This is a genomic window from Glycomyces tarimensis (assembly GCF_054776215.1).
The window spans coordinates 1,911-52,369 of sequence record NZ_BAAHCB010000013.1; the positions used below are offsets into that span (position 1 = coordinate 1,911).

Annotated in this window: 41 protein-coding genes; 11 read left to right on the forward strand and 30 right to left on the reverse strand. The window is 70.1% G+C overall.

Features of this window, described 5'->3' with window-relative positions:
* Positions 1 to 26: 26 nt before the first annotated feature.
* From ACYVK3_RS11590 to ACYVK3_RS11605, 4 genes are all read right to left on the reverse strand, one after another.
* Positions 27 to 602, reverse strand: coding sequence for a hemerythrin domain-containing protein (locus tag ACYVK3_RS11590; RefSeq protein ID WP_460497476.1), 576 nt, complete (start codon positions 600 to 602; stop codon positions 27 to 29).
* Between the two features lie 14 nt (positions 603 to 616).
* Positions 617 to 1,831, reverse strand: coding sequence for a hypothetical protein (locus ACYVK3_RS11595; RefSeq protein ID WP_460497477.1), 1,215 nt, complete (start codon positions 1,829 to 1,831; stop codon positions 617 to 619).
* A gap of 298 nt (positions 1,832 to 2,129) precedes the next feature.
* Positions 2,130 to 3,305 carry a zinc-dependent alcohol dehydrogenase gene (locus tag ACYVK3_RS11600; protein WP_460497478.1) on the reverse strand — a complete coding sequence of 392 codons (1,176 nt, stop codon included), beginning with the start codon at positions 3,303 to 3,305 and terminating at the stop codon, positions 2,130 to 2,132.
* Positions 3,302 to 3,769, reverse strand: a complete 468-nt coding sequence (locus ACYVK3_RS11605) for a hypothetical protein (protein WP_460497479.1) — start codon at positions 3,767 to 3,769, stop codon at positions 3,302 to 3,304. The genes ACYVK3_RS11600 and ACYVK3_RS11605 overlap by 4 nt, the downstream gene beginning before the upstream one ends.
* Before the next feature lie 176 nt (positions 3,770 to 3,945).
* Here ACYVK3_RS11605 and ACYVK3_RS11610 point away from each other — a divergent pair, with 176 nt between their 5' ends.
* From ACYVK3_RS11610 to ACYVK3_RS11625, 4 genes are all read left to right on the forward strand, one after another.
* On the forward strand, positions 3,946 to 5,508 hold the full coding sequence (locus tag ACYVK3_RS11610; RefSeq protein ID WP_460497577.1) for an FAD-dependent oxidoreductase: 1,563 nt from the start codon (positions 3,946 to 3,948) through the stop codon (positions 5,506 to 5,508).
* 57 nt (positions 5,509 to 5,565) lie between these two features.
* Positions 5,566 to 6,474: an ABC transporter ATP-binding protein gene (locus tag ACYVK3_RS11615; protein WP_460497480.1), complete on the forward strand. Its 909-nt coding sequence runs from the start codon at positions 5,566 to 5,568 to the stop codon at positions 6,472 to 6,474.
* 8 nt (positions 6,475 to 6,482) lie between these two features.
* Positions 6,483 to 7,322 carry an ABC transporter permease subunit gene (locus ACYVK3_RS11620; RefSeq protein ID WP_460497481.1) on the forward strand — a complete coding sequence of 280 codons (840 nt, stop codon included), beginning with the start codon at positions 6,483 to 6,485 and terminating at the stop codon, positions 7,320 to 7,322.
* Between the two features lie 385 nt (positions 7,323 to 7,707).
* The gene (locus ACYVK3_RS11625; RefSeq protein ID WP_460497482.1) at positions 7,708 to 9,816 is read left to right on the forward strand and encodes an HNH endonuclease signature motif containing protein; all 2,109 of its coding nucleotides are present in this window, start codon (positions 7,708 to 7,710) and stop codon (positions 9,814 to 9,816) included.
* Positions 9,817 to 9,844: 28 nt separating this feature from the next.
* On the opposite strand, the gene ACYVK3_RS11630 is transcribed toward ACYVK3_RS11625, so the two are convergent.
* The 10 genes from ACYVK3_RS11630 to ACYVK3_RS11675 form a co-directional block, all read right to left on the reverse strand.
* Positions 9,845 to 10,621, reverse strand: coding sequence for an HpcH/HpaI aldolase/citrate lyase family protein (locus ACYVK3_RS11630; protein ID WP_460497483.1), 777 nt, complete (start codon positions 10,619 to 10,621; stop codon positions 9,845 to 9,847).
* Complete coding sequence (locus ACYVK3_RS11635) at positions 10,618 to 11,805, reverse strand: CaiB/BaiF CoA transferase family protein (protein WP_460497484.1); 1,188 nt, start codon at positions 11,803 to 11,805, stop codon at positions 10,618 to 10,620. The genes ACYVK3_RS11630 and ACYVK3_RS11635 overlap by 4 nt, the downstream gene beginning before the upstream one ends.
* A complete protein-coding gene (locus ACYVK3_RS11640; protein WP_460497485.1) occupies positions 11,802 to 13,826 on the reverse strand; it encodes an SUMF1/EgtB/PvdO family nonheme iron enzyme in 2,025 nt (674 codons plus the stop codon). Before ACYVK3_RS11640 ends, ACYVK3_RS11635 begins: the two co-directional genes overlap by 4 nt.
* Entirely contained in the window at positions 13,813 to 14,730 is a 918-nt protein-coding gene (locus ACYVK3_RS11645; protein ID WP_460497486.1) for a ribokinase, read from the reverse strand. The genes ACYVK3_RS11640 and ACYVK3_RS11645 overlap by 14 nt, the downstream gene beginning before the upstream one ends.
* The gene (locus ACYVK3_RS11650; protein ID WP_460497578.1) at positions 14,727 to 16,076 is read right to left on the reverse strand and encodes an ADP-ribosylglycohydrolase family protein; all 1,350 of its coding nucleotides are present in this window, start codon (positions 16,074 to 16,076) and stop codon (positions 14,727 to 14,729) included. The genes ACYVK3_RS11645 and ACYVK3_RS11650 overlap by 4 nt, the downstream gene beginning before the upstream one ends.
* A complete protein-coding gene (locus ACYVK3_RS11655; protein ID WP_460497487.1) occupies positions 16,076 to 17,227 on the reverse strand; it encodes an ADP-ribosylglycohydrolase family protein in 1,152 nt (383 codons plus the stop codon). The genes ACYVK3_RS11650 and ACYVK3_RS11655 overlap by 1 nt, the downstream gene beginning before the upstream one ends.
* 92 nt (positions 17,228 to 17,319) lie before the next feature.
* Positions 17,320 to 18,615 (reverse strand): ABC transporter substrate-binding protein, encoded by a 1,296-nt coding sequence (locus ACYVK3_RS11660; protein WP_460497488.1) that lies wholly within the window; start codon positions 18,613 to 18,615, stop codon positions 17,320 to 17,322.
* A 50-nt stretch (positions 18,616 to 18,665) separates the two neighbouring features.
* Positions 18,666 to 19,526 (reverse strand): carbohydrate ABC transporter permease, encoded by an 861-nt coding sequence (locus ACYVK3_RS11665; protein WP_460497489.1) that lies wholly within the window; start codon positions 19,524 to 19,526, stop codon positions 18,666 to 18,668.
* Positions 19,523 to 20,473, reverse strand: coding sequence for a carbohydrate ABC transporter permease (locus tag ACYVK3_RS11670; RefSeq protein WP_460497490.1), 951 nt, complete (start codon positions 20,471 to 20,473; stop codon positions 19,523 to 19,525). Before ACYVK3_RS11670 ends, ACYVK3_RS11665 begins: the two co-directional genes overlap by 4 nt.
* A complete protein-coding gene (locus ACYVK3_RS11675; protein ID WP_460497491.1) occupies positions 20,470 to 21,504 on the reverse strand; it encodes a LacI family DNA-binding transcriptional regulator in 1,035 nt (344 codons plus the stop codon). Before ACYVK3_RS11675 ends, ACYVK3_RS11670 begins: the two co-directional genes overlap by 4 nt.
* A 191-nt stretch (positions 21,505 to 21,695) precedes the next feature.
* Between ACYVK3_RS11675 and ACYVK3_RS11680 the strand changes: the two genes are divergently transcribed.
* On the forward strand, positions 21,696 to 22,127 hold the full coding sequence (locus ACYVK3_RS11680; protein ID WP_460497492.1) for a hypothetical protein: 432 nt from the start codon (positions 21,696 to 21,698) through the stop codon (positions 22,125 to 22,127).
* A gap of 22 nt (positions 22,128 to 22,149) precedes the next feature.
* Here the strand turns inward: ACYVK3_RS11680 and ACYVK3_RS11685 are convergent, their stop codons facing one another.
* The 4 genes from ACYVK3_RS11685 to ACYVK3_RS11700 all read right to left on the reverse strand — a co-directional run bounded on the left by ACYVK3_RS11685 (position 22,150) and on the right by ACYVK3_RS11700 (position 24,520).
* Positions 22,150 to 22,569, reverse strand: a complete 420-nt coding sequence (locus tag ACYVK3_RS11685) for an arsenate reductase ArsC (protein WP_460497493.1) — start codon at positions 22,567 to 22,569, stop codon at positions 22,150 to 22,152.
* A gap of 26 nt (positions 22,570 to 22,595) precedes the next feature.
* Positions 22,596 to 23,693, reverse strand: coding sequence for an arsenic resistance protein (gene arsB, locus ACYVK3_RS11690; RefSeq protein ID WP_460497494.1), 1,098 nt, complete (start codon positions 23,691 to 23,693; stop codon positions 22,596 to 22,598).
* Entirely contained in the window at positions 23,690 to 24,061 is a 372-nt protein-coding gene (locus ACYVK3_RS11695; RefSeq protein WP_460497495.1) for an ArsR/SmtB family transcription factor, read from the reverse strand. Before ACYVK3_RS11695 ends, arsB begins: the two co-directional genes overlap by 4 nt.
* A gap of 105 nt (positions 24,062 to 24,166) precedes the next feature.
* Positions 24,167 to 24,520, reverse strand: a complete 354-nt coding sequence (locus ACYVK3_RS11700) for a hypothetical protein (protein WP_460497496.1) — start codon at positions 24,518 to 24,520, stop codon at positions 24,167 to 24,169.
* 222 nt (positions 24,521 to 24,742) lie between these two features.
* Here ACYVK3_RS11700 and ACYVK3_RS11705 point away from each other — a divergent pair, with 222 nt between their 5' ends.
* Entirely contained in the window at positions 24,743 to 25,345 is a 603-nt protein-coding gene (locus ACYVK3_RS11705) for a class I SAM-dependent methyltransferase (RefSeq protein ID WP_460497497.1), read from the forward strand.
* A gap of 16 nt (positions 25,346 to 25,361) precedes the next feature.
* On the opposite strand, the gene ACYVK3_RS11710 is transcribed toward ACYVK3_RS11705, so the two are convergent.
* A complete protein-coding gene (locus tag ACYVK3_RS11710) occupies positions 25,362 to 26,837 on the reverse strand; it encodes an RICIN domain-containing protein (RefSeq protein WP_460497498.1) in 1,476 nt (491 codons plus the stop codon).
* Between the two features lie 246 nt (positions 26,838 to 27,083).
* On the opposite strand from ACYVK3_RS11710, the gene ACYVK3_RS11715 reads away from it, so the two are divergent.
* The gene (locus tag ACYVK3_RS11715; protein ID WP_460497499.1) at positions 27,084 to 27,317 is read left to right on the forward strand and encodes a hypothetical protein; all 234 of its coding nucleotides are present in this window, start codon (positions 27,084 to 27,086) and stop codon (positions 27,315 to 27,317) included.
* A 63-nt stretch (positions 27,318 to 27,380) separates the two neighbouring features.
* Here the strand turns inward: ACYVK3_RS11715 and ACYVK3_RS11720 are convergent, their stop codons facing one another.
* The 6 genes from ACYVK3_RS11720 to ACYVK3_RS11745 form a co-directional block, all read right to left on the reverse strand.
* Positions 27,381 to 28,451: a LacI family DNA-binding transcriptional regulator gene (locus tag ACYVK3_RS11720; RefSeq protein WP_460497500.1), complete on the reverse strand. Its 1,071-nt coding sequence runs from the start codon at positions 28,449 to 28,451 to the stop codon at positions 27,381 to 27,383.
* A 155-nt stretch (positions 28,452 to 28,606) separates the two neighbouring features.
* Positions 28,607 to 29,497: a carbohydrate ABC transporter permease gene (locus tag ACYVK3_RS11725; RefSeq protein ID WP_460497501.1), complete on the reverse strand. Its 891-nt coding sequence runs from the start codon at positions 29,495 to 29,497 to the stop codon at positions 28,607 to 28,609.
* Positions 29,498 to 29,615: 118 nt separating this feature from the next.
* Complete coding sequence (locus tag ACYVK3_RS11730; protein WP_460497502.1) at positions 29,616 to 30,614, reverse strand: carbohydrate ABC transporter permease; 999 nt, start codon at positions 30,612 to 30,614, stop codon at positions 29,616 to 29,618.
* 11 nt (positions 30,615 to 30,625) lie between these two features.
* Positions 30,626 to 31,915, reverse strand: coding sequence for an ABC transporter substrate-binding protein (locus ACYVK3_RS11735; protein WP_460497503.1), 1,290 nt, complete (start codon positions 31,913 to 31,915; stop codon positions 30,626 to 30,628).
* A gap of 401 nt (positions 31,916 to 32,316) precedes the next feature.
* Positions 32,317 to 34,011 carry a DUF2264 domain-containing protein gene (locus ACYVK3_RS11740; protein WP_460497504.1) on the reverse strand — a complete coding sequence of 565 codons (1,695 nt, stop codon included), beginning with the start codon at positions 34,009 to 34,011 and terminating at the stop codon, positions 32,317 to 32,319.
* Between the two features lie 141 nt (positions 34,012 to 34,152).
* On the reverse strand, positions 34,153 to 36,342 hold the full coding sequence (locus ACYVK3_RS11745) for a rhamnogalacturonan lyase family protein (protein WP_460497505.1): 2,190 nt from the start codon (positions 36,340 to 36,342) through the stop codon (positions 34,153 to 34,155).
* Between the two features lie 487 nt (positions 36,343 to 36,829).
* Between ACYVK3_RS11745 and ACYVK3_RS11750 the strand changes: the two genes are divergently transcribed.
* Entirely contained in the window at positions 36,830 to 39,547 is a 2,718-nt protein-coding gene (locus ACYVK3_RS11750; protein WP_460497579.1) for an exo-rhamnogalacturonan lyase family protein, read from the forward strand.
* A gap of 75 nt (positions 39,548 to 39,622) precedes the next feature.
* Here the strand turns inward: ACYVK3_RS11750 and ACYVK3_RS11755 are convergent, their stop codons facing one another.
* A complete protein-coding gene (locus tag ACYVK3_RS11755; RefSeq protein ID WP_460497580.1) occupies positions 39,623 to 40,579 on the reverse strand; it encodes an anti-sigma factor RsbA family regulatory protein in 957 nt (318 codons plus the stop codon).
* 377 nt (positions 40,580 to 40,956) lie between these two features.
* Positions 40,957 to 42,417, reverse strand: a complete 1,461-nt coding sequence (locus ACYVK3_RS11760; protein WP_460497506.1) for an aminotransferase-like domain-containing protein — start codon at positions 42,415 to 42,417, stop codon at positions 40,957 to 40,959.
* A gap of 60 nt (positions 42,418 to 42,477) precedes the next feature.
* On the opposite strand from ACYVK3_RS11760, the gene ACYVK3_RS11765 reads away from it, so the two are divergent.
* Positions 42,478 to 43,893, forward strand: a complete 1,416-nt coding sequence (locus ACYVK3_RS11765; RefSeq protein ID WP_460497507.1) for a pyridoxal phosphate-dependent decarboxylase family protein — start codon at positions 42,478 to 42,480, stop codon at positions 43,891 to 43,893.
* Entirely contained in the window at positions 43,886 to 44,806 is a 921-nt protein-coding gene (locus ACYVK3_RS11770) for an NAD(P)-dependent oxidoreductase (RefSeq protein ID WP_460497508.1), read from the forward strand. The genes ACYVK3_RS11765 and ACYVK3_RS11770 overlap by 8 nt, the downstream gene beginning before the upstream one ends.
* A gap of 21 nt (positions 44,807 to 44,827) precedes the next feature.
* Here ACYVK3_RS11770 and ACYVK3_RS11775 read toward each other — a convergent pair whose 3' ends face one another.
* The 3 genes from ACYVK3_RS11775 to ACYVK3_RS11785 all read right to left on the reverse strand — a co-directional run bounded on the left by ACYVK3_RS11775 (position 44,828) and on the right by ACYVK3_RS11785 (position 49,014).
* On the reverse strand, positions 44,828 to 45,847 hold the full coding sequence (locus tag ACYVK3_RS11775) for an SDR family NAD(P)-dependent oxidoreductase (RefSeq protein WP_460497509.1): 1,020 nt from the start codon (positions 45,845 to 45,847) through the stop codon (positions 44,828 to 44,830).
* A gap of 184 nt (positions 45,848 to 46,031) precedes the next feature.
* Positions 46,032 to 47,270 (reverse strand): D-galactonate dehydratase family protein, encoded by a 1,239-nt coding sequence (manD, locus tag ACYVK3_RS11780; protein ID WP_460497510.1) that lies wholly within the window; start codon positions 47,268 to 47,270, stop codon positions 46,032 to 46,034.
* Between the two features lie 67 nt (positions 47,271 to 47,337).
* A complete protein-coding gene (locus ACYVK3_RS11785; protein ID WP_460497581.1) occupies positions 47,338 to 49,014 on the reverse strand; it encodes a DEAD/DEAH box helicase in 1,677 nt (558 codons plus the stop codon).
* Positions 49,015 to 49,326: 312 nt separating this feature from the next.
* On the opposite strand from ACYVK3_RS11785, the gene ACYVK3_RS11790 reads away from it, so the two are divergent.
* A complete protein-coding gene (locus ACYVK3_RS11790) occupies positions 49,327 to 50,406 on the forward strand; it encodes a methyltransferase domain-containing protein (RefSeq protein WP_460497511.1) in 1,080 nt (359 codons plus the stop codon).
* Positions 50,407 to 50,459: the final 53 nt, after the last annotated feature.

Consider the following 50,459-nt stretch of genomic DNA (forward strand, 5'->3'; position numbering starts at 1 on the left):
GTCCTCCGTTCGGCTGGTCTCGCGGCTCAGTCACGTTGCGACCCGCTGTCGCGCATCGCGTCCTTGGCCCGGTCGAACACCGCCAGCACCGGCCCGGCGGTCAGGTTCTCGGCGGCCGACTCGGCTCCCGGGTGCGGATGCGTGGGCGCCATCTTCTCGGCGGCTCGCACCTGCTTCGCGAGCGACTGGAGCCGGTCGGGCTCATACTGCGCGCGCAGATAGCGGAACTCGTAGACCTCTTCGCGGTTCGCGTGCTCGAGCACCGAGGTCCGCAACTGCGCGAGCGTGTCGTCGAATTCGACCGAGTCGAAGTCCATGTCCTCGAGCCTGGCGAGGACCTCCTTCGCCTCGTGCTCCTCGTGGAGGCGCTCCTCGACGATCTGCTCGCCGGCGTCGATCTTGCGCCTGGCGAGCGGATGCACCACCTCTTCTTCGGCGGTCTCGTGGACGGCCAGCAGGCGGACCAGACGCCCGAAGGCCTCCCGCCGGCGTTCACCGGTATGCGACTGGACCTCGACGAACAGCTCGCGGATGAGCTGGTGCTGGCCCAGGAGCAGTTCGATGACGTCTTCTACGTGCTCGGGGCGGTCTTCGACGTGCATATGCCTCTCCTCCCTCACTGCTGCCGGGTCGGCTGCTGACGCAGTTCCTCGACCGGGTGCTCGCCCTCGGTGGAGTGCCGGTAATCGGTGCCGAACTGCTCGCGGTGCATGTCGATGACCCGCTCGCTGGGCGGCGCCTCACCGCCGTGGATCTGCTCCTGCATGCGCTCGAAGCGCTCATGGGCCTCCTGCACGTATCCGGCGCCGAGCGTGGTGAGGTCGATCTGCGTGTCGAGCAGCTCGCGCACATAGGCCTTGTTCGGCTCGAACGTGACCGGCTGGGGCAACTCGGGCGCCAAGACCTCCTCGGGCTCGCGCCCGTCGTGCTCGCGCATCAGCTCACATGCGAGTCTGAGGTGCTCGAGCTCCATGTTCAGGTGAAGCTCCCATATCGCCTTGATCCGGCGGTCGGACTCGGTCTGCATGAACGAGTAGTACAGGTAGCACTCGTTGTACTCGTGGTTGAGCAGCTGCTCCCACCACGTCTCCCCCGGGTCGACCAGGGACTCATAGTGCGTGACGTGCTCCTCCTCGATCAGGCCGATCTCCTGGTAGAGCTGGCGGGCGATCGGCTCCATGTACTCCGGGCCGACATTCATGTAGTAGTTCATCGTCTGCTGCTCGGCCGACATGATGGTGAGCGCGTGGAGCTTCGATATCGGATCGGTCGTATTCCGGTCGTACGGCTCGCGAACGTTGTCGGCCGCGTGCCGGTGGTGATACTTGGTCGGCCTGCCCGGTATCACCTCGGTCAGGTCGTCCACGATCTTCTCGGCCTTGCGGTGCTGGACCATCTCGTACAGGTTCGCGTACCGGTAGAGGTGGTCGAAGTCCTCCAGCACGCCGAACTGGTAGGCCTGCTTCAGCTCCGGATCGGGCTCCATGCGCGCGACCCAGGCGGTCAGGTCGACGGCGACCTGTTCGTAGGCGATCGTGGTCTCGAGTGCGGAGGAGATGCCCGGCAGCAGCCAGTTGACGGCCTTCTGCTGCTGGTGCTCCAGATACCGGACCTCGGCGAGCTGCCGCTTCACGTCCATCGAGGGGCAGTGGCGCGCGAGCTGGTGGCTGAACATGATCGCCTCCACCTCGATGCCGTTCATCGCGATGATCCGGCACCGCGTGTAGGGGTCGGCGTAGTCGGGATCGATCGGATCGACGTCGAGCTCACGCCAGTTGCGCACCTGTCGATCCAGCGGGATGCCTTGGTGTTCGAGCGGGTTGAAAGCCATGCGGTTCCTGTCCTTCTGTGCGATCGGATCATGCGGCCCGCGCTTGACCGTCGCTGCGTCGCCGGGCGACGCGCCGACGGTCAGTGCCCGAGCCGTGACACGGGGCACCGGCCGATCCGCACCCGGTCCACCTGTCCGGGCGCCACGTCAGCGGCGCTCGCGCCTCGCTCCCCGCAGTCCGACCGCCTCGGCCGGGATGCCGCCAAGGAGACTCCCACCGCGTCTCATATGCCCCTTTAGTCCGGCCGTAAACGTCGGCGCCGCAAATTTCTGTGACGGCGATCGCCCTGGAGAGCGGCTACCGAGCGGGATGGAAGACCGCGCGCAGGCATCCGTCCTCTTTGTGCTTGAACATGTCGTAGCCCCTCGGGCCCTCGTCGAGCGACATCGGATGCGTGGCCAGGTGCCCCGTCTCCAGTTCGCCGCTCGCCATCCGATCCAGCAGCATCGGGATGTAGCGCTGGCCGTGCTGCTGCGCGCCGCGAACCGTCAGACCCTTGTTGATGACCGCGCCGAGGGGGAACTTGTCGACCATCCCGACGAACACGCCGAGCAGGAAGACGCTCCCGCCCTTGCGGCAGGCGTGGACGGCCTCGCGGACGGCCTCGGGGCGCCCGGTCTCCATGCGCAGCCGCTGCTTGACGCTGTCATAGAGGTGCTGCGGCCCGGCGGCGTGGGCCTCCATGCCGACCGCTTCGATGCACACGTCCGGCCCGCGCCCGCCGGTGCGCTCCCGCAGCTCGGCACCGACGTCCGTGGCGGTGTAGTCGAGGGTCTCGGCCCCGATGTGCCGCTCGGTCATGCCGAGCCGGTCGGGGTATCGGTCGATCACCATGACGCGCTCCGCGCCGAGGAGCATCGAGGCTTTGGCCGCCATCTGGCCTACCGCGCCGGCACCCCACACCGCGACCACGTCACCGGGGCCGACGCCGCCCAGGTCCGCGCCCATCCATCCGGTGGGAACCGCGTCAGAGGCGAACACGGCCTGGTCGTCCTCCAGTCCCTCCGGGACGACGAAGGCGCCGTAATCCGCGAACGGCACGCGGACGTATTCGGCGTGGCTCCCGGCGAAACCGCCCGCCGCGTGAGAGTAGCCGTAGATGCCGGCGGTCTCGTGTCCCCACAGCATCCCGGCGATGCCCGGTTTGGGATTGCCGTTGTCGCACAGCGACCACAGGTCGTGCTCGCAGTACCAGCAGCGGCCGCATGAGATGAAGGAGCACACCACGACCCGGTCACCGGCCTTGAGGCGTTCGACTCCCCGACCGGTCTCGACGACCTCGCCGACGAATTCGTGGCCGAGGACGTCCCCGGCCTCCATCGCCGGGATGTAGCCGTCGATGAGGTGGAGATCGGAACCGCACGTCGTCGTGGCCCTCACGCGCACGATGGCGTCCTGGTCGTTGAGGATCCGCGGATCGGGGACCTCCTCGACCGACAGTTCGTTGACGCCCTGCCAGCACAGTGCCTTCACAGTCGCCCCTCCCCGCCGGCGCGGCGGCCGGCCACCTCCATGATTTTCGTCCCGATGCCGCCGCCTCGCCCGGCGGTCTCGTCCAACTGGAGCGTCTCGCCGGTCTCCAGCAGCGACTTCGCGTCGCGGAGCGCTTGGCGGACCGGCTGCCTCGGGTCGCGCCCGGCGATCCTGGAGGCGATCGTGAACGCCCAGGGAGGCGCGGTGTCGAGCAGGCGGACCGCGATCTCGGTCCCACGGTCCCCCGGCGCGGGAGTCACCCGCAGCTCCAGCTTCTTTCCCGACGCGGCGAGCACCTTGCGCAGCCGCTCGTCCGACTTCACCGCGTCGACCGGAGCGTTGACCGTGACCGCCAACCAGCGGTCCTGCTCGTCCGGCGGCGACCCGTTGCGCAGTCCACGCCACAGTCCCCACGCCGCCGCGGCGCCCGCGGTCACCGCCGCTCCCGCGATCAGCTGTCTCATACCCGAACCCCTCAACCTGAGCGCACGGCGGGATCACGTCACGTCACCGCCTCGACGCGATAGGCGATGCCCGAGGCATGGAGAGGCTAAACCTCTCGACGGAGGCGGAACGACCACAGCGATCGGGCGTCCGTCGGCATGGGACGCCGGACCTTGGGTAAACCGATGTCGTGAACATGAAATTCGGCCCACCCGAGTCGTATTGGATCGCATCGACCGACGCAGGGCCTCATCCGAAGCTGAACGCCGATCTGGACTTCGACGTCGCCGTGATCGGCGGCGGGATCGCCGGGCTGTGCGCGGCCTGGGAGCTGGCCCGCGCGGGCCGGTCGGTGGCCGTGCTGGAGGCCGGACGCCTCGCCGCGGGCGTCACCGGACACACGACGGCGAAACTCACCGTGCAGCACGGGCTCGTCTACGCCCATCTGCGCGAGACATTCGGCGCCGAGGCGGCCCGCATGTACGCCGAGTCCCAGACGGCGGCGATGGAGCACGCCTTCACCGTCGCCGAAGCGCTCGGCATCGACTGCGAGCTGGAACGCGCGCCGGCGTACACCTACACCGAGACCGAGGAAGGCGTCGACCTCGTCCGGGCCGAGGTCGAGGCCGCCCGACGAGCGGGCCTGGACGCGTCGTTCGTCTCCCAGACCGGCCTGCCGTACCCCGTCGCCGGAGCGATCCGGCTGGAGAACCAGGCCCAGTTCCATCCCCGCCAGTACCTCCTGGCCCTCGCCGACGACCTCCTGGCGCACGGAGGGCGGATCTTCGAGGGCACGCGCGTGGTCGATGCCGAGCTCGGCGGCTCACCGGCCGTGCTCGCCACCGAGGACGGGCCCGAGGTCCGGGCCCGCGAAGTGGTCGTGGCGACCCACTACCCGGTGCTGGACCGGCTCCGCCTGTTCTCCAGGCTGTCACCGCGCCGGGAACTGGTGGTGGCGGCGCCCATCCCGGCCGCGGCGGACCCGGCGGGCATGTACATCACGCAGGAGGGCGGCACACGCTCGGTGCGCACCGCACCGTACCGCGAGGGCGAGCGGCTCCTCATCGTCACCGGCGAGCGGTTCACACCCGGCGACGCCGACGTGGCGAGCCGGTTCGAGCGGCTCGCGGAGTGGACCACCGAGCGGTTCGGTGTCACGGACTTCGCGTACCACTGGGCAGCGCAGGACAACGACACCACCGACAAGCTGCCCTTCATCGGCCGCGTGCCCGGAAACGAGGACCATGTCTACGTGGCGACCGGCTTCGGCGGCTGGGGCATGAGCAACGGCATCCTGGCCGGCCGGCTGATCGCGGCGCTCGCGGCCGGGGAGCCACCGGAGTGGAGCGGCCTGTACGACCCCTCACGCCTCCACCCGACCAAGGAGGCGACGCAGTTCGCCTCCTTCCAGAAGGAGGTGGCGAAGCACTTCATCGGGGACCGGCTCTCGGGACCGGGCAAGGCCACGACACCCGAGGCGCTGCGCCCCGGTGAGGGCGCGGTCATGAAGGTCGACGGCGAACGCCGCGCCGTCTACCGCGACGACGACGGCTCCCTCCACATGCTCTCGGCGGTCTGCACGCACCTGGGGTGCGTCGTCGGATTCAACAACGCCGAGCGCAGCTGGGACTGCCCGTGTCACGGCTCCAGATTCGACGTCGACGGCAGCGTGATCAACGGACCCGCGACCGCCCCGCTCGCTCGCGAAGCGCCGCCCGGCCACGAGTCGGAGCGGACGCAGATACCTCCCGGCGCGTAGCCGCGGGTACGTTCTCACACTGATGCCGCCGCGGCCACCGGCGCCGACGATGAAGTCATGGACGACTACATCGTTTCGACCGATCGGTTGACGAAGCGCTACGGCGACCATGCTGCTGTCGACGGAGTGAGCCTCACGGTCCGCCGCGGAGAGGTGTACGGGTTCCTGGGGCCCAACGGCGCCGGCAAGACCACGACCCTGCGGATGCTGCTCGGGCTCGTGCGGCCCACGGGCGGTTCGGCGCTCGTGCACGGCCTGGCGCCCGGCAGCCCCGACGCCTTGCGGCGAACCGGCTCGCTCATCGAGGGGCCCGGGTTCTTCCCGTACTTGTCCGGCATCGAGAATCTGCGCGTCATCGCCCGCTACCGCAGCCTCGGCCGCCCTGACGCCGAGGAGGCGCTCGACCGGGTCGACCTCACCGACCGCGGCACGGACCGGTTCCGGACCTACTCACTGGGGATGAAGCAGCGGCTCGGCGTGGCCGCCGCCCTGCTGGGGCGGCCCGATCTGCTGGTTCTCGACGAACCCACCAACGGCCTCGACCCGGCGGGCATGGCGTCGATGCGCCGACTGATCCTGGATCTGAGCGACCACGGCCAGACCGTGCTGCTCTCCAGTCACCTCCTGGCCGAGGTGCAGCAGTTCTGCCATCGCGTCGGCGTCGTGGTCGGCGGCAAGATGTCCTATGAGGGCACCGTGGCCGACCTTCGCGGTGCCCGGATGCTCAAGGTCCGTGCCGAGCCCGTGGACCGGGCCATGCGGGTCATGAAGGGCGCCACAGACACTGACGTCGAACTCACCGAGGACGAGCACGGGCGCACGGTCCTGGCCGCCGACGCCGACGGGGTCGACCTCCCCGGCATGGTCCGCGACCTCGTGGCCGACGGCGTCGACGTGCATGCGATCGCGGTGCAGGAACGCTCACTCGAAGACGTATTCCTCACGATGACGGAGGCGGGACGATGACCCCGGTCATGAACAGCACTCGTGCCGAACTGCGACGCCTGCTGCTGTGGCCGGCGACGTGGGTACTCGGCGGCGTGTGGGTCGGGCTCCAGACCCTCTTCGGCTACGGCTTTCCCTTCATCGCCTACCGCACCGGAGACGAGACCGCGTTCCAGGGCGGACCGGCGGACGAGATCCTGTCCTCGATGCTGCCCCCCGCCGCGCCGGAGATGCTCATCTCGGGCACGCCGATGTTCGGCGGCGCCATCGTCATGATCTTCGCCGCCCTGGCCGTCGGCAGCGCCTACAGCTGGGGGACGTGGAAATCGGTCATGACGCAGGGGCCCGGCCGGACCGCGGTCACCGGCGGCGTGGCCGTCGCCATCGGCGCATGCGTGGCCGCGCTGGCGGCGTTCACCACCGCGATGACGCTCGCGCTCTCCGCCCTGGTCGCCGCGATCGAGTCGCGCGACATCGTGTGGCCCGACTGGGGCGATATGGGCGCCTCGATGGCCGGGACCGGTCTGGTGCTCGGCATGTGGGCGGCCGCGGGCCTGTGCCTGGGTGCCTTGACCCGCGGTCCGGCGCTGAGCGTCGGTCTGGGTCTGCTCTGGACCCTGGCGGTGGAGAACCTGCTGCGCGGCGCGGCCCGACTGATCGACGGCCTCGACGCCGTGACCGACTTGCTCCCCGGTTCCAGCGCCGGCTCGCTGGCGGGGGCGCTGGGCGCATCGTCGAGCGGGGCCACCGCGACACCCGGAGTGCTCGACGCGCTCTCCGGTCCGGTCGCCGCCGGAATGCTCGGTGCCTACCTGGTGGCGTTCCTCGTACTCGCGTTCGTCCTGATCGACCGCCGGGATGTCGCGTAAGCGAGGTGGCGGGGCCGGAGCCTGGGGAGACCGGCAATGGAACTTGTGGGCGCTGGCGGGAACGGTGTGGCGTTGATGGTTGCGCTGCACCAAAGGCGTCAGCGACGAAGAGGCGAGTGCTCTGTGGAGGTCGGGTCGGCGGGCGTGCCGGTGGGGTGTGGGCGCGGGTCGCCTCGCGGGCGGGCCGTGTGGTGTCCGTTTTGTCTTGCGGGGCAAGGCTTCTCGTGGTTCCGGGCGGCGGAAACGTGAGTGTTTTCCCACCCTAATGGGTGATGACAGAAGCCTTGTGACCTGGGAGAATAGAGGTATAGCACGAACTGGCGGAAACAGCAGCTTCGTACGAGACCTCAATGACCGAGGGAGGTGTCAGATGGCCAAGGCGAGGATGAAGCCCAGTAAGACGGAGCGGACCGAGCGGGCAGCGGCCATCCACACCAACCTTGATGAGGCTGCCGCGTTGATGAACTCGGTGCACGCGCGAGTGCTGTCGGACGTCATCGAGGCGAAAGCCTGGAATATCCACCGCGACTGCGACGGCTTCTCGGCGCTGCGGGAGTGGCTGGTGTCGACCTTCGACTTCCACCTCCGCGTCGCGGCTGATCTGGCGGCGATCGCCCGCACGGCAGGGAAGTTCACCGTCCTGGCCGAGACGGCGACGTCGGCTGCGGCGCGGATTGACCGGGTCGCGGCGGCCGTGCGCCGCCTGGACGCGACCAAGGCCCTGCGGGTGTACGCCCGGGCTCCCTACAAGGAACCGGTGCCCTCCCCGTTCGACGCGGACACGCTCTGCCCGACGCCGGAGCATCTGATCGCGCAGTACTGCATCCACGCGACAGTGAAGGATGTGCACGCCCAGCTCGACGAGCTCCAAGCCGCGCTCGACAACGGTGAGGAGCTGTTGGACGGGCTCGGGCAGCAGTCGTTGCAACGGCTCGACCTGGTGGAGACCGAGAACGGCATGTTCGTCCTCTCCGGGCTCCTGTCGGCCGACACCGGGAAGCTGTTCGCCAAGCTGTTGACCACCGCCGTGCCCCCGCCGCGTCAGGACGAAGTCGACCAGGACGGGTGCCTGCCGCCTGCGGCGAACCGGCGGGCCGAGGCGTTCCACCAGGTGCTCGCGGCCCACGGGGCCGACCCGAACGCGGCCAAGCGGCACGGGCACACCACCACGCTCCACCTGTCAGTCGACATCGAGACCCTGGCCGGGGAAGACACCGGACGCGTCGCCACTCTCGAAGGCGACCCGATCAGCCTCGGTAAGGCCCGCCTGCTCGCCTGCGAAGGCCTCGTGATCCCCAACGTGTTCAACTACCGCACCGGTGAAGCGATCGAACTCGGCCGCGCCCTGCGCCTGCCCAACTCGGCCCTGCGCAGGAAGTTGGAGTTGGAGCAGCCGGGCGGGTGCGCTTGGAGCGGCTGTCTCGCCCCGGTGCAGTGGACCGAAGCCCACCACATCGTGCATTGGGCGAATGGTGGCCCCACCGTCGCGGAGAACCTGGTCCTGTTGTGCCGGTTTCACCACGGCCGCATTCACACCCCCGGCTGGACGATCACCAAAACCGGACCGGGCAAGGCGTTGATCGTCCACCACGAGGGGCACGAGGACACCGACCCCGACCTGAAATGCGGGTGCGCCGACTGGCGCACCGACACCGACCTGGACGCCGACTTCACCGACGACATCGCGAACGCCTTCCCCACCGGCCTGTATCCCGAGGAATGGTCCGAGACACTCAAACCCGACCTCGAAGCCGCCGCCGAACAGGCCGAGACCGAGCAGGTCATAGCCGCCGCGAAAACCGCCCGCGCCAAAGCGCGAGCCCGGTTCACGACACCGACACCGACACCCCAACCCGCGACCGAACCCGAACCGGCTTCACCACCGGCCCCAGGGAAGGGACAGCGGCCGGGATACGGGACTTCGACACCACTGACAGAGGCGACGCGATCTCGCGACCTCGCCAGCGCCGCACCGGCACCGGCACCGGACTACGGACCACCGCCCTTCTTAATATGCCCGCTGCGGGATGCCGTGGCGGGGAAGGCACCACATAGGTCACCAGCTCGAAACCGGCAACGGCTTCGAGCCCTTTCCCGTGCCTACCAACCACCAAAACCGGCCCCCTCAGCTCTCGACCCCTCATATGCGCCACCCGACCGGACCACACACCGCCCGAGCACCGCCGCTCCGTCGCGCCCACATGCCACCGAGCACCGCCCCCAGTCGTACCCGAACACCGCCGCCCAGCCAGGCCCAAGAGCCTCCCCGACACGGCCCCACCGACCGGCCTCCGCGACAACAACCCGCCCCCCACCCGCCGCACTGCTTTTCTCGCTGCTCCAGCGCAGGACGGTCCTCCACTTGCGCAGGCCGCCAATGACCCCGCTGCCATTTCCGGCCTCAACAGGCCATACCCGACACCGAGTGGAGCCGCTCCAGCCCTCGTTCGCTTCGCTTCCTGAGTTGGAAGTCGCTCTCGACGATTCAGGTTGACGTTCCTCAGTTGCGGTCGCGGCCCTGATCAGCCGAGGATGCTCCGTGCGCGTCCGAGCATGGCGGCGTCGACCATCTCGCCGTTGGGGAGCGTGGTCACTCCCCTGTGCTCGAGCGCGTCGATGACGGCCCGTGCCCATGCGCGCTCCTCGTCGGTCGGCGCGAAGACCGCTCTGATGACCGGTATCTGGCTGGGGTGGACGGCGACGCGCCCGCGCAGTCCGAGCGACCTGCCGCGCTCGGTGTCGGCGCGCAGGCCGTCGAGGTCCTGAATGGCGGGGTACACCGAGAGCATCGGGGCGGGGAGTCCGGCGGCGCGTGCGGCGACGAGCAGCCGGAGGCGTGCGTGGTCGAGCACGGCGGGGTCGGTGCTGCCGAGGTCGCCGGCGAGGTCGGCCTCGCCGAGGGCCAGCTCGGTCACGGCCGGGTGCGCGGCGATGGCGGGGGACGCTTCGAGGCCGCGTGCCGACTCGATGAGCGCGGTGAGCGGCAGTCCGTCGGCGAGCGCGGCGATCTCGTCGAGCGCCCTCGGGTCTTCCACTTTGGGGATGCGGAGTCCCACGTCGGCGCCGCTCGCGCGGACGGCGCGGACCTCGTGTGCGGCGCCGGCGTTCACTCGCACCTGGATCGCGGGGCTGGCGGGCGGAGAGGCGAGCCAGTCGACGATGTTCGCGAGCGCGGCTGCCTTCGCGGACTCGGCGACGGCGTCCTCGAGGTCGAGGATGACGATGTCGGCGCCCGAGGCGGCGGCCTTGTCGAACCGGTCGGGCCGGTCCGCCGGGACGTAGAGCGCGCTCGTGCTCATATGACTCCCTTGCGGCGCAGCAGCTCCAGTTGTTCGCGGGTGACGCCGGCCTCTTCGAGGACCGCATCGGTGTCTTGGCCGTGCCGCCGACCGGTCCAGCGGATCGCGCCTGGGGTGTCCGAGAGCCGGAAGAGCACGTTCTGCATCTTCAGGGGCCCGAGTTCGTCGTCGTCGACGGTCTGGACGGTGCCGATGGCCCGGTACTGGGGGTCGGCGAGGACGCCGCGCACGTCGTAGACCGGCGCGATCGCCGCCTGCGCGCCTTCGAACGCCTCGATGACCTCGTCGGTCGGACGGGCGCCGATCCATGCGGCGACGGCCTCGTCGAGTTCGTCGGCGTGCTCGGCGCGCGTGTGTCCGGAGGCGAACCAGGGCTGGGCGACGAGGTCGTCGCGGCCGACCAGGCGCATGACCCGCTCGGCGATGGACTGCGAACTGGTGGAGACGGCGACCCAGTCGCCGTCTCCGGTGCGGTAGACGTTGCGCGGCGCGTTGTTGACCGAGCGGTTGCCGCTGCGCGGCTGGATGGACCCGAGCTGGTCGTAGGCGGTGATCTGGCCGCCGAGCAGCATGAGGATCGGTTCGATGATCGCGAGGTCGATGACCTGGCCCTTGCCGTCGCGTTCGGTGGATCTGAGCGCGACGAGCACCGCGTAGGCGGTGGCGAGCGCCGCGATGCCGTCGGCGAGGCCGAACGGCGGCAGCGTCGGGGGCCCGTCCGGTTGTCCGGTGAGCGCGGCGAAGCCGCTCATGGCCTCGGCGAGGCTGCCGAAGCCGGGGCGGGAGGAGTAGGGGCCGGTCTGACCGAACGCGGTCACACGCGCCACGACGAGGCGGGGGTTCGCGTGGTGGAGCGCGTCGGGCCCGAGTCCCCAGCGTTCGAGCGTGCCGGGGCGGAAGTTCTCGATGAGCACGTCGGCGTCTGCGGCGAGCCTGAGGAGCAGCTCCGCGCCCTCCCTCGTACCGAGGTCGAGAGTGACGGTGCGTTTGTTGCGCCCCAGGGTCTTCCACCACAGGTTCACGCCGTCCTTCGCGGGGCCGTGCCCTCTCGCGGCGTCGGGCCGGGTCGGGTGCTCCACTTTGATCACGTCGGCGCCGAAGTCGCCGAGGAAGGTCGCGGCGATGGGCCCGGCGAAGAGGGTGGAGACGTCGAGGACGCGGAGTCCTTCCAGCGGTGCGGTCATTCGGTGTCCTCCAAGTCCCAGGCGATTCTGAAGCCGATGCTCGTGGACCGCTCCACGCCGAGGCCGGCGAGGAGGAGCTTGAGGCTGAACGTCGCGTCGCGGACGCCGCCGTCGGTGTACCAGTCCGAGCCGGTGCTGCGGTGCTCGCTGCCGCCTTTGAGCATGGCGAAGCGCGTGACGCCGTCGGAGTGCTCGCTCTCGGTCCAGTTCCACACCCCCGGCCTGCGGCGGCGGAACCCGGCTCGCTCGGCGGCGAGCTGCCATTCGAACTCGTCGGGCAGGCGCGCGCCGGCCCATGCGGCGTAGGCGCGGGCGTCGGCGAGGGAGACGCCGGTGACCGGTGCGTCGTCGCCTTCGGCGGCGGCGCAGAGGAAGCGGTTGGCGCTCTTCGGCCGGTAGCCGCTCTGGTCGAGGAACGACCGGTACTCGGCGACGGCGACTTCCGCTGCGGCGACGGCGACGGGCCGCGGGATGTGGATGTCGAGGGTCTCGTGCCGGTCGTCGTGGAGGCGGGGCGGCAGGGGCTTCCACTCCTCGACGTACGGAGCGCCTTGGTAGAAGCCGGTTTCGCGGCGTCGGTAGGTCACTTCGAGGCGGCGGCGGCCGGGTTCGACACGGAGCGCGTCCGCCGGGGGCGTCGCGGATTCCGAGGCCCGGGGGACGAGGCGGACGGCCTCGCGGGCGGGGAATGTCGCGTCTGCCGAGCCGGGGTCGGCGGCGGCGGAGCCCAGGAGCCGGGGCAGCCACTCGGGCTCGTCGGTACCCGGGGCGAGCTCGACGATGCCGGTGATCCCGCGGGCGGGCACGGTCACGGTGTTCGCGTCGGCGATGCCGGCGGTGACGTCGTAGCGCCGCGCGCCGTCCGGGAGCGACGCCGCGAGCGGGTCGCCGGTCCAGTCGCGCTCACCCCGGTTCACGACCGTCCACAGTGTTATGCCGTCCTCAGTCCACCGCGAGACGTGGACGCGCGCGGCGATCGCTTCGGACGTGGCGCCTTCGAGCGGCGACCACTCCCCCTCGATGAGGACGTCGGACATCGCCCGCTGGACGCGGAGCATCCGCCGCAGCGTCGCCTCGTCCCTGCGGTTCCAGCCGACCCAGACGCCGAACACGGCGTCCCACACGAGGATGCCGGTCCCGTTCATCCACGCGGACTGGAGTTCGCCGCTGTGGTCGCGGTTCCAGCGCCGGATGGCGTGCATCATGTGGCGGCGCTCGTACCAGTGCGCGCGCATGACGCCGGGCGCCTCGGAGTCGGCGAACCATTGCGCCCAGCTCAGCAGGTGGTCCTCGATCCGCCGGTTGGGGACGCGGGACTCGCCCTCGAGCACCTGCGGCGGCTGCGCCTCGGTGAGGGCTCGCGTCAGCTTCGCGTCGCCCTCCTTGAGCGTGTCGAGGAAGACCCCGTCGACGCCGAGTTCGGCGACCAGCGCGGCCAGCTCCTCGGCGTCGTCGCGTCCGGTGCGGCGCGTCCCGGTGTCCCAAGGGTTGTAGTCCACGAAGACGCGCAGGCCGCGCTCCTGGAACCGGTCGACGAGCCCGCCGATCCCCGGGACGTGGCGGTAGAAGTCGAACTGGTTGCGCTCGTCGATCCCGATCACGGGGTAGGCGTGCCAGAGCACGAGGCCGTCGAGGCCGCCTTGGTCCGCGATCACCTCCAGGAAGGCGTCGGGGGTGAACCGCTGCTCGGCGTGGTCGAACAGCCGCTCGTCCCACAGCCAGACCTGGGCGACGGCGTACGCGCGGCTCGCCCAGCGGGTCTCGGGCTCCTCGTAGGCGCCGCCGCTGTAGTCGAGCCGCCGCCGGGCCTCGTCCCTCCACGTCGCCAGGTCCGCGCGCCAGGCGGGCCAGGCGGCCGGATCGTCCGGGGCGGCGAAGATCTTGGCGATGTCGCCGATCTCGGGGTCGATCGCGCCGCCGGGCGGCAGGACGGTGGGCCGGTCGATCGGCCTGGGTACCAGCGGGTCGAATTCGTTGGTGTTCGCCTCGTCGGGGTCGAATCGCGGCTCAATGCGCTGCACGGAACTGCCGCACCTCCTCCAGGGTGGGTATGGACGGGACGGCGCCCTTGCGCTGCACGGCGATAGCGGCGGCGGCGGTGGCGAACTCGGTGGCGTCCACGAGCGATCGCAGTTCCAGATCGCGGACGCCGCGGTCGAGTGCGGCGGCGAGCGCGCCGACGAAGGTGTCGCCCGCGCCGGTCGTGTCCTTGGCCTCGACCTCGATGCCCGGAACCTTCACGGGGTCCTCGCCGGGGACGCCGACGAGGGCGCCGTCGGCTCCGAGCGTGATGATCACCGCGCAGCCGTGTTCGGCGAGGGCCGCCAGCAGCGATGCCTCATCGGTGCTGGCGGGCGGGCCCGCGAGTTCGGCGGCCTCGTGCTCGTTGACCACGAGCACGTCGAGGTCGCCGAGGAGCTCGGCCCCGAGTTCGCGGCACGGCGCGGCGTTGAGGACCACGCGCGTCGAGGCGGCCTTCGCCGCGCGCACGGCGGCGGTGACGGTGTCGACCGGTGTCTCCAGTTGCAGGAGCAGGACGTCGGCGGCTGCGAGTTCGTCGAGCTCGTCGGCCGTGAGGTCGACGAGTTCGCCGTTGGCGCCCGAGTTGACGACGATCGAGTTCTCGCCGCGACGGTCCACGAAGATGACGGCCGAGCCGGTCGCGGTCGGGACGCGGCGGTCGAGCAGCGTGACCCCCGCGCCGCGCGCCTGGTCGGCGAGGCGGTCGCCGGCGGCGTCCTGGCCGAGCGCGACGATGAAGCGGGCCTGGGCTCCGGCGCGGGCGGCCGCGATCGCCTGGTTGTTGCCCTTGCCGCCGGGGAAGGCCTCGAAGCCGCGGGCCAGGACGGTCTCGCCGGGCGCGGGGATGCGCTCGACGTCGTAGACGAGATCGAGGTTCGCGCTGCCGAGCACGACGACGCTCATCGGGCCACCTCCACGGTGCGGGCGGCCAGCGCCGAGAAGCGGGCCTCGGTGAAGCCGGGGATGGAGCTCGCGAGCCGGTCGTCGAGCGGGTCGATCCAGCGCGGCGGCAGGCCGCGCGCGCCGGTGAGAGCGCCGCTGATGCCGCCGGCGGTCGCGCCGACCGAGTCGGTGTCCCAGCCTCCGGCGACCGCGAGCGTGATGGTGCGCTCGAAGTCGCCGTCGCCGCGGGTGAGCGCGAAGGCGAGCAGGGCGGCGTTGTTGAGAACGTGGACCCAGTGCAGGTGGCCGTATTCGCGGTGGAGGGCGTCGATCGCGTCCTCGTCGGCGAGCGTGCCGCGGGCGAGTTCGGCGCCGCGTCGGACGGCGGCGGCGTAGCGGCTGCGCGGAGGCACGACCGTGAGGCCGGCCTCGATGACGGTGGCGAGGGGGGCGCCGGTGACGGCGGCGGCGCACGCTCCCGCGGCGAACATCGCGCCATAGACGCCGTTCCGGCCGTGGCTCAGCCGCGCGTCGGTCCAGGCCGACCGGGCGGCGGCCATGGGGTCGCCGGGCGCGGTCCAGCCGTAGACGTCGGTGCGGATCTGGGCGCCGATCCAGTCGCGGAACGGATTGCGCACGCGCCCGGCCGTGTCGGGCTCGTGGCCGTCGAGCAGGTTGCGGTAGGCGATGCGCTCGGCGGTGAAGACGCGCCCGCCTGGCAGCTTGTCGAGCCAGGCCTGCGCGACGTCGTCGGTGGTGAAGTCGCGGCCGGCCGTCTCCAGCAGGGCGAGGCCGATGAGCGGGAAGTTCAGGTCGTCGTCTTCGGGCATGCCGTCGATGTTCTCGACGAGGCTGGTGGCTCGGCTGCGGCGGTTCCACGGGTATCGCGCGGCGATGTCGGGATCGAGGCCGACTTCGGTGAAGTAGGAGGCCAGCGGCCAGTTGCCGGTGGCGCGGGCGATGGCGCGGATGCCTTGGAGCGGGATCTTCTCGACGGGTTTGCCCAGGAGGCAGCCGGCGGCGCGGCCGAGCCAGGCGCCGAGGACGCGGTCGGCGTAGTCGCCGCCGGGGTCTCGTGGGAGCTCGGGCGGTGCGGCGTCCGAGAGTATGGTGTCGAGGTCCTCGGGTTCGGCGGCGTGCAGGGTCTGGGGGTCGGGCAGTCGGTCGAGTTCGGCGAGCAGTTCGCGGGCGAGCGCGCGCAGGTGCTCCGGTGCGGGCTTCGGCGTCGCCCCGCTGACGGGCGCGTCGGTTGCGCCGCCAGCGGCGAGCCAGCGTTCGCGCACCTCGGACGCGTCGCGGCCGTCGAGCGCCGCGGCGACCAGCGCGTGCGGCAGGAGGTCTTCGGGCTGGGTCCAGCTCAGTCGCATCATCGGGCCGTCTCCTCGGAGTCGAAGGAGCCGCGGGCCCCCGCGACGCGCTCGGCGCGTTCGGCGTCGCGGGCCCAGACGTCGCGGGCGACGGCGGCGATGACGGGGCCGGTGGCGGTGATGTCCATGCGGCTGCCTTCGCTGACGCCGCTGATCCATTCGGCGGGGACGGCGTCGACGCCGCCGAGCGCTCCGGCGACGGCGCCGGCCATGACGGCGATCGAGTCGGAGTCCCTGCCGTAGTTGACGGCGCCGAGGACGGCCTGGCGGTAGTCGCCGTTCGCGGCGATGAGCACGCCCAGGGCGATCGGCAGTTCTTCGATGGATTTGGTGCGGCTGGGGATGCGGGCGTCCATGGCGGGTCGGCGGTAGTGGGGGCCGACGGTGTCGAACGGTTCGACGGCGCGGCGCAGCTCGGTCAGGCCGGTCCGCCAGTCGTCGATGCCGGCGGCGGTCTGGACGACGGCGTCGATGGCGGCCTTGGTGCCGTCCTTCGCGAGCCGCAGGGCGGTCTCGACGACCGAGTCGACGTCGGCTCCGGGCCGCATCGCCTCGGCGACGGCGGCGGCGAAGACCCCGGCGGCCTCGCGCCCGTAGCTGGACTGGTGGGCGCCGGCGACGTCGATGGCCTCCGCGTACGCCGCGTCGGGGTCGCTGGCGTTGACGATGCCGATCGGCGCGACGTACATGGTGGCGCCGCAGTTGACGATGTTGCCCACGCCCGCCTCGCGCGGGTCGACGTGTCCGTAGTGGAGCCTGGCGACGAGCCATTTCTCGGCGAGGAACACGCGGTGGAGCAGCAGCGCCTCGGATTCGAGTTCGGGGACCCAGCGCTTGTCGCCGATGAGCAGCGGCACGAGATGCTCGGCGATGGCGTGGGCGTCGAGGTGGTCGCGCACGGTGGCGTAGACGTCGACGAGCGCCTGGGTCATGAGGGTGTCGTCGGTGATGTGGCCGTCGCCCTTGTGGTACGGGGCGATCGGGCGGGCGTTGCGCCAGTCTTCGAGGAACGGGGGCACGATGCCCTCGATGAATCCGCCGTAGCGCTGCTGGATCGCTTCGGGTGTGTTCCCCTCGGCCGCTCCGCCGAGCGCGTCGCCCACCGCCGCTCCCGCGAGCGCGCCCGTCGACCTCGTCACCAGCGTGTCCATCGTGTCTCCTTGCTTCGTTTCGTTCGGCGTCCGCCGGGGGGCGCCTGGGGGGCGCCGCCCCGGCGGACGCGGGGTGTCTTCGGTCGGCTTCGTCAGCCCAGCTCGGACCAGCCGTCGACGAGCCGCTGACGGAGCTCGTCGATGGTGATCTCGTCGGCGAAGTACTGCTGGAGGGCCGGCGTGGCGTACTGGTCCTTCCATTGCGGGTAGTCGACGACCGACTGGTAGGGGGCCGCGGACAGTCCTTCGCCGGAGGCGAGGATGGCGTCCCAGCCGTTCTCGCCGGCGGTGTTCTCGGCGACGAGGTCCCTGGCCTCGTTCGAGGACGGGATGAGCCAGTCGCCCTGGGCGAGCGCGGCCTGGTGCTCGGGCCGCATGAAGAAGTCGATGAACGCGGCGGCCTCTTCGACGTGCTTGCTCTCGGCGGCGACGGACATCGTCTGCGGGTTGCCGGCCTGGACGGCCCCGGCGGAGCCGGCGAGTGGCGGCAGGACGGCCCAGTTGAAGTCCTCGGGCGCGGATTCGACGATCTGCTGGGCGACGTAGTTGCCCGCGACGTACATGGCGTACCTGCCGTCGAAGAAGCCCGGAATGACGTCCGAGCCGCTTTGCGTGAGCGTGACCGGGTCGAGCGACCGGTCCTCGTACGCCATGGTGTGGATGCGCTCGGGGACGGCCAGTTCGTCCTCGCCGACCTCGATGGCGACCGAGTCGCCGTCGCCGGAGAAGAAGGTGCCGTCGAAGCCCAGGCCCAGGTTCATGACGGTGGCGGTCGGCTGCTGCAGGCCCCAGCCGACGCCGTAGGTCCCGTCGGCGGTGAGTTCGCTCGCCAGGGCCTGGAAGTCGTCCCAGGGGAGGGTTTCCCCGGCGGGGACGTCGACGCCGGCGTCGGCGAACGCGTCGGTGTTCGCGAAGACCACGTAGGACTGGATCAGGGTCGGCGCGGCGACGACCGTGCCGTCGTCGGTGGTGACGGTCTGCCAGACCTCCTCGGAGACCGAGGCGGTGACCTCGTCGCTGAGATGGGGGCCGAGGTCGGCCAGGTAGCCCTGGTTCGCGAAGCCCATGATGTCGGCGGACTCGTCGTGGATGACGTCCGGGGCGGTGCCGCCCTGGAACTGGGTCACGAGTTGGTCGTGGACGTTGTCCCAGCTGCCTTGGACGAGGTCGACCTGGACATCCGGGTGCTCCTCGTTCCATGCGGCGACGATGTCCTCGGTCGCGGCGATCGTCGTGTCCTGGAACGCCAGCGATTGGAAGGTCAAGGTGACGCCGTCGCCGTCGTCGTCCCCGCCGACGCCGAACGCCGAGCATCCGGTGAGAGCGAGGGGAAGTGCGACGACGCCGGCGATCGCGGCGCCGCCGTTGGCGCTGATGCGAGTGCGCATTGCTTTCTCTCTTTCGTAGTGAGGATCGGTTGTGGCGAGGTCCCGGGTCGTCAGCCCTTGACCGCGCCGCTGAGGAGTCCGGCGGTGAGCCGTTTCTGGATGAGCATGAAGAAGAGGAGGCTCGGGATGCAGGCGAGCAGCGCGGCCGCGGCGAGCTGGCCGAGCTGCACCTGCCCTTCGGCGCCGACGAATCTCGCCAGCGCGAGCGGCAGGGTCTGCATCTCGGGGTCTTGGATGAGGACCAACGCGAAGAAGAACTCGTTCCAGGAGTTGATGAAGGTGAACAGGCTGGTGGCCACCAGGCCGGGCGCGAGCAGCGGCAGGACGATCTTCCTGAGCGTCGTCATCCGGCCGGCCCCGTCGACCGCGCCGGCCTCTTCCAGCTCGACGGGGATGGCGGCGACGTAGCCCTGGAGCATCCACAGCGAGAACGGCAGCGACCAGGTCGCGTACACGAGCACGAGGCCGAGCAGCGTGTTGACCAGTCCGATGTTCTTGAGCAGCAGAAACAGCGGGATGATGATGAGGATGAACGGGAAGACCTGGCTGAGCAGGATCCAGCCGGTGGCCAGTGCCCGGAGCCTGGTGCGGAAGCGCACGAGGGCGTAGGCGGCGGGCAGGGCCACGAGGGTCACGATCACGGTGGTCGTGATCGCGACGAGCAGGCTGTTGCCGGCCGCGGTGTACAGGTTCGCCTTCTCGATCGCCTGGGTGAAGTTCTGCCAGTTCAGGGTCTCGGGCAGCAGTCCGGCGTCCGGCGACTGGAGCTCGCGCGGCGTCTTGAAGGCGGTGCTGAGCAGGAACAGCAGCGGGAACGCCAGGAAGCACATGTATCCCAGCAGTGCCAGGTACTGGAGCGGGCGGGCGAACGCGCTCCGGCCGGCCGTCGCGGTGCTGGTCAGTGTCGTCATTGGAGCCGCCTCCTCATCTGGCCACGCAGGTAGAGGATCAGGAACGCGCCGATCAAGATGACCATGACGTTGCCCATGGCGGCCGCGTAACCGAAGTTTCCGTAGCGGAACGCCTCGTTGTAGGCGAACAGGCTCGGCAGCATCGTGGTGCCGCCCGGTCCGCCGGCGGTGAGCACGAACACGAGCGCGAAGGAGTTGAAGTTCCAGATCAGGTCGAGCGTGGTGATCGCGACGATGATCGGACGCAGCGCCGGCAGCGTGACGTGCCGGAAGCGGCGCCAGGTGCTCGCGCCGTCGATCGCCGCGGCCTCGTGCAGCTCCGCGGGGACGGCCTGGAGTCCGGCGAGGAGGGTGACGGTGGTCTGGGGCATGCCGGCCCAGACGCCGACGACGATGACGACCGGCAGCGCGATCGAGGCCTCGCCGAGCCAGTTGACGTCGCTGGGCAGGCCGACCGCGTCGAGGCTCCGGTTGAGCGGGCCGTAGGTGGGGTTGAGCATGAGCTGCCACATGATCGCGATGATCACGGGGGGCATCGCCCACGGTATGAGCGCCAGGGTGCGGGCGAGCCAGCGCAGGCGCAGGTCGAGGTTGAGCAGGAGCGCCAGGCCGAGGGAGGCGAGGAACTGGAGGATCGTGACGCTGAACGCCCAGATCAGGCCGATCTTGAACGAGCTCCAGAACAGTCCGTTGCCGGCGAGTTCGACGTAGTTGTCGATGCCGTTGAAGTGGGTCTCGACGTTCAGACCGGCCTGGGCGTCGGTGAAGCCGAGGAGCACGCCGTACACCAGCGGATAGACGCTGAAGAGCATCACCGGCAGGAGCGCGGGGAGCACGAGCGGCCACGCGTCGCGGCCGTTGCCGCCGAGCCCGCCGCGGGGTTTGCGGCGGCGGGGCCTGCGGGGAGCCGCCGGCACCTGGTCGAGCGGTTGCGGGATCGTCGTCATGAGTCGGTCGCCGCCGTGTCGGCCACCGGTCCGGTGGATTCGCGCACGGACAACGAGGGCGCGATGACGAGTTGGCGGGCCGGCGCGTTCGGATCCTCGATCCGGCGGATGAGCAGTTTGGCGGCGGCCTTGGCGCGCTTGGCCGAGCCGAGGTCGACGCTGGTGAGCGAGGGTGTGGCGAGTTCGGCCGCGTCGGTGTCGTCCATGCCGACGACGGCGACGTCGTCGGGGACGCGAACGCCGCCGGCCGCGAGTGCTTTGAGCGCGCCGACGGCGAGCAGGTCGTTGGCGCAGACGATCGCGTCGGGGCTGGCCTGGGAGAGCAGGCTCGCGGTGGCCCTGCGGCCCGGCCGGTAGGTGAAGCCGGAGGCGGTCACCTGGAGTTCCGGGTTGGCCGGCAGGTCGAAACGGTCGATCGCGTCGAGGTATCCGGCCAGTCGCGCCGCGCCGGGCACGGTGTCGACCGGGCCGTTGACGAGCGCGATGCGGCGTCGCCCCTGGGAGACGAGGTGTTCGACGGCGAGGCCGATGCCGGTCGCCGAGTCGGCGCGCACGTTGTCGAGCTCGACGTCGGGCGGGAGGGAGCCGATGACGACGATCGGCAGGCGGCTCGTTCGCATGGCGTCGATGAGCTCGGGCGTGATGCGCAGCGGGCTCAGCAGCAGGCCGTCGGCGTAGCCGCGGTTGAGGCTCGTGAGCAGGTCGATCTGCGCCTGCGGATCGGCGCCGGTGGACGAGACGACCAGGCGGTAGCCCGCCTTGGCGACGATCCGGGTCACGGTGCGCATCATCTGCACGTAGACCGGGTTCCCGACGTCGGCGACGGCGAGGGCGATCTGGTCGGTGCGACCGGTGCGCAGCGTGCGGGCGCTCGCGTCCGGCACGTAGCCGAGTTCCTTCGCCGCCTCTCGCACGCGCCGGGTCAACTGCTCGGACGCGGGGCCGCCGTTCAGGACGCGCGACACCGACGCCACGGAGACACCGGCGCGCGCGGCGACCAGCGCAAGATTCGACTTCTTCGTCTCAGCCATCCGTCATCCCTGCGAAATCTACGTTGAGAACGTTCTTAAGAACGATTACAAGAACGATATCAGAAGCCTGCGAGCGTGTCGCCCGGGACGCGTTCAGCCCTGTATCGGCGGCTCGGCAGCAGGGCAGTACGCTGGCAATCGACTCGGCACGGGCGAGGGCGCCGGGCGAACGCGAGAGCGAGGAGGCAACGATGCGGAACCGGGAACTCGAACTGCTCGACGGGCTCGTGGGCACGTGGAAGCTGACGCTGTCGGACGCCTGGTTCCTGGAACCGGCCGGAACCGAAGTCTACGGCTCGGCCACGATCGAGTGGCTCGGCGACGCCTTCCAGCTGCACCGCATGGACCTGGACGGCGAGATGACCCTCGCCATCGGACGCAGCGACGCGCGCGACGCCTACACGGCGCTCTACCACGACGACCGTGGAGTCTGCCGCGTCTTCGCGATGACCTTCGACGGCTCGCGTTGGACGCTCACCCGCGAAGACCCGGACTTCCACCAGCGCTTCGTCGCCGACGTCGAGCCCGACCGGATCAGCGGCCGGTGGGAGGCCTCAGACGACCAAGGCCGGACCTGGAGGAAGGACTTCGATCTGACCTACGAGCGCACGCGCGGGGCGTGAATCCCGCGAGGCCCTCGGGAGTTCAGGCCTTCGTCCCGCCTTCGGGCAGGAGCTCGGCGAGCAGACCCTCGACGCGGGCCTTGATGCTGTCGCGGATGACCCGGACCGACTCGATGCCCTGACCCGCCGGATCGTCGAGCTTCCAATCGAGGTAGCGCTTCCCCGGGAAGACGGGGCAGGCGTCGCCGCAGCCCATGGTGACGCACACGTCCGAGGCCTCGACGGCGTCGCGGGTCAGGATCTTCGGCGTCGCCGAGGCGATGTCGATGCCGACTTCCTTCATCGCTTCGACCGCGGCGGGGTTGACTTGGTCGGCGGGCGCGGACCCGGCGGAGCGCACCTCGACGCGGTCGCCGGCGAGGTGGGCGAGCCACCCGGCGGCCATCTGGGAGCGTCCGGCGTTGTGGACGCACACGAACAGGACGGAAGGCTTCGCGGACATGAGGTTCGATTCCTTTGCTCGAGTGGTCATCGCGGTGATGTGGTCGGCATCGCCGTTCGGCGGAAGAAGCGGCGGGCCCACAGGCTGACGTACACCAGGCCCACCAGGACCGGGACTTCGATGAGCGGGCCGACGACCCCGGCGAGGGCCTGTCCCGAAGCGGCGCCGAAGGTGGCGATCGCGACGGCGATGGCCAGCTCGAAGTTGTTCCCGGCGGCGGTGAACGCGAGCGTGGTCGTCCGCTCATAGCCCAGGCCTATGCCCTTGCCGAGGGCGAAGGACCCGGCCCACATGATCGCGAAGTACGCCAGCAGCGGCAGCGCGATGCGGACGACGTCGAGCGGCTGGGCGACGATCGCCTCACCCTGGAGGGCGAAGAGCACGACGATGGTGAACAGCAGCCCGTAGAGCGCGAACGGGCCGATCTTCGGCAGGAACCGCTCCTCGTACCAGCCGCGGCCCTTGCGGTGCTCGCCGATGCGGCGGCCGGCGTATCCGGCCGCGAGCGGGATGCCGAGGAAGACCGCGACATTGAGCGCGATCTCCCAGCCGGAGACGTCCAGGCCGGTGGCGTCGAGGCCGAGCCAGCGCGGGAGGGCGTCGAGGTAGAGCCAGCCGAGGGCGCCGAAGGCGATGACCTGGAAGACCGAGTTGAGGGCCACGAGCACGGCGGCGGCCTCCCGATCGCCGCAGGCGAGGTCGTTCCAGATGATGACCATGGCGATGCAGCGGGCGAGCCCGACGATGATCAGGCCGGTGCGGAACTCCGGGAGATCGGGCAGGAGGAGCCAGGCGAGCGCGAACATCAGCGCCGGTCCGATGAGCCAGTTCAGCAGCAGCGAGGAAGCGAGCAGGCGTTTGTCGGCGGTGACGGTGTCGAGCTTGTCGTAGCGGACCTTGGCCAGGACCGGGTACATCATGAGCAGCAGGCCGGCCGCGATCGGGAGCGAGACACCGCCGATCTGGACGGCGTTCAGCGCGTTGCCGACGCTGGGAGCCCACTGGCCGAGCGCGATGCCGGCGAGCATGGCCGCGCCGATCCACACGGGCAGGTACTTGTCGAGCGTGGAGAGCCTGCCGTGCACCGCCACCTCGGTGATCGTGGTGTCGGTCCCGGCGGTCATACGCCGGCCTCCTCGGGGACGGACAGCACCGTCGAGAGCAGTGCGAGGGCTTCGGGGCGCGCTCGGTAGTACACCCAGGTGCCGCGGCGCTCGGAGGTGACCAGGCCGATCTCCTTGAGCACCTTGAGATGGTGCGAGATGGTCGGGGCGCTGACGTCGAACGAGCCGGTGAGGTCGCAGACGCAGGCCTGCCCACCCTCGTGAGAAGCGATCAGCGAGAGCAGCCGCAGGCGCACGGGGTCCCCGAGCGCCTTGTAGGACGGCGCCAGCCGATCGGCCTGGGAGGCGCTGAGCGGCTCGGCGACCAGCGAGGTGCGGCAGTCGTCCAAGTCGGCGGCCCGCGCGAGGGGAAGGGCTTGCTTCGACATGCGTCTAGTTTGACCAAGATCGAAGCAATCGGCAAGCCGGCGCCTTGAACAATGGCCCAACGAACGGTGAACACGACGGCTCGGCCGGGCCCGTCCGCAATTGGTCTACACGGCGTCGCAGTTGGGCTCGATGGCGTCGACCAGCCGGGCGCCCTCGGATTCCTCGACCCCGAAGAGTTCCGCGGCGTCACGGGCGAGCTCCTCGGCCTCCTGGCCCTCTTCGATCTTCCGGCAGATCTCGTCGGCGTTCCGGAGGACCTCGGTCGGATCGATGTCGGGTGCGATCTCCGCGATGTCGGAGGGGAAGTCGGTGGGGAGCTCGGGCGCGAGCTCCTCCAGGGACTCCTCGAAGTCGGGCACCGAAGGCACATCGGTGGGCAGCTCGTCCTCGCCGCACGCGGTGAGCGCGACGGCGGCGCCGAGCGCGAGAACGAGAGCGGCGAGCGCGCGTCGTGCCATGAGCGGTGCTCCATTCGTCGGGATTCGTCACCACCGTAGCCGATGAAGGGCCCGCCGCTGCGCATGGTGCGACGCGCGGTGACCGCCTGCCGCACTCCTCGGGAGGCGCTCCTGTTTGCGGTTTCAGCAAGAAGTTTGCCGTCGAGCCCGTTGCGCGCGCAGGCTGGTGGCGGCGGGGTCCGGGGGGGCCGCGCCCAGGCCATGACGACGGAGAGAGGACCGATGGACGCACAGTACTGGGACGAGAAGTACGCCGGCCGTGACCGGCTTTTCAGCGGCGAACCCAACGGGGTGCTCGTCACCGAGATCGCCGGCATGCCACCGGGGCGTGCGCTCGACGTCGGATGCGGTGAAGGCGGGGACGCGCTCTGGCTGGCGCGGCGCGGCTGGCGCGTCACCGCCGTCGACATCTCCCGGATCGCGCTGCGCCGTGGTGCCGCCGCCGGCGCGGACGTCGCCGATCGCGTGACTTGGACACGCGCCGACCTGACGGCGACCCCTCCCCCGGCCGGCGCGTTCGACCTCGTCACCGCCCAGTACTTCCCGCTGCCGACGCAGCCCGACCATGCCGCGCTCCGTGGCCTGCTGGACGCCGTCGCGCCCGGCGGCACCCTGTTGTACGCGGGCCACGACCCCGCCGACATGTCCGCCGAAAGCCGCGCCCGTTACCGGCCGGACGACTACTACCGCCCGAGCGACATCGCTGGACTCCTCGATGACGGCTGGATCGTCCACGTCGACCAGACGCGCCCGCGAACCGCTCCGCCACCGCCGGGCACGGAGCACGCCCACGACACCGTCCTGCGGGCCGAACGCCTCACTTGAGGACACTGTCCCGGAATTACAGGATCCATTGCTGGTCGGCGCCGCCGTCGCAGTCGTACTGCTGCAGCCGGGTGCCGTTCGCGGTCGAGGAGTCGATGACGTCAAGGCACTTCCCCGAGTGGCGTGCGACGATCTCGGTGTATCCGCCGGTGTCGCGCAGTTCCCACTGCTGGTTGGTCCCGCCGTTGCACGACCACTGGATGACCCTGGCGTTATCGGCCGTCGAGGCGGCGTCGATGTCGAGGCACTTCCCGGACGCCTGTGAGACGATCTCGTGGTAGCCGCCGCCGACGTCCCGAAGCCGCCACTGCTGGTTGAGTCCGCCGTGGCAGTCCCACTGAATGATCTCGGCTCCGTCGTCGGTCGAAGCGCTCACCACGTCGACGCACTTGCCGGAGTGCCGGCTCACGATGTCGGAGACCTGGCCGCCGGTGCCCACGTCGTCGCCCCATCCGTAGAGGAGGCGGTCGAGGCCGGTGCTGTTGCGGACGCTCAACGACAGATCGGTGCCGCTGCCCTGGAGCGAGAACATCGAATACCGGTCATAGCCGTATTCGCTGATCTTGCCGCCGAGCGCGGGCCAGTAGGTGCCTCCCATGTCGAGGTCCCGCATGGATTCGGTGACCGCGCGGAAGTACCGGACGAAGTTGTCGGCGCTGCCGGCGTCGTGGTAGTCGAGGCCGAAGTCCATCTGGGCGCCGAACTCGGTCACCACCGCACGGGAGGCGCACTCCCCCAGACGCTCCCGGAAGCTCTGGACCCAGCCGGCGTAGTCCTTCTCGCCGTAGAAGAAGGCGTAGTGGTGATAGGACAACAGAGTCCCGTCGAGGCGGGCGTCGGCGCAGACCGGCCTGACATCCTGGCTGTAGCCGGTGCCGCCGATGAGGATTCGGCCGCGCGGCACCCAGGAGTGCGCATCGACCCAGTCGGCCGCGAGATCCGTCCACTCGGTGGTGCCGTAGCCGTGGGGCTCGTTCATCGGCTCGAAGTGGACCAGACCGTTGGAGCCGTACTGGGCGACCACGGTGTCCCACATCGAGTTGAAGGCGCCCACGTTCGTGACGCGTCCGCCGGAGGCGGCGCCGTCCTCCCAGTAGGCGAGGATGACTTTGAAGCCGCGGGCGGTCGCGGCGTCGATGGTGCCGCGGTAGGCGTTCCACCACGACGAGCCGACCGTGTGGGTGTTGATGGGCAGCCGGACGGTGTTGGCGTCGAGGTGGTCCTCGAATCCGGCGTAGACGTCGTCGGCCTTGGCGCGGACGGTCGCGTAGCCGTCGCTCTGGCTGAGCCCGTCGAGGACGAGGAGGCCTTCGACGAAGTTGTCGCCGTTCACGGCCCAGTTCACGCCCCTGAACCGACTGGTGTCCGCGCTGGCCGGCGACGCGCCGGCCAGGACGACGACGGGGATGAGCACGAGGACGCTCAGGACGCTGACCAGGAGGCGGCGGAGGGGACGCGGTTGCGGTGGCTTGCGGCGGCGAGTGGTGCCCATGGCGTTGACCAATCTCGTGCAGCTGTGCACGCATGGGAGCTTGACATCGATTAACTTCGATATTTCCATATCGAACTCGCTTTGTGAAGGCCCTTCGTCTAATGGATCTAAAAAGCGATCCCGCAGATCCGATCCGGAGCGCACGAGACGGGACGATCCACCGACAATGTTGCTCAGTGTTCGCGAATCCCCATGACCGGCGCGAACCCCTATAGTTGGACATACCAATCCGAGAAGGGGTACGCCATGGGCTTGGCAGACAAGTTCAATGAGTTGAAGGACCGGTTCTCCGGTGTCGCCGAGGAGGCGAAGGCGAAGGCCGAAGGGCTGCTCGATCAGGCCAAGGAGGCGAATATCGGCGATCAGGCGACCGAAGCCGCCGAGAACGCCACGGACCAGGGCCGGGAGACCTTCGACAACGCGAAGGACCAGGGCCAGGAGACCCTCGACGACCTCGGGCACCAACGCGGCGGCGAGTAGGCGGCCGAAGCGATCGAACTTCCGGGGCGGGCGAACCGACAGGCCCGCCCGCCCCGGCTTGGGCTACTGGGACACGATGGGCCGCACCGAACCGCGGACCACCAGGTGGGTGCCGAGGACGGTGTGCGGCGGCGGGCCGCCGTGCTTCGCGTGTTCGAGAGCGAGCCGCACGGCGGTGCGCCCGAGCTCCTCGTGCGGCTGGTAGACGGTGGTCAGATCGATGTCCATCGCCGGAGGCAGGTCGTCGAAGCCCACCATCGAGATGTCGTCGGGGACACGCAGCCCGTGTTCGAGCAGTGCTTGGCGGGCACCGGCGGCGATCTGGTCGTTGCACGCGAACAGGGCGGTGAAGTCGGGCGCTCCGGACGCGAGCCGTTCACGCATCATCCGGTAGCCCTCGTGCCGCTCGAAGGTGCCGTCGACCTCCAGGCCCGGGTCGTGCTCCACGCCGTGCGCGCTCAAGGCGTTGCGGTAGCCGGTGATCCTGGCCTCGGCGGTGGTGTAGCCCGGTCGGCGTCCGAGGAACAGAATCCGCCGGTGGCCCGCGGAGAGCAGGTGGCTGGTGGCGGCGAACGAACCGCCGGTGTAGTCGCACTCCACCACCACCGCCGGCACGTCGGGCCCCAGCGGCGGCCGGCCGCACAGCACCAGCCGCGAACCGATGGCCGCCAGCGCGTGCGCGTACCGGCTCATCCGTGATTTGTAGGCCTCGTCGGCCGCCACGTTGCCGACCAGGATGACCGCTTCCGGGTGCTGCTCGCGCATGAACTGCACCATCTCCAGCTCCCGCTCGGCGTCCCCGCCCGTCGTGCCGATCTGGCATAGCCGGTTATCGGCGGCGGTCTGGGTCTGGACGCCCTGCGCCACGTGGGCGTAGTGGGGTGAGATCACCGAGTTGACGATGATGGCGATGCTCTTGCGAGTGTTGCCGACGAGCGCCCGCGCGTGGACGTTGGCGACGTAGTCCAGCTCCTCCACGGCCTTCATGACGCGGCTGCGCGTGGCCGGGGAGGCGGGATAGGTGCCGGACAGGATGCGGGAGACGGTGGCGACGGAGACCCCTGCCCGCTTGGCGACCTCGCGGATGGTGGTATGGCGCGTCCCGCTCGCGGACTCGCCCGGTTTCCGCGCCACAGCACCCACCCTTGGTTAAAACGCCACTATAACGGTTACAGAAACAGAGATTACCCGTCGACGAAGGACCGTCGAGCGTGGGGCGAGGTCGGGAGCACGCGCGTGAGCGCCCCGGTCGCCGGAACGGTTCTCCCGCCGCCTGGAGCGCTCGTCGTCTACCCCTTGACACCCGACGTCGCGATGCCCTTGATGAGGAACTTCTGGAAGATCAGGAAGAACAGCACCACCGGGATCAGCGACAGGAGCGTCATCGCCATCATGCCGCCGTAGTTCGAGACCGCCTCGGTGTTCTCGTACGACTGGAGCAGGCGCGGCAGCGGGAACTTCTCGATCTCGTGCAGGTAGATCAGCGGACCCATGAAGTCGTTCCACGACCAGATGAACGTGAAGATCGAAGAGGTCACGATCGCCGGGCGCAGCAGCGGCAGGATGATCGAGAAGAACACCCGGAAGTGCCCCGCCCCGTCGATCTTCGCCGCCTGATCGAGCTCTCGGGGGATGCCGCGCAGGAACTGGACGTACATGAACACGAAGAACGCGTCCAAGGCCAGGAACTTGGCGACCACCAGCGGGAAGATCGTATTGACCACGTCGAGTTCGGAGAAGATCAGGTACTGCGGGATGAGCATGACCTGGCCGGGCAGCAGCAGCGTCCCGATCACGACGCCGAACATCGCCCTGCGGCCGGGGAACAGCAGCCGCCCCAGGGCGTAGGCGGTGATCGAGCACGACAGCACGATCCCGAGCACCGACAGCCCCGCGATGAGGGTGGAGTTCCAGAAGAACCGCCACAGCGGCACCCCCGCCAGCCCGTCGAACGCGGACGCGAAATGGTCCCACGTCGCCGATGACGGGATCAGGGAGACGTCGGTGATGATGTCCGCGTTGTCCTTCACCGACGCGGTCACCACCCAGAGCACCGGGTACAGGACCACGGCCAGGACGAGCAGCAGCGAGGCGTGCCAAACGGCCGACTTCACGCGAGCGCCGGCCGGGCGCCGGCGGCGCTCGACGATCCGGCCCGCGGCGGTTTTCACGGTACTCATCAGCGGACGCTCCGGTTCGGTGACGGGCGAGCGCCGCGCGCCGGCTCGGCGCGCCCAACGCGCGACGCCCTCGTGGACAGATCGGGATCGGGGACGGACGGGCGCTTCAAGACGTGGGTCATCGGTTGTCGTCCCCCGCGTAGTAGACGAGGTTCTTGGCCGCCCGGAACATGATCAACGTGACCACGCCGACCGCGAGGACGAGCATCCAGGCCCACGCCGAGGCGTAGCCCATGCGCAGGTCGATGAACGCCAGCGAATAGATGCGGACGGTGTAGAACAGCGTCGACCACGCCGGCCCGCCGGCCTCGCCGCCGATGATGTAGGCCGGTCCGAACAGTTGGAAGGCCCCCACCGTTTCCATCAGCACGTTGAAGAAGATCACCGGCGAGAGCATCGGGATGGTGATGTGCACGAACCGGTGCCACTTCCCCGCCCCGTCGACTTCGGCGGCCTCGTACAGCTCCCCGGGCACCTGCATCAGGCCGGCCATGAAGATCACCATCGGCGCGCCGAACGTCCACACGCTCAGCAGCACCAGCATCAGTATCGACACCGAGGGGTTCCCGACGAAGCCCCCGCCTTCCCAGCCGAACAGGCTCATGAACCGGTCCTGCGGGCCGTTGGAGGCGAACAGCGCCTTCCACACGATCGCGATACCGACGCTCATCGCGATCAGCGACGGCATGTAGAACGACGCCCGGTAGAACCCGATGCCGCGACGCCGCTGCGTCAGCAGCATCGCCACGGCCAAGGAGGCGATCAGTTTGATCGGCACGGCCAGCACCACGTACAGCAGCGTGACCTTGACCGCCCGGCCGAACATCGGATCGTCGAACATCGCGGTGTAGTTGTCCAGGCCTATCCAGCCACCGCCCCTGAGCAGGTGGTAGTCGGTGAAGGACAGGTACAGCGACCAGAGCATCGGCCCGATGGTGAACACCAGCGAACCGATGATCCACGGGAGCATGAACGTATAGCCGGCGAGCCGCTCACCCGCGCGGGAGGCCGGGGCGCGGCGCTTGGCCGCTCCCCGACTCCCGCGTGTCGGCGGTGCTCCGGCCTCGCCCGCCGCAGGCGGCGCGGCGGTGGAAGGAGAAGCTGACACTGCATGCATCCTTGTCGTCGTCACTGCTCTGCGGCGAACAGCGTCTCGGCCTCGGTGAAGAACAGATCGGCGGCCTCGGCGTAGTCCATCTCGCCGTACTGGACCTGCTCGTAGAGCTCCATGTATTTGGCCTCGACCCCGCCGGCGGCGGCGGGCGGCACCGGCGGCGCCGGGCTGATGTGGTCCTTGACGCTCTCCTCGTAATCGAGGATCGCCTGGGCGTACGCGTCGAGCTCGACGTGCTCCAATCCGGCCTTGGTGGACGGGATGCCGCGGTTGGTGCCGAGGACGGCCACGCCCTCCGGATCGTTCAGGAAGAAGTCGACGAACTTGGCGGCCGCTTCGGGATGCTCCGAGTTGGCCCCGATGACCAGCTGCATCGACGGCTTGAGGTAGATGCCGAGATTGTCGGGCGAGATGGAGGGCGGGGGTGCGAGCCGCAGTTCCCCGCCGATGTCCTCCACGGCCGGGGCGAAGCCGGACAGCGCGCTGTCCCACCGCAGCATCGAGCCGATCGCGCCCTCGGCCATGCCGTCGGTGAACTCGGCCATCTTGGCGGCCGTGGGGATGCAGTCGTCCGCGATGAGGTCGGCGGGCATGCTCCAGTACTCGATCAACTGGTCCTTGGTGAACCCGAGTCCGGCGAGGTCTTCGGAGTAGAAGGTGTGCCCCTGCTGGTGCAGCCACATCTCCATGTACAGGTACGAGCGGGCCCAGTCCTCCGCCGCCCAGGCGTTCTCGCCGAGCGCGGGCTTGAGGGTGGCGATGGTGTCCATGTAGTCCTGCCAGCTGTGGCCCACCTCGGGCGCCGGGATGCCGTTGTCCTCCCACCAGTCGGCTCGATAGATCAGGCCGGCGGTGTTGGCGGCCACCGGGACGGCGAGGAGTTCGTCGTTCAACCGGCCGGGATCGAGCAGTGCCTGGTCGCGGAAGGCGGACGTGTCGAGCAGATCGTCCAGGGGCAGCAGCATCCCGTTCTCCGCGAACTGGCGCAGGCGCGGGTAGTCCATCTGGAAGACGTCGGGGAGGTCTCGCGAGGCCATGCGGCCGGTCAGGCTCTCCCACAGCGAGGCGTAGTCGTAGAAGTTGGGCTGGACCTTGATGCCCTCGTTCTGCTGCTCGAACAGATCGATCGCCTGCTGGGTGAGTTCGGCGCGGACCTCGTCGCCCCACCATTCGAAAGTGATGGTGACCGGGTCGTCGGCGGTGCCGGCCGGGCCGTCGTCGCCGCAGGCGGCGGTGGCCCCGAGCGTCGCGGCGGCGGCCGCGCCGGTGAGCAGGCTCCGGCGGCGCATGGGGTAGCGGATCATCGTTGACGCACTCCTTTGTGTGAGGGGTCCCGCTCGCGCGGGCCTTCGGATCTATGCGGTTTGACCCTCGGCCTCGGCCGAGGAATGGCGGCTCGCGTCCGGCGACGCCGCGGTTCGGAGGAGGTGTCGGTCGGGCGGATCAGGCACCCCGTCCGGCGGCTTGCCGCCTTGGCGGTCGAACTCGGTCTTCTCAGCCGCCGGCCCGGGGATCTGCTCGGGCGGGCGACTCGTACATCGGGGTGTTTAAATCGTTTTAACAATCGATTTCGATACCATAGAACGCGCTTTCCAACGCTGTCAAGCGCCGTTCCGCAACGTTTCCAGGACCCGTCGCGGACGCGCGCCAGGCGACCCTGTTTCCTTTTGAGCCGCTTCGGTTCCGGGTCGGACGCCCCTGTGGCTTATGACTCGTTGCCGATATATATCTGTGATTCAAGGACATGGCGGCCCGGTTCGATGACGCCCCGCAGGACCGGGAGCACCGTATCGGGCCAGTACAGGTGCGTCCCGGGCATCGGCGAGATCAGTTCCGCCGTCCGCGTCCCGGCGCCGTCGATGATGACGCTGCGCAGTCCCCGGCTGCTCACCTGCGCCCTTGACTCGCCGACGTCACCGCTCGATCCCGAACCGGGAACGCACCAGCCGCCCTCGCCGGTGTGGAGCCGCCGATCGGTCTCGATCACATGGACGCGGGTGTGCCAGCCGTCGACCGTGGCCTCCAAAGAGGTCGTGACGGCGACGTCGTCCCATGGCCGCCACGCCACGGTGAGCACGCCGTTCTCATCGATCGAACCGTCCTCGGACTCCTCTCGACTCCGCCAGTGGAGGCCGTCCTCCGAGAGCGCCAACGTGCCGTCCAGTCCCGCCGATGCCAGACCGGCTCCGTCGGCCGCGTGCGCGAACCCGGCGAGGCTCGAATAGGCGAACTTGCCGTAGGTGTGCCGGCCACCGCGCATCTTCGCGCGCCACGCCTGCCCGTTCAGCCTGGTCACGTGTCCGCCGCGGTCGCGGACATGGACCGCTCGCGCGGCCGGGTGCGATTCGATGCCGGGGCCCGGGACGGTGGCGTCGTCCGTCCAGAAGGGATGTTCGGGTTCGGCCAGCAGACCGACGAAGACCTTCATGGCCCACCAGGGCGATCCCGCCGTGAGATACTGCTCCACCAGCGAGTTGTTCGGATAGCCGTAGCCGATGGTCAGGCGGCCCTCGGGATCGAGGATCGGCTTGTCCCACCACCACTCGAGGTGGCGGCGCGCGAAGCCGGCGGCCTCGCCCCACGGCACGGCCTCGACGTCGGCGGCGGCCAGCGCGCCCCACAGCGATCCCTGCGCGAAGCGGTAACCCATGCTGCGGCCGTAGGGGACGGCGGCGCCGTCGGCGGCGAACCAGGAGCGGAACCGGCGGGAGAACGCGGCGGCCGGCCGCACATACCGGTCGTCGCCGCCCAGCTTGTAGTGCAGGAGCGCGTAGGTGTGGAAGGCGAAGGGGTTGTAGTAATCGACGCGACCGCCCGGACCGTCCTCGAAAACGCTTCCATCGAGCAGGAGATCGCCGATGCGCTCCAGGTGCGCTTCGGCGACCGACCGGTCGCGGTCGACGCCGATCCGGTCGAGGCCGTGGCCGACGAACACCGGGAAGTAGTGCCAGTTGTTGTCGACCACGCCCGTGGCGTAGGCGGCGCGGAGCCAGGCGACGAGGTGGTCCCGGGCCTTCGGGTCCAGGGGGCTCCAGAGCTTTTCGGGGGCCGTCGCCAAGGCCCAGCCGAGGGCGGCGGCTTCCACGCAGCGCTGGTTGGCGTGGGTGTGGTCGCCGACGTACCAGGCGTCGTCGGGGTCCACCGCCCGGGCGATCGTCTCGGCCAGCGTGGCCCAGAGGTCGCCCGGCACGGTGCGAGCGGCGGCGGCCAGGCCCCACAGCGGGCGGGTGAGCAGCTCGAACCAGTTCTCGGCGTGCGAGTGGTTCGACATGGTCACCGGCATCGCCGCCGGGCCTTCGGCCGCCAGTTCGGCGGCGGGGCGCGCGAACGCCACGGCGGCGTCGCTCCACCCGGCGTGGGTCTGTTCGAGGGGTTTAAACGTTTTAAGTGGAGAAGTCACAATGGCACACGTTATCAATGCCGAGCCCGGGCGGCAACTCGCGGGAGGCCGCGCGGCCCCGCCCGCCGGCGTGCGGCCGGCGGGCGGGGCCTTCGTGTTCGGCGGTGCTTCCACGGCCTCGTGTCGCTTCGGCGGGGCCGGTCAGTAGGCGATGTCCGGCCTGGAGGGCGTGTCCATGCCCGCGCCGAGGAAGTAGTCGACGTGGTGCGACTGCATGTACCCCTTGAACGTCATGGCGTTCCGGTAGGCGGGGTTGTGCGCCAGGGTGTACAGCCCGATCTCGCTCGGCCGGTCGGTGGTGAAGACGATCAGCTCGTTGAAGTCCGCGTTGGTGTAGACGGCCTCCTCGCGCCAGTCGCCGAACAGGTCGCCGACGAGGGTGGGGCCGCCCTGGGCGGCGGTCACCGCGCCGTAGTTCCAAGTGCTCTCGAGCCGCGGCACGCTGTTGGTCGGGGTCGGGTTGGCCGGGTCCCACTTCTCGATCTTGCCGCTGTTGAGCAGCTCCATGGTGATGTCGCCGTCCCACCACAGGCCGAGCTGCGGCCAGGGCTGGAGCCCGGCGTTCGGCTCGGTGAGCGTGTTCGCGGGCGCGTTGTAGAGTCCGTCGAACGACCAGACCTCCATGCCGGGATGGCGGGGGTCGATGTCGCCGGCCATGCCGCGGCCGACATCGCTGGTGCCGCCGAGCACATGCTGCCAGATCATCCGGCCGGTGGCGGCGTCGTAGTAGTACTCGCGCAGCCCGCCGGGGTGGTTCTGCTGGACTCCGTAGCCTTCCAGTCCCGGCCGGTCCGGGTCCATGTCGGCGATGTGGAAGCGGTCGCCGTGGATGATGCCCTGGTCGCCGAGCGAGTAGCGCAGCGTGCCGTCGCCGTTGAGGACGAATCCGATCTCCACGACCTCGTCCTTGCCGTCGCCGTCGACGTCGATCACCCGGGTGTTGTGCCCGTCGGGGGTGTTCTGATCGCCGCGCAGCCACTTCCACTGCATCGAGACCTCGCCGCCGTCGAAGTTCCAGGCGGTCATCATGAGGTTGAACCCGCCGTCGCCGATCCGGTTCTTCATGTAGGCGACCAGGCTCGGGGTGACGCCGTCGAGGTAGCCGACTCCGAACCGGGCGTACATCGGCCCGTCGGAGAGGTAGTCGGTCGGCACCCGCGCCGCGTCCCTGAGCGCGCCGGTCCGCCCGTCGAGGATGGCGATGAACTGCTCGGTGTCGTTGTCGTGCTGGAAGCTCTGGCCATCGCCGAACGTGACGCCGTCCGCGATGCGAACCGCCACCTCAGCGCGGCCGTCGCTGTCGAAGTCGTAGACGGTGACGCCGTCGTTGTGGCCGACGTCGATCGTGGACGATCCGCCCTCGATGTTGTTCTGGTTCGTGCTGTTCGGCCCCATGTCGACCTCCCAGAGGAAGCGGCCGTCGCTCGTGTAGGCCTCGATGCTCTGCGGGGAGGTCTGGCGGTCGATGACGTAGTCGTACTCGCCGTCGCCGTCGAGGTCGCCGACCCAGACGAACTTGACCGCGCCGCCGTCGCGCAGCGGCACTCGGACCACCGGTTCCTCGGCGTGGTTCGCACGTAGTGTGAACTCGCCGCTCGGCGCCTGCTCGCGGCCGTCGACCACCGGCACGACCCGGTAGCTGTTGGACTTCGAGAGGTCGGCGCCGCCGTCGACGAAGTTGGTCGCCCCGGTCACGACGCCGCCGTTGATCCGCTCCCACGAGCCGCCGCCGGTGGAGCGGTGGACGTTGAAGCCGATGCCTTCGGGGTCGAGTCCGAGCAGCCGCCAGCTGACAAGGACCTCGCTGCCGCTGGAGCGCACGGCGACGACGCCGCGGCCGAGGTCTTCCATCGGCCGGACGCCCTGCTGCGGCGAGCCGCCCATCTCGATGTCGAGGGCGTCGATGTTCGCGAGGCCGTCCCCGGTGGTCGCCGCGAGGCGGACGGTGTTGTCGCCCTGCCGCACCGGGACCGTCACGGTCACGGTCTCCCAGCGGTTCCACGCGCCGGTGCTCGGGAAGGCGAGGGCGGAGCGCGCCTGCGCGCCGTTGACCTCGACGTTCGCCGGCCGGTTGTCGCCGTCGGCGTTGGCGTACCGGAATCCCAGCGTGGCGGTGCCGGAGTCCGGCGACTCCACGGTGAACTCGACCGCGGCACCGACCTCGTTCGGAGTGTCGCAGAAGCCGTCTGCGGAGTAGCCGGAGTGGTTCGATGCGGTCGCGCCGTGGCAGACGGCGGGGGAGGCCTCCGCCTCGTACCGGGACTGCTGTGCTTGTGCGAGGGGCGCGACGACCCACGCGGTCGCGGCTGCCACCGCGAGCGCGGCCGTCACAGCCCAGAATCTAGTAAACGTTTTCACTTTGCTCCCAACGATCTTGCTGGACGATGATCTGCAACGTTCGAACCCCGGTTCGTTCCGCGGGGGCCTGGTGCCGCGGACGTTGGAGGTGAAGGCGCTCTCGGGTTCGAACACGACTGAGCGCATGGTTCGACATATTTAAACATAGAAGAATGTACATGGCAATAGCCCGTTCACCAGCAGATACCAGTGCCTTCTCCGAGAATCGCTTGCAGATGTGCGGCAAGCAACGCTTCGACGCAACGGTTTTGCCGCACCGAGCGCACCACGGTGCGCGCCGCCGTGGAACACGGAAGCCGGAGCGCATCGGTTGACTACCGATCGACCGATCGCTATATTGAAGCCGCTGAAAGTTAAAACGATTTAACCGGCGATGTCGCCGGTGCCCCTTGGAGGCTTCATGTCCGACCCTTCGCTCAACCGCGAACAGGCCCCGCCCCTTGACGAACCCTCGGGCGGCATGAGCCGCCGCAGCGTGCTCGCCACCGGCGCCGGGGTCGCCGCGGCCGCCGCGTTCATCGACTCCTCCCCCGCTCACGCCCAGACCTCCGGCGACGACGACGGCGGCCCCGACGCGGTCGAACTGTCCTGGCTCGAGGGACCACCGGCGGAGTCCCCCGGCTCGACCTGGGGCGTCCCCTGGGGCCAAGGCACGTTCGCCACCGACCAGCAGTTCGAACTCACCGCCGACGACGGCGCCGCCGTCCCGGTCCAGACCTGGCCGCTCGCCTACTGGCCGGACGGCTCGCTGAAGTGGACCGCCCACGCCATCGGCCCCGCGGCCAAGGCCGAGACCTTCACCCTCGCCGCCGGCGAGCCCTCCTCCCCCGCCCTCCCGATCGCGGTCTCCGAGGCCGGCAACCACATCGACGTCAACACCGGCGTCATCACCGCCCGCATCAACACCAAGGGCACGAACCTCATCAAGCACATCAAGCGCGGCGACCGCATGATCGTCAGGGACGGGCACCTGGTCAACATCACCCAGGACGAGGCCCCCGACCCCGAGACCGGATCGGTCAGCCGCGACCGCTACATCAGCGAGATCACCGAGGCCGCCGTCGAGCAGGACGGCCCGGTCAGGGTCGTGATCCGCGTCGACGGCCACCACCGCAAGACCGGAGGCAAGGACACCTCCTGGCTCCCGTTCACCGTCCGCCTGTACTTCTACTCCGGCGGCGAGTCCTTCCGCATGGTGCACACCTTCTTCTACGACTCCGACGGATCGGAGGCGTTCATCGCCGGCCTCGGCGTCCGCTTCAAGGTCGCCTTGACCGACGAACTGTACGACCGGCACGTCCGCTTCGTCGGCGAAGGCCACGGCCAACTGACCGAGGCCGTCAAAGGCATCACCGGCCTGCGCCGCGACCCCGGCGAGGACGTCCGCCAAGCCCAGACAGCCGGCCGGGCACTGCCCGACCCCGCGACCTGGGACCAACGGGTCACCAGCCGCCTCCACTGGATCCCCGCCTGGGGCGACTACTCGCTCGCGCAGCTCAACAGCGAAGGCTACGCGATCAAGAAGCGCACCAAGGCCGGCCACGCCTGGGTTCCGGTCGACCAGGGCCGGCGCGCCTCCGGTTTCGGCTACATCGGCGGCGTCTCCGGCGGCTTCGGCTTCGGCATGAAGGACTTCTGGCAGCGCCACCCCACCGGGCTCGACATCCGCGACGCCCACACCGACAAGGCCACCGTCACCGTCTGGATGTGGTCGCCCGAGGCCCAGCCGATGGACACCAGGTTCTACCACGACGGCATGGGCCAGGACACCTACGAGCAGCAGCTCGACGCCCTCGAGGTCACCTACGAGGACTACGAGCCCGGCTTCGGCACACCCTACGGCGTCGCCCGGACCAGCGAGCTGCAGTTCTGGGTCACCGACGCCACCCCGTCCCACGAGCGGCTCGGGCACATGGCCGACACCGTCCGCGCCCAACCGCAGGTGATCGCACCGACCGAGCACATGAGCGCGGTCGGCGCCTTCGGCGGGCTCTTCGGACCCGTCGACCGATCCCACCCGGTCAAGGAGACCGTCGAGGACGGCCTCGACTTCTACTTCGACTACTACCGTCTCCAGCAAGACCAGCGGCACTGGTACGGGTTCTGGGACTACGGCGACGTCATGCACTCCCAGGACGGCGACCGGAGGGTCTGGCGCTACGACGTCGGCGGCTACGCCTGGGACAACTCCGAGATCTCGCCGGACATGTGGCTGTGGCAGTACTACCTGCACACCAACCGGGCCGACGTCTTCCGCTTCGCCGAGGCCATGACCCGCAAGACCAGCGAGGTCAACACCTACCACCTGGGCGAATGGGCCGGTCTGGGAACCCGCCACGGCGTCCAGCACTGGGGCGACTCCGCCAAGCAGGTCCGCATCTCCAACGCCAACTACCGCAGGTACTACTACTACCTCACCGCCGACGAGCGCACCGGCGACATGCTCCACTTGCTCGCGGGGAGCGAGGAGACCTTCCTCGTGCTCGACCCGATCCGGAAGATCCGCGAGGAACCGTACACGCCCGATCGCAACGCGCTCAGCATCGGCTTCGGCACCGACTGGTCCGCCTTGGTCGCCGCCTGGGTCACCGAATGGGAGCGCCGCGGCCCGGACTGGGAGTTCTGCCGGGACAAGGTCCTGGGCACCATGGAGACCATCGCCGCCCAGCCCAATGGCGTCGCGCAGGGCGGGGGCCTGTACGACATGGACACCGGCAGGTTCCACATCGCCGAGGAGCCCGCGGTCGAGCGCAGCAATCTCGCCAACGCGTTCGGCCGGATCGAGATCTGCGCCGAGCTGATCGGGCAGATCGACATGCCCGCGTTCGAGGACGAGTGGCTGCGGTACGCCCGCTTCTACACCGCCACACGGGAGGAGCAGGAGGCCGAGTTCGGCGGCCGGTTCGCCGACCTCTTCCTCTACGCCTATGCCCGCGCCAACGCCTTCGTCTACTCCCGCAGCGGCGACGATTCCCAGGCCGAGCGGGCCTGGCACCGCTTCTTGAACCCGACCAAGTCCTGGGAGATCCGAACCGAGTGGCCGAAGGAGTCGCAGCCGGTGGCCGACACGCTCAACCCGACCGACTGGTACGGCGTCGCCACCAATGAGATCGCCCAGTACGGCCAGGCCGCGATCCAGATCCTGCACCTGGCGGGGGACCACGTGCCCGAGGAGTGAGCACAGTCGGCGGGAGTGGCTCAGGTGCGCTCCCGCCGACGGGCGCTCAGCGCGCCCGAAGGCGTCCGATCGTCCTCATCCGGCCTGCAGGTCGCGGCCGGGCAGACGCAGGTAGATCCGCACGGTGGTGCCCAGTCGGCCGGTGTGCATGCGGACGAGATCGACGACCTGATTGACCAGCAGCAGGCCACGGCCGCGGAGCTGGCCCTCGCTGGCCGGGCGCCGTCCGACCAGCGGGTCGGTGATGTGCCCCGCGTCGCTGATCTCACAGGCCAGCTGTCCGGCATCGGTCCAGACGCGCAGCGTGCCGCTGCCGCCGCCGTGGCTGATGCTGTTCGTGATCAGTTCGGTGACGGCAATCTCCAAGTCGACCAGCTGACTCGCCGACAGACCGACCGTCCGGCCGTACGAGGTGAGGAACCAGCGGGCGTTGTCGAGCGTGGCGGCTTCGACGTCACGCTCGATGGCCGTTCGCGGCGGACGGGGCAGCGGTTCGTTGTACCCGGCGATGACGCGGTCCGGATCGTATTGCTCGCTGCGCCGGGTTCCGGTGCGGTCGACGAGGAAGGGATGGGTCTTGCTGGCATCGGCGATCATGTGCGGATCGAGGCCGTCCTCGTCATAGGGGCACATGATGGTCACCGAACGGCCGGTGAAGGCGTAGTTGATCAGTGCCTCGTGCTGGGCGCAGGCCGGATACTCGGTGTCGCTGCGTCCCCGCCAGATCGGCTCGCCGATGATCCGCACATGGCGGTCGGCATGAGCGTCGGCGAACGCGCGCAGCACACCGGGGATGATCCGTCCCGGGTTCGCGCCGGCGTCGGCCATGTCGATCATGAGCACCCGTTCGGCACTGGATCCCAAGGCTTTTCGCAGCAGTTCCAGATTGGCTTTCGGCACGGCGACCGCGAGCGGTTCGTCCTTGCTCAGCGCCTCGTCGATGAAGGGCATCGTGCCGGCCAGGAATTCCTGCGAACCCGAATAGAACAACGCCGGGTGAAGGAACGGGTCGTTCGTGTCAGGCGTAGGCATAGCGGACATCGCGCGGCTCCTTCGAGCATGGTCTCATGGACGCTTTCTCGCCACGGGACCTGTTCGGTCGCCGCAGAAGCGAGGCGCATTGCAGCACTCGGATCCGGTGTCCCCTCGTGAGCGGTCTCTCGATGTTCACCAGGATAGTGGCCCCTGGACATCGACGGTCTCGGCCGGTGGGCATCAAATCTACCTCGCTGCGCGCCCCTACCGCACTCGTCAGATCGCGGCTCGGTGACCTCGACGGTCGCGTCCGTCCGATCCGATGGGCCCAGTGCCCGTTCGACGTCGGAGCACCGATTCATGTGGTGTTCGTACCGTTCGCGCGCCATCACGACCGAGACTCCGCGCCGGGGCTCGCGCCAGACCGACTCCGATCAGCGCGTCGAGGAGTGGGGGCCGGCCTGTCGGTGTCGGCGCCAAGTCCCGGCGAGGGTGGCGATCGCGGCGTCCAGGTCGCCGGGCGGCAGGTAGAACGGGATGCGGATCCGGTCGGCCGCCGTCCCGGGGGCGGCGGTGAACGCGTTGCCGGCCGCGACGGGCACGCCGTCGCGGGCGGCGCGCTCGGCGAAGGCTCGGGCGGTGGCCTGCGGCAGCCGGATCCACAGACTCGGGCCGCCCGCGGGCCGCTGATACCGCCAGTCGAGACCGGCGGCCGCGATCGCGTCCAGCAGCGCGGCCAGCGACGTCCGCAGGCCTTGGACTCGCCAGGCCCGGGCGTCGTCGTAGTGGTGCTGGAGCAGCCAGGCCGCGGCGAACTGCATCGGCGCGGGGCTGCCGAGGTCGAGCGCGCGGCGGCGGGTGCGCAGATGCGCCGCGAGCGTCCGATTGGTGTGGACCCAGCCGATCCTGAGGCCGCCCCAGAGCACTTTTGAGACGCTGCCGATGGTGGTGACCGCCGCATCGGTCGACAGTGCGGCCAACGGCGCCGGAGCGGCCTCGCCGTCGAGCGGGAGGTCGGCGAGCGCGCGGTCCTCCACGATGGGTGTTCTCGACGCCGCCGCCGCTTCGAGCAGTGCCTCCTTGCCTCGGGCGCTGATCGAGCGGCCGGTGGGGTTCTGGTATGAGGTCAGGTAGGCGGCGGCCGGTGCCGTCGCGCGTATGAGGCGTGCCGCCGCGTCGGCCCGCAGGCCGTCGTCATCGACCGGGAGGGTGACGAGCCGTTGCCGACCGCGGCGGCGGATCGCGTCGATGAGTCCGGGGAAGGTCGCGGCCTCGATCGCGACCGGGCGGCGCGGGCGGTGCAGGGCCTCGGCGACGAGGGCGAGGGCCTGCTGGGCGCCGCCGGTGACCACGATTTCCTCGGGGTGCGCGTCGATGCCGTCGCCGCGGAGCTTGTGCGCGATCGCATCGAGCAGCACCGGATGCCCCGCCGGGTAGAAGCCGCCCTCCGAGCAGGCGGTCTCGGGCATGAGGTCGGGAAGCTGGGCGAGCGCGGCGAGGACGGCCGGCGCCGGAGGCGGACTGGCGATCGTCAGGTCGAGCCGGGGGCGCGGTCCGTCGCCGAACAGATCGGCGAGCGGATCGGCGGAGGCGGTGTCGCCGCCGCTCAGGTGGGTGGCCGCGCCCACCTGGGGCGCCGCGCCTCGCCGTCCGATGAGCCATCCGGCGTCGCGGAGCTGGCGGTAGGCGGCGGTGACGGTGTTGCGTGAGACTTCGAGCGCGGCGGCGAGGGCGCGTTCGGACGGCAGGCGCGTCCCCTGGGTGAGCGCGCCGGTGTCGACGAGCTCGCGCAGCGCCGCCGCGAGCCGCATGTAGCGCGGCCCCGGCCCGTCCTGCCAGCCGTAGAGCCGGGCCGTCAGGTGCCGGACGCTCAGATGGGCGGGTCGATCGGACATGGTGCCACTTTCTCATGAACTGGCCCTTGTTTTCTAGGGCCAGTTTTCTAGACTGGGTCCATGTCGTCCCAATCCCATGGCAGCGAACAGCACACAGAGAAGGCCGAGCTCATCCTGGAAGCCTCGCGTCGAGCCGCCGCGTACGTCGCTTCGAGCCCCGGGCGCGGCGTGTTCCCGAGCGAGGAGGCGCTGAGGGGCCTCGATCGCTTTCCGCGCGACCTCGGCGACAAGGGGGTGGGCGCGCACGAGGTCGTGGCGATGCTCGACGACCTCGGATCGCCTGCCACCGTGGCCTCCACCGGCGGCCGGTACTTCGGTTTCGTCACCGGTGGGACCGACCCGGCCGCGTCGGCGGCGGCGGTGCTCCTGAGCGCCTGGGACCAGAACGTCGCACTGCCGGTCATGTCGCCGGTCGCGGCCCTGCTCGACGAGCTCGCCGCCCGCTGGTGCCTCGAACTGCTGGGGCTGCCGGACACGGCGATCGCCACCTTCTGCTCCGGTGCCTCGGTCGCGAACCTCACGTGCCTCATCGCCGCCCGCGACGCGCTGCTGCACCGCGCCGGATGGAACGTCGCCGAGCGCGGCCTGTCCGGAGCGCCGCCGGTGCGGGTGGTCGCCTCGGCGGAGATCCACGCTTCGGTGGCGAAGGCGCTGCGCGCCGCCGGCATCGGCACGGACCAGATCGAGTCGGCGCCCACCGACGAGTGCGGACGGGTGCTGGTCGACCGCTTCGGGCCCGTCGACGGTCTGACGCTCGTGCTGCTCCAGGCGGGGAATGTGAACACCGGCCACAGCGATCCGTTCCGCGAGCTCGTCCCGATGGTCCACCGCGAGGGCGGCTGGGTGCACGTCGACGGCGCCTTCGGATTGTGGGCCGGCGCCTCCGAGGCGCGTCGGCACCTCGTCGACGGCGTGGAGCTGGCCGATTCGTGGGCCACCGACGCGCACAAATGGTTGAACACCTCCTACGATTCGGGGATCGCGGTCTGCCGCGACCAGGCGGACCTACGGCGGGCGATGTCCTTCAGCGCCGCCTACCTGGCGAGCGATGCCGAACGCGCCGGGGCGCATCTGGGTCTGCAGATGTCCCAGCGCGCCCGCGGGGCCGAGCTGTGGGCGATCCTGACGAGTCTGGGCCGCACGGGCGTCGCCGAGCTGGTCGACCGGTGCTGCGGCCACGCCGAGCAGATGGCGCGGCTGCTCGAAGCGGCGGGAGCGCGGCTCCTGGCCCCGCAGGTGCTCAATCAGGTCCTCGTGCAGTTCGACGACGATGCGACCACCGACGCGGTGATCGACGCCGTCCAGGCCGACCGGACCTGCTGGGCCGGAGGCACCGTCTGGCAGGGCCGCCACGCCATGCGCATCAGCGTCTCCGACGCCTCGACCAGCGCCGACGACATCGCCGCCTCGGCCGACGCCATCGTGCGGTGCTGGAGGGGCGCGGTCGGCGACGGCAGCGGGAGCGCCAATGGCTGAGGCGACCACTGTGCGGCCGGATGGACCGGTCGGTTTCATCGGACTGGGGATCATGGGCCGGCCCATGGCGCTCAATCTGGCGCGGGCCGGCTTCGATCTGGTGGTGTGGAACCGCACGCGCTCGCGCTGCGAGGGCCTCGAGGCCGCGGGTGCCGCGGTCGCGGCGACCGCGGGCGAGGTGTTCTCGCGGTGCGGAACCGTCGTGCTGATGTTGGCGGACGAGGCGGCCGTCGACGCGGTCCTGGACCGGCACCGGCCCGGTTTCGAGTCGCTCGTCCGCGACCGCAGGATCGTGCAGATGGGAACGTTCAGCCCCGGTTATGCCGCCGAGCTCGCGGCAGCGGTCTCCGCCGCGGGCGGCTCGTATGTCGAGGCGCCCGTGTCGGGCTCGCGCGGACCGGCCGAAGAGGGCACCCTCGTGGCGATGCTCGCCGGGGACGAGGGCGCGATCACCGAGGTGCTCCCGATCGTCGAGGCGATGTGCGGACGGCACTTCGTCTGCGGCGCGGTGCCGAGTGCGCTGACGACGAAACTCGCCGTCAACGTATTCCTGATAACGACGGCGACCGGGCTGGCCGAGACGTTCCATTTCGCCGAGGCCAGCGGCGTCGACCCGCAGGTGCTGCGCGACGTGCTCGACGCCGGGCCGATGTCGTCGCCGCTCTCGCGCGGCAAGACGGCGAAACTGGTCGACGGTGACTTCACGCCGCAGGCGGCCATCGCCGACGTGCACAAGAACAGCGTCCTCATCGACGAGGCCGCCGCCGGCACCGGCACGGCGGTTCCCCTGGTGAGCCTGTGCCGGGAGCTCTACCGGCAGGCGGCGGATCTCGGCCACGGTGAGCGGGACATGATCGCGGTCGGACGGGCCATCGCCGCGCTCGATCGATGGCGTCGCGGTACCACGGCTTGAGGTGCTGCGCGGCCGCCGGTCCTATTGCACCGACCAGCCGCCGTCGGACGGCAGTACGGCGCCGTTGACGTTGACGCCGTCGTCGCTGAGCAGGAAGGTGATGGAGGCGGCCAGCTGTTCGGCGGTGGCGAGGCTCGGGATCGCCCGCTGGAACGGCCCGAGCCGGGCCGAGCCGGTCTCCGAGACCCGGGCGGGCATCGGGATGCCCGTCGCCACGCCTCCCGGTGCGACCGCGTTGACCCGGATGCCGTGGGGGCCGTACATGAAGGCCGTCGACCGCGTCAGACCGACCACGCCGTGTTTCGAGACCGTGTAGGCGGTGCCCGAGGCGCCGCCGCGGAGTGCCGCCTCCGAGGCGACATTGACGATCGAGCCTTTCCCGGCGGCCATCATCGTCGGCAGGACCGCGCGGCTCAGTTTGAAGCCGCCGGTGAGGTTGATCGCGATGACCCGGTCCCACATGTCGTCCGAGGTCTCGTGGGCGGGCGAGAAGTCGTCGTTGACCCCGGCGACGTTCGCGAGCGCGTCGATGCGGTCGCCGGCGGCGGCGACGATCCGGTCGACGTCGTCCTGAGCGGTGATGTCGCCGGCGACCGCCGTGACGGTGCCGCCGGGGATCGAGGCGGCGAACTCGTCGAGCCGCTCGGTCGAGACGTCGGCGGCGACCACGTGGCCGCCTTCTCGTGCGATCCGCGATGCGGCCGCGCGGCCGATGCCGGATGCGGCGCCGGTGACGATCACCGTCTTCCCGTCGAACCGCCCGGGCGCGATGGTCTCGGCCCACTGCCCCGAGTCGGTCCGCTCCTCGGGGACGACGCCCCCGTTGGCCCGCATGACCATGTCGTCGACCGACGATTGCGACAGTTTGCCCTGGCTGAGGGTCACGAGCTGCTGCAGGGGCAGCGTGCGGACGGGTGCGAGCGTCTCCTCGTCTGCGCCTGTCCGCTCAAGCAGCCCTCGGATCAAGGGGGCCCCTTCGGGATGCTCCAGCCATGCGCCGATGGTGCTCTGCGCCGTGAGCGGGCGATGCGAGTCGGTCATGCGCTGCTCTCCTTTTGAGCCGTTTCGGGCAGGTGCGCAGGATCGCTTCGACGGCCGCCGCCGATGCGACCGCGAAGTCCACCGCGAGGCCGAACCTATCTGGTTCCAGTGGTTCGGACGTGGCGAATGCTGAAACGCGGCGGCGGACGGCCGATGGCGTCCCGGCCCGCGGTGGGCGCGGCGTCTACCAGTCGTGCACCGTTCCGTCGGCCAGCCGGTTGAACGGCAGGTATGCCTGCGCGTAGGGGTACTTCCCCGCCTCGTCGGCATCGAGCTCGACGCCGAGGCCGGGCCGGTCGCCGGGGTGGAGGTAGCCGTCGGACCAGGTGAAGGACTGCTGGAAGACCTGGTCGGTCTTGGGGCCGTGCCGCATGTACTCCTGGATGCCGAAGTTGTGGATCGCGAGCCCGAGATGCATCGCGGCGGCCATGCCGACCGGCGAGATGTCGGTGGGCCCGTGCATGCCGGACTTGATCTGGTACTGCGCGGCGTAGTCCAGGACCTTCTTCAGGTGCGAGATGCCGCCGGTGTGGGTGACGGCGCTGCGCACGTAGTCGATGAGCTGTTCGCGGATGATCTGCTGGTAGTCCCAGACGGTGTTGAAGATCTCCCCGATCGCGAGCGGTGTGGTGGTGTGGTTTCGGACCAGCCGCAGTGCCTCCTGATTCTCGGCCGGGGTCACGTCTTCGAGCCAGAACAGGTCGTACGGCTCCAGCGACCTGCCCAGTTGCGCGGCCTGGATCGGGGTGAGCCGGTGGTGGGCGTCGTGCAGCAGCGGCAGCTCGGGGCCGAACTCGGAGCGGACCGCTTCGAAGACGGTCGGCACGTGGCGCAGATAGCTGCGGGTGTCCCAGTCCTCCTCATTGGGCATCGCGCCGCGCTGGGCGGGCTCGTGGTCGTACCGGACGCCGTCGTTGGCCTCGTAGGTGGCGTTCGAGGCGATGCCGTAGATCGACTTCAGGCCGGGGACGCCGGTCTGGACGCGGATGGCCCGGAAGCCCTGCTCCTGGTGGTCGCGGATCGAGTCGAACAGCGCTTCGGTGGTCTTGCCCGAAGCGTGCCCGTAGGCGAGCAGGCCGTTGCGGGAGGCGCCGCCGAGCAGCTGGAACACCGGCATGCGCGCGGCTTTGCCCTTGATGTCCCACAGCGCCATGTCGACCGCGGCGATCGCGGCCATCGTCACCGGCCCGCGCCGCCAGTAGGCGCTGCGGTAGAGGAACTGCCAGGTGTCCTCGATGCGGTGGGCGTCCCGGCCGAGCATCAGCGGGACCACGTGGTCCCGGAGGTAGGAGACGACGGCCAGTTCCCGGCCGTTCAAGGTGGCGTCGCCGAGCCCGGTGAGACCGTCGTCGGTCGTGAGCTTGAGCGTCACGAAGTTCCGGTCCGGGCTGGTCACGATGACTTCGGCTTTGTCGATGATCATGATGCCCCAGGATTCCATGGCGGCCTCGCGGGTGCCGATGCGCGTCCGGCGGGCCGGCTCGGCCGGTTCAGCGGCGGCGCTGCGGGGCCGAGTACCGCTCGCGGCGCGCCGTCGGCCGCTTGCCCTTGATCGTGGTGCGCCGCAGCGCCTCGATGACCTCGTCGGCGGAGGATTCGGGTATCTCCACGAGCGAGAACCGGTCGGCGATCTCGATCGCGCCGATGTCGCGGCCGCTGAGCCGCGACTCGCCGGCGATCGCGCCGACCAGGTCTTTCGGGCGGACCCCGGCGTCGCGCCCGAGGTTGAGGAAGATCCGCGTCGTCTCGCCGTCGGCGCGGGAACGGCGATCGCCGCCGCGGTCGCCCTCGCGGCGCGGCCCTCGCCCCGCCGGCTCGGCGATCTGGGGGATCTCCCGCTCCTCGACGTCGCCCCCGGTGGCCTCATGCGCCAGCTTCACCGCCGCGAGCGCGATGTCCATGACGTCGAACTCGTCGGTGAGCGCCTCGACCACCACGCTGAACCGGTCGAGATCGTCCGTGACGAGGCTTTCATGCAGCGCGGCCCGGGTCATTTCGAGTCGGCGCGCGCGCAGGTCGGTGACCGTGGGGACTTTCTCGATGGTGATGCGCCGCTTCGTCAACCGCTCGATCGCCTTGAGCATCCGATGCTCACGCGGCTCGGTGAGCGTGATCGCCACGCCCTCGCGGCCGGCGCGGCCGACTCGGCCGATGCGGTGCACGTACGCCTCCGGCGCGGCGGGCACGTTGTAGTTGATCACGTGGGTGAGGTGTTCGATGTCGAGGCCGCGGGCGGCCACGTCGGTGGCGATGAGCAGGTCCGCGGCGCCGCCGCGCACACGCTTCATGACGCGGTCGCGCTGCTCCTGGCTCATGCCGCCGTGCAGGGCCTCGGCCCGGTGACCGCGCCCGTTCAGCGTCTCGGTCAGCTGTTCCACCTCCGCTCGCGTGCGGCAGAAGACGATCGCCGCCTCCGGCGCCTCCACATCGAGCACGCGGCCGAGGGCGTCGGGCTTGTGCGCGCGGGCGACGATGTAGCCGCTCTGCCGCACCAGCGGCGTCTGCTCGGCGGCGACCGCCTCGCGGCCGAGCTCGATCCGCACCGGGTCGCGCAGCTGCCGTCTGGCGATGCGGTCGAGCCGCGAAGGCATGGTCGCCGAGAAGAGCATGGTCTGGCGCTCTTCGCTGGTCCGGGCGAGGATCGCCTCGATGTCCTCGGCGAAGCCCATGTCGAGCATTTCGTCGGCCTCGTCGAGCACCACCGCCGACACGCCGTCGAGGCGGAGGCTCCCGCGCTCGATGTAGTCGAGCGCGCGGCCGGGCGTCGCGACCACCACGTCGACGCCTCGGCGCAGCACCTGCAACTGGCGGCCGATCGGTTGGCCGCCATAGATCGGCAGGACTCGGGCGCCCAGTTCCCTGCCGTAGCGGTGGAACGCCTGGGACACCTGGATCGCCAGTTCGCGCGTGGGCACCAGCACCAGCGCTTCGGGTTGGGCCTCTCCCCTGCCGGCGGGCATCCGCTCGAGCAGCGGCAGGGCGAACGCGGCGGTCTTGCCCGTTCCGGTCGCGGCTTGGCCGAGCAGGTCGCGCCCCGCGAGGAGCGGGGGGATGGCCTCGCTCTGGATGGGCGTCGGCTCCTCATATCCGAGGTCGGACAGGACGCCCAGCAGCTTGGGTCCCAGCCCGAGCTCGGCAAAGCCCGGCGCCGCTTCGTCGGCGTTCATGGTGTTCACCGGCCTCCGATCACGTTTCGCGCTTCCGCGCGTTGAGCCTAGGCCCCGCTCGCGGGGCCGGGCCGGACAGGTCGCCGAGCGACTGCTGCCGACCGTGCGGTTCGGCTTCACCGGTTACCCGCATCGCCTTCCGGTCATGCCCGGCCGGTCTGATCGTCTGGGGTCGCTGCGGTAGCCTGTGCGCGTGACATACACATGCTTCCGACTGAGCTAGCGCTCCGCTAGCCGACCCGAGGGAAATCCCGCGGCTAGCGATGTGGCGCGGCCGTCCCCCGTGCCAGGTCGCTCACCGGGAGCTTTGTCATGTCACCGAACCGTCGTTCGACGGTGGGCGCGTTCGCGCCCGAATCACCTGATCGTCACTGCCCGCTCTTCGCCACCGCCGTCCGTGGACTCGAAGGCCTCGCCGCCGAGGAACTCGCCCAGCGCGGGCACCGGGTCCTGTCCGTTCGCAAACGCCGGCTCCAGCTCGCCTCGCCGCAGGCGCTCGCCTTCGATCGACCGCGCACGGTCGACGACCTCCTGCTGCAAGCGGCCCGGACACCAGACCCCGGCTCTACGAAGGCCGACCTCGAACGGCTGCGGGGCTGGCTCGGCACCGCGGACCCCGAGCCGGCGCGCGCACTTCTCGACCGCACCGACCCGGTCGTCTGCGTCTCGGCGTCCATCAGCGGGCGGCGCACCTACAACCGCTACGACCTGGAGGCGGTCATCGGCTCGGTTCTGGCCGAGGGACTCGGCGCCCGTTTCGCCTCGCGGCGCGGCGGCGCCCGCCCTCCGGCGAACGCCGTCGAATGGCGGGCGGTGCTGTCCCCCGATGGTCTCCTGCTCGGGCTGCGCGGCAGCCGCCCGCCGCTCCACCGGCGGGCATGGAAGACGGCATCGATCCCGGGCACGCTCCACCCGCCGGTCGCGGCCGCGATGGCGCGGCTCGCCGGCATCGAATCGGCGATGACGGTCCTGGACCCTTGCTGCGGCGCCGGAACGATCCTCGTCGAGGCCGGGGAACCGGCGCCTCACGCTCACCTCATCGGCGGCGACGTCGACCCGGCGGCGCTGGCGGCGTCGGCACGCAACGCGCGGCACCTGCCCGGCATCGCCTTGCGGGAGGCGGACGCCGCACGTCTGCCGTTCCCCACCGGATCGATCGACCGGATCGTGACCAATCCCGCGTGGGGCCGCCAGGTGGCGACGCGGCGTTCCTTCACGGCGCTCCTGGCCGAATGGCGCCGTGTCATCGCATTGGACGGACGCCTGGTGTGTCTGGTCTCACCGGAACTGTTGCACCACTTCGACACCGGTCGATCCGGATGGAACGTCGTCGAGACCCGTCAGCTGAGCCTGGCCGGGCAGCACCCGGTGATCGTGGTGGCCCGGCCTTGAACCGACGCACGGCCCTTTCTCTCCGCCTGGTCTCCTCGCCTTCGGCTCCGGGC

Excerpts from the sequence above, each read along its gene's own strand:
- ACYVK3_RS11590 (WP_460497476.1), bottom strand. The coding sequence starts at position 602 with ATGCACGTCGAAGACCGCCCCGAGCACGTAGAAGACGTCATCGAACTG.
- ACYVK3_RS11595 (WP_460497477.1), bottom strand. The coding sequence starts at position 1,831 with ATGGCTTTCAACCCGCTCGAACACCAAGGCATCCCGCTGGATCGACAG.
- ACYVK3_RS11605 (WP_460497479.1), bottom strand. The coding sequence starts at position 3,769 with ATGAGACAGCTGATCGCGGGAGCGGCGGTGACCGCGGGCGCCGCGGCG.
- ACYVK3_RS11610 (WP_460497577.1), top strand. The coding sequence starts at position 3,946 with ATGAAATTCGGCCCACCCGAGTCGTATTGGATCGCATCGACCGACGCA.
- ACYVK3_RS11615 (WP_460497480.1), top strand. The coding sequence starts at position 5,566 with ATGGACGACTACATCGTTTCGACCGATCGGTTGACGAAGCGCTACGGC.
- ACYVK3_RS11620 (WP_460497481.1), top strand. The coding sequence starts at position 6,483 with ATGAACAGCACTCGTGCCGAACTGCGACGCCTGCTGCTGTGGCCGGCG.
- ACYVK3_RS11625 (WP_460497482.1), top strand. The coding sequence starts at position 7,708 with ATGAAGCCCAGTAAGACGGAGCGGACCGAGCGGGCAGCGGCCATCCAC.
- ACYVK3_RS11630 (WP_460497483.1), bottom strand. The coding sequence starts at position 10,621 with ATGAGCACGAGCGCGCTCTACGTCCCGGCGGACCGGCCCGACCGGTTC.
- ACYVK3_RS11635 (WP_460497484.1), bottom strand. The coding sequence starts at position 11,805 with ATGACCGCACCGCTGGAAGGACTCCGCGTCCTCGACGTCTCCACCCTC.
- ACYVK3_RS11645 (WP_460497486.1), bottom strand. The coding sequence starts at position 14,730 with ATGAGCGTCGTCGTGCTCGGCAGCGCGAACCTCGATCTCGTCTACGAC.
- ACYVK3_RS11650 (WP_460497578.1), bottom strand. The coding sequence starts at position 16,076 with ATGCGACTGAGCTGGACCCAGCCCGAAGACCTCCTGCCGCACGCGCTG.
- ACYVK3_RS11655 (WP_460497487.1), bottom strand. The coding sequence starts at position 17,227 with ATGGACACGCTGGTGACGAGGTCGACGGGCGCGCTCGCGGGAGCGGCG.
- ACYVK3_RS11660 (WP_460497488.1), bottom strand. The coding sequence starts at position 18,615 with ATGCGCACTCGCATCAGCGCCAACGGCGGCGCCGCGATCGCCGGCGTC.
- ACYVK3_RS11665 (WP_460497489.1), bottom strand. The coding sequence starts at position 19,526 with ATGACGACACTGACCAGCACCGCGACGGCCGGCCGGAGCGCGTTCGCC.
- ACYVK3_RS11670 (WP_460497490.1), bottom strand. The coding sequence starts at position 20,473 with ATGACGACGATCCCGCAACCGCTCGACCAGGTGCCGGCGGCTCCCCGC.
- ACYVK3_RS11675 (WP_460497491.1), bottom strand. The coding sequence starts at position 21,504 with ATGGCTGAGACGAAGAAGTCGAATCTTGCGCTGGTCGCCGCGCGCGCC.
- ACYVK3_RS11680 (WP_460497492.1), top strand. The coding sequence starts at position 21,696 with ATGCGGAACCGGGAACTCGAACTGCTCGACGGGCTCGTGGGCACGTGG.
- ACYVK3_RS11685 (WP_460497493.1), bottom strand. The coding sequence starts at position 22,569 with ATGTCCGCGAAGCCTTCCGTCCTGTTCGTGTGCGTCCACAACGCCGGA.
- arsB (WP_460497494.1), bottom strand. The coding sequence starts at position 23,693 with ATGACCGCCGGGACCGACACCACGATCACCGAGGTGGCGGTGCACGGC.
- ACYVK3_RS11695 (WP_460497495.1), bottom strand. The coding sequence starts at position 24,061 with ATGTCGAAGCAAGCCCTTCCCCTCGCGCGGGCCGCCGACTTGGACGAC.
- ACYVK3_RS11700 (WP_460497496.1), bottom strand. The coding sequence starts at position 24,520 with ATGGCACGACGCGCGCTCGCCGCTCTCGTTCTCGCGCTCGGCGCCGCC.
- ACYVK3_RS11705 (WP_460497497.1), top strand. The coding sequence starts at position 24,743 with ATGGACGCACAGTACTGGGACGAGAAGTACGCCGGCCGTGACCGGCTT.
- ACYVK3_RS11710 (WP_460497498.1), bottom strand. The coding sequence starts at position 26,837 with ATGGGCACCACTCGCCGCCGCAAGCCACCGCAACCGCGTCCCCTCCGC.
- ACYVK3_RS11715 (WP_460497499.1), top strand. The coding sequence starts at position 27,084 with ATGGGCTTGGCAGACAAGTTCAATGAGTTGAAGGACCGGTTCTCCGGT.
- ACYVK3_RS11725 (WP_460497501.1), bottom strand. The coding sequence starts at position 29,497 with ATGAGTACCGTGAAAACCGCCGCGGGCCGGATCGTCGAGCGCCGCCGG.
- ACYVK3_RS11730 (WP_460497502.1), bottom strand. The coding sequence starts at position 30,614 with ATGCATGCAGTGTCAGCTTCTCCTTCCACCGCCGCGCCGCCTGCGGCG.
- ACYVK3_RS11735 (WP_460497503.1), bottom strand. The coding sequence starts at position 31,915 with ATGATCCGCTACCCCATGCGCCGCCGGAGCCTGCTCACCGGCGCGGCC.
- ACYVK3_RS11750 (WP_460497579.1), top strand. The coding sequence starts at position 36,830 with ATGAGCCGCCGCAGCGTGCTCGCCACCGGCGCCGGGGTCGCCGCGGCC.
- ACYVK3_RS11755 (WP_460497580.1), bottom strand. The coding sequence starts at position 40,579 with ATGCCTACGCCTGACACGAACGACCCGTTCCTTCACCCGGCGTTGTTC.
- ACYVK3_RS11760 (WP_460497506.1), bottom strand. The coding sequence starts at position 42,417 with ATGTCCGATCGACCCGCCCATCTGAGCGTCCGGCACCTGACGGCCCGG.
- ACYVK3_RS11765 (WP_460497507.1), top strand. The coding sequence starts at position 42,478 with ATGTCGTCCCAATCCCATGGCAGCGAACAGCACACAGAGAAGGCCGAG.
- ACYVK3_RS11770 (WP_460497508.1), top strand. The coding sequence starts at position 43,886 with ATGGCTGAGGCGACCACTGTGCGGCCGGATGGACCGGTCGGTTTCATC.
- ACYVK3_RS11775 (WP_460497509.1), bottom strand. The coding sequence starts at position 45,847 with ATGACCGACTCGCATCGCCCGCTCACGGCGCAGAGCACCATCGGCGCA.
- manD (WP_460497510.1), bottom strand. The coding sequence starts at position 47,270 with ATGATCATCGACAAAGCCGAAGTCATCGTGACCAGCCCGGACCGGAAC.
- ACYVK3_RS11785 (WP_460497581.1), bottom strand. The coding sequence starts at position 49,014 with ATGAACGCCGACGAAGCGGCGCCGGGCTTTGCCGAGCTCGGGCTGGGA.
- ACYVK3_RS11790 (WP_460497511.1), top strand. The coding sequence starts at position 49,327 with ATGTCACCGAACCGTCGTTCGACGGTGGGCGCGTTCGCGCCCGAATCA.